Here is a 42,710-nt window from a genome sequence, read left to right as displayed (position 1 = left end):
CCAGGCCCGATTGTGCGGGACGGAACGCCCAAAGCCGGGCCCGTCCTCCACGGCTGTGGATGAACAGGCCCGGCTCGGGTCCGGCCTGTGGATAACTACCCCTGCGGGGGCATGTAGTCACGGTCGCGGGTGAGCCTGCTCACGCTCGTCCCTTTGTCGCATTACCTGCAGTGGTCGATCGCCGACCTCAAGAGTTCCTTCCTCAGTTCAGCCGGCACACCATTGCTGCGCCCAGGCGGCTATACACCGCGCGACTACCGCTGAGCGACAAACGGATTACGCTCGTAGCGCGTATCTCGAAATGTGATAGGCGCCGCTGTGGTCAGCCGGTCCAGTAGCGCGCACCGTTGATCGGCACGCAATCGCTGTCGTGACCGCATTCCCCCCGCAGCAGCCGACGCCGTCCGCCCAGTTCGATGAAAATCGCTACATGCGGTCCGTGCAGGTCCAGCGTGTCGGCGACGCGCTCAAGAGTGTGCGATCGAGGGATGAGGAGGTCGACGTGGCGGACAGACATCTGAACGACGTCGAAGTCGGCTCTCGTGGTGGACTCCCCGGTGCGGCGCTTCGTATCGTTCCGGATCATGACCACTTTCGAACCGTCCTTACCGTCCGACGCCGAATCCGACGTGCAGACTGCACAATCCGAGACCGGCTCGCACCGGCAAGGCCGCTCGGCCGCCGACACTGCGGCCAGCGCTGACGAGCGGGAGGGCGCGGCGTCTGCCGTGGACGCAGCGCACGCGGCCAAGGTGGGCGTGTCCCTGCGCAAGCGGCCTCGCGTCGAGGGCGAGCAGGAGCAGTAACAGCCCGGCATCGCCGGTGAGCTCACGCGTTTCGAAACAAGGCAATCGCGACGCCGGTATCGGCCCGGCCGACTCGCGTTGTTCACGTGGGAGAGAACAGCGTTCGGCGTCAGCGAGTGACGTGCCGGCGACTTCCGGCGCTGAGCTCACTCGGACTTACCGGTAATCCGTCGAAATGGAGCGACGCCCGACCTATGGCTCGACCACCGTGATCGTCGAGCGCGGTTCGCGCAATTCGCGGGTCGTTGAGATTGACGTAGAAGGCACTAACCCCGTGAGCACCTGGTCCGCCCGTGCGCGCGAAAACGACACCGGTGTCGGCGACCATCCCCAATGAGATCGAAGTCTTCTCTCCCGTTAGGCTCCAGCCCGCCCCATCCGACTGCGCACGCACCGATAAGTTGGCTGCATCTGAGCCGTGGTCGGGCTCAGTAAGCACCAGCGCGGGGTCAAGTCCCGGGACGTGGTGTAGGACGTCGTCGTGTGATTCTTCGAGGTGATGGTTCAGGCGGTCAGTGCCGCGGGCGTGTCCTCCTGTTCGGTTGGTGAGTTTTGATCGGCACGGGATTTGCTCAGGACGTCGAGGCCGAGGTAGCGCCGGGATTCGGCCCATTCGTCGTGCTGTTCGGCCAGGACGGCGCCGACGAGGCGGATCAGGGCGCCCCGGTCGGGGAAGATGCCGATGACGTCGGTGCGCCGCCGGATCTCCTTGTTGAGCCGCTCCTGGGGGTTGTTCGACCAGATCTGGCGCCAGATCTGCTTGGGGAACGCGGTGAACGCCAGCAGATCCGGCCGGGCCGCTTCGAGGTGGTCGGCGACCGTGGGAAGCTTGTCGGCGAGCGCGTCGACGATCCGATCGTATTGGGCGGCAACTGATTCGGTGTCGGGCTGATCGAACACCGAGTGCAGCAGGGTGCGCACCCACGGCCACGAACTCTTGGGTGTCTTCGCCATGAGGTTGGTCGTGTAATGCGTGCGGCAGCGCTGCCACGCGGCGCCGGGCAGGGTGGCGCCGATCGCGGCGACCAGGCCGGCGTGGGCGTCGGAGGTGACCAGCTTGACCCCGGACAGGCCGCGGGCGGTCAGCGACCGCCAGAACGTCAGCCAGCCCGCCCCGTCCTCAGCCGTGGTGACATCGATACCCAGAATCTCCCGATAGCCCTCCGCGTTGACCCCGACCGCGATCAGGGCGTGCACGTTGACCACCCGACCCTGCTCACGAACCTTGAGCACCAGCGCGTCGGCGGCGACGAACGTGTACGGGCCGGCGTCCAGCGGCCGGGTCCGGAACGCCTCGACGGCGGTGTCGAGTTCCTTGGCCATTACCGAGACCTGCGACTTCGACAGCGACGTGATGCCCAACGTTTCGACGAGCTTGTCCATCCGCCGGGTGGAGACTCCGAGTAGGTAGCAGGTGCCACCACCGTGGTCAGTGCCCGCTCGGCACGTTTGCGGCGTTCCAGCAGCCAGTCCGGGAAGTAGGAGCCCTGGCGCAGCTTTGGGATCGCGAGATCCAATGTGCCTGCACGGGTGTCGAATTCGCGGTGGCGGTAGCCGTTGCGTTGGTTGGTCCGCTCGGTGCTGCGTTGGCCGTATGCGGCGCCGCACAAGGCGTCGGCTTCGGCGCCCATCAGGGTGTGGATGAACGTGGCGAGCAGCTCGCGCAGCACGTCGGGATGAGTAGTGGTGAGTCGTTCAGCCAGCACTGTGGGCAGGTCGATATTGTGGGCAGCGGTCATCGCGTGTGTTCCTTCTTTACTCGAGTGACTTTGGTCGGTCTCTCGAAGAATCACGCGATGACCTTCAATCACTCGGCTACGACACGCCGGGCATCCTGATCAGGTCCGACTCGTACACCACTCTGCTGGACGCAACCCCAGCGCGGATAGGGCGGAACCATTGGCAATCGGCGGTAGCCATCGCGCTAGTTGCTCCTCGCTCGCGTTGGCGAGCAGAATGTCGGCATTGAGGCTGGCGATCAGCAGGATGTAGCACGCGTTGATGTCCGCCCGCGAGATCTCCTCCGCCGCGATTCCGGTTGTGACGGCGTCAGCGTTCTGACCGCCGAAACGCTCGGGAATACGCAGTCCGGTCAGTCCCATGCCCGCCATCTGGTGAACCATTTCCGGGCGCATCCGCGCGGCACGGTCATCGGCCTGATAGTGCGGGGCGAGCACCCGCTGTGCGAAATTGGCGAGTTCACGCCGGAAGGCCTCTTGGTCGTCATCCAAGGCGTAGTGCATGCGCGTCCCTCCAGGGAGTGTGCGAGCGGTGCTTGGCGGCATGGCGTGCCGTGGCGCAATGGTGACACAATGGTGAAGAGCGGCAACGCATTGCGGCCTGGCGATGCAGCCTCAAGTATCGGTGCCGATGGCTTTCCGACAGGCGAGCCCGGTGCAGCGACCGCGCGGAGCCCGGCGGCCTCTCAAGCACGAACTGTACGCTACTGATTGTTCACAAATCAGCCGTATCAGTCGGCCATCGTGAGGCCGCCACTGACGCTGAGCACCTGCCCGGTAATGAAGTCGGCGGCGCCAGATGCGAAGAACAACACCGCGTCAGCGATCTCATCCGGGGTCGCAATACGTCCGAACGGCGTCGCACGTACGAGGCCGTTGCGGATTCTCTCAGGCAACGAGTTGAACAGCGGCGTGTCCGTCGGACCAGGACAAACGCAGTTGACGTTGATCTCGTATCGCGCCATCTCGCGAGCCAGCGATTTCGTGAAGGCGATCACGCCGCCCTTGGTACCCGCATAGACGGTCTCGCCCAGACTTCCAACTCGCCCGGCGTCGCTTGCGATGTTGACGATCTTCGCCCGCGCTCCTTCGGCGAGTAGGGGTTCCAAGAAGGCTCGTGTGAGACGCACGGGACCGAGGAAGTTCACGTCGACCAGCATCTGCCACAACGCGTCCTCGTTGGACATGAAGGGTTCGACAACGTCGAAACCAGCGGCGTTGACGATGACGTGTGGCAGACCCAGGGTGGAAACAGCCTCGTCGCGCAGGGTTGTGATTTCGCCAGCGTGGGCCAAATCGATGACGAAGGCTGTAGCGCCTGCCGCCTCTGCAACCGCAGTCGCTCCAGACGCGTCGCGGTCTACCACAGCTACTCGAGCACCGGCCTCCGCCAACTTCATTGCAACCGATCGCCCGATCCCAGACGCAGCGCCGGTGACGACGGCGACGTTGTCATCGAATCGCACGGAACACCTCCCCATATCGATGTGCCGAGTTTCGCGATTGGCTCGCGTCGTCGGCGCCGTTTCCCTTGATCCAGTCCGTAGCCGGTCTCTACAGCGAACGGCTGATGATCTCCTTCATGATTTCGCTGGTTCCGCCGTAAATCTTGTTCACTCGGGCGGCGGCGTACGCGCGGGCGATGGGGTACTCCATCATGTAGCCGTACCCACCGAAGAACTGAACACATCTGTCCACGACGGCGACCGCCTTGTCGGCAGCTACCAGCTTGGCCATCGACGCTGTCGCAGCATCGTTCTTGCCGTCGATGTATTGCTGGATGCAGTAGTCGACAGTCGTTTTGATCGACAAGACCTCCGCTTTCAACTCAGCCAGTTCGAACTTCGTGTGTTGGAACTGGATCAACGTCTTACCGAATGCCTCCCGCACTTTCGTGTACCGCAACGCATCGAGAACCGCGGCCTCTGCCATGCCCGCGCACGATGACGCGATGATGAGCCGCTCGCGTGCAAGTTGTTCCATGAGCTGAAAGAAACCACGGCCCTCGTCTTCGCCGAGCAGGTTAGCAGCTGGAACCCGCATCTCGGAGAAGAACATTTCACGGGTGTCCTGCCCGTGCTGTCCGACTTTCTCGAGTACGCGCCCGCGTTCGAACCCGTTCAAACCCCGGTCGGTCTCAGCGACGATCAGCGACACCCCCGCTGCCCGTTGAGACGGGTTCGTCTTCGCCACGATCACCAGAAGGTCACAGTGGGTTCCATTGGAAATGAACGTCTTCGACCCGTTGATGCGGTAGTGGTCTCCGTCTCGAACCGCAGTCGTCTTGACGGCCTGCAAATCGGAACCCGTCCCGGGTTCGGTCATCGCGATGGCCAAGACCTTGTCTCCGCTGATGATGCCGGGCATCCAGCGCCGCTTCTGTTCATCGTTCGCATACGCGTTGATGTAATGCGCGACGATCGGCGAATGAACCAGCCAACCCGTCGACGTATCGCCGGCGAGTGCGAGCTCTTCACCGATCACGGCCGAGAGTCCGAAGTCGCCGTTAACCCCGCCGTACTCAACCGGAAGGTCTACCCCCAGTAGGCCGGCTCGGCCCATCTTGTTCCAAAAATCGCGATCGACATGACGCTGCGCAGCCCAACGTTCCTGGTGGGGCGTCGATTCCTTGCGAAAGAACTCTGTGGCGTGCTTGCGGAGTTCGCGGTGCTGATCGGTTTCCCAGGTAGCGCGGTAATCGGGGAACAACTCTGACACGGCTACCTCACTCAGGTCGGCGATCGATCAGACTGCCGCGAATCGAAGGCTCGACACTATCACGGAAGTCATTGCGCTACAGCGTTTCCCGTTGCCCGATTGGGAAGGTTGTTCGCGGCGACGCACCGACGCTGCCCGCTGCCGTCAGCACGCAGCGGTGCGTTCGTTCAGCTTCTCAACTGGCGGGACACCAGGGTCGGCCGATGAGCACCGTTCGATGTCGAGCCATTGCCGGAACCGCCCGTAATGCTCGGTGGGGTCTCGTTCGACGAAGCGCGCCCGAGCATGGCACAGCACGGTGTCGGAGTCCGGCAGCAGGATCTCCGCCCGGACAATCCAGTGACCTCGCTCGTCACGTGATTCCGGCCAGGCGCGGATGCGCAGTTCACGCTCCAAAGGGACTGGCCGACGGAACTTGACCTCCATTTCGGCGGTGACAGCCAGCACCGCCGCGGCGATCGGCACCGCGCCGCACGCCTCGTCCAGCGCACCCATCACCGAGCCGCCGTGCACGACGCCCCCGGCTCCTTCGTGCTCCGGCGTGAACCACGCCGTGCCTTCGACTGCATCGCCCTCAGCGACGCGGTGCAAGCGCATGCCGAATCGGCACCGGTTCATGGGCCGGCAGCCCATGCAGAGGAGTTTGCCGTACTCGAGGCTGAACAGTGGCTCGTTGGCCTCGGACCGCGTCGGCGTATTCATGAGCGAAAGGTATCAACCAAGTCGTTCACTCCGCTCGGCACGAGCCGTGATGTTAGTCACGGTTAACCTTCGCTAAGGCGCGGCACCGTCGTCCTTTGCCGTAGCCCTCCTCGGTGCGCTCAACTCTCCGACACCGATGGGAACTTCGGCGCGCGTTTCTCCTTGATCGCCATCGCTCCCTCGATGACGTCGTCGTCGAAGAAGTTGAGCATCTCGAACCCCAGGGAGGCCTCGAAGATCGGCCCGGCATTTCGGATCCAGTGATTCAGCGAGCGCTTGGTCCAGCGCAGGGCGTACTGCGGGCCGTTGGCGAGTCTCTCCGCGGTCTCGAGCGCAGTCGGCAGGACGTCATCTACCGGCCGGCACAACGACACCAGTCCAATTCGCTCGGCCTCCTTGCCGTCGACGAAATCGGCGGTGAGGAGGTAGTACTTGGCCTTCGCCATGCCGCACAGCAACGGCCAGACGATCGCTGCGTGGTCGCCGGCACCGACCCCGAGCCGTAGATGGCCGTCGGTGAAGCGCGCGTGCTCTGCGGCGACGGAGATGTCGGCCATGAGAGCGGCCGCCAGGCCGGCGCCGACCGCGGTGCCATTGATCGCCGAGATGATCACCTTCTCGCAGTTGACGATGTTATAGACGATGCCGGCGGCCTCTTTCGCGATCTCCGCCATCTGCTTGAAGTCCTTGGCCTGGTCGAGCACCATGTCGAGGTCGCCGCCCGCAGAGAACGCCTGACCAGCTCCCGTGATCACCGCTACGCGGGTCGTCGGATCGTCGTCGACCGTCTTCCACACCACACTGAGCTCGTGATGTAACCGCTTGTTCGCGGCGTTGAGTCGCTCGGGACGGTTGATGGTGATCAGCAGAACGCCGTCCGACGGGCGTTCGAAGATCAGGTACTGGTAGTCGTCGTAATTCACCGATGTTCTTTCTTGTAGGAAGGGCGAGTTGGCGAGGTACGCGCGTTCACAGGCCAATCTGTTTGGCGATGATCTCCTTCATGATCTCGGTGGTGCCGCCGCCGATGCCGAGGATGCGCGAATCGCGGTAGTGGCGTTCGACTTCGCTCTCACGGAGGTAGCCCATGCCGCCATACAGCTGAACGGCGGTATCGACTGCGAGGTCGCATGCCGCGACGGCGGCATTCTTAGCCATTGACACCATGCGCACATCTGTATCGCCTGCGACGATGCGGTCGACGGCGGCACGGGTGTAGGTGCGTGCCACGTCGACGGCGGTAGCCATGTCGACGACCTTGTGGCGAACCACCTGACGGGTTGACAACGCCCGCCCGAACGTCTCGCGCTGCTTCACCCACTGCAGGGTGAGGTCGAGGCAGCGCTGCGCCGTGGCATAGCACTGTACGGCGATGAAGGCGCGCTCGACTTGAAACTGCTGCATGATCTGGATAAAACCGCTGTTCTCGGGGCCGACGAGGTTGCCTGCGGGGACCCGCACGTCGGTGTAGCCCAATTCGGCGGTATCCGAGCACCACCAGCCCATCTTCTTCAGCTTGCTTGAGACGGTGAATCCCGGTGTTCCGCGCTCGACGACGAGCAGCGAGATTCCGCCTGCGCCAGGGCCGCCGGTACGCACGGCCGTCGTCACGAAATCTGCGCGGACCGCCGACGTGATGAACATCTTCGCTCCGTTGACGATGTAGTGATCGCCGTCGCGAACCGCGGTCGTGCGGATCCCCGCGACGTCGGAACCGGTGTCGGGTTCGGTCACGCCGAGGCTGCCGATCTTCTCGCCGGCGAGAGTGGGGGCGACGAACCGGCGGACCTGATCCGGATCTCGGTGGGCGGCCATGTGCGGCAACGCGATGTTGTGTGTCAACAGGCTCGCCAGTACCCCAGACGAGCCTCCGGCCATCATCACGCCCTCGGTGAGCAGGACGAGGTCGCGCAAGTCGCCGCCGGCGCCGCCGACTTCCTCGGCGAACCCGATGCCGAGCAGGCCCGCCCTAGCTGCGCTGCGGTGCAATTCGCGTGGTAGCTCTCCGGCCTCCTCCCATTCGGTGACGTACGGGGCGATCTCCTTTCGTGTGAAAGCCTGCACGAGATCGGTCAGGGCACGGCGCTCCGGTGTCTCCCACGGGCTTACCACCTCGGTACCCGACTGCTCGTCCAACTGGGTCATCGCGATGCTCCTCCTGCTCGACCCGGGGCATGTCCTGCCACGGTTGTCACCCGTCGTTAATTGTGGCTAACATTACCGCGTCAGCAGATCGGCGTCGATGCTCGCTCGGAGGAACACCTTGGTCCACGTCCTACCCGATCACGTCGATGCAACGGCTCCCGGCTACCTCGAGAACCGCGACGGCCTCAGCGCTCAACTCGACGCCATAGCGGAGCAGCTGGCGCAGGCCAATGCTGGTGGCGGACCGAAGTACGTTGCGCGACATCGCAAACGGGGCAAGTTGCTCGTTCGAGAACGCATCGAACTCCTGCTCGATCCCGACACGGCGTTCCTCGAACTTTGCCCCTTCGCCGCATGGGGCACCCGTTTCCCCGTCGGAGGCAGCGTGGTGGTCGGCATCGGCATCGTCGAGGGAATCGAGTCGATGATCATCGCTCACGACCCCACCGTGCGCGGAGGCGCATCGAACCCGTACACGTTCCGAAAAGTGTTCCGCGGCATGGCTATCGCGCGGGAGAACCGACTGCCCATCATCAACATCGTCGAGTCCGGCGGTGCCGACCTGCCCACACAGGCAGAGATCTTCGTGCCCGGCGGACAACTGTTCCACGACCTGACTCAGCACAGCGCGGCAGGGTTGCCGACCGTGGCGTTGGTCTTCGGCAATTCGACCGCGGGCGGTGCCTACATCCCTGGCATGTGCGACTACGTCGTGATGGTGCGCAACCGCTCCAAGGTGTTCCTCGGCGGTCCGCCGTTGGTGAAGATGGCCACCGGAGAGGTCTCCGACGACGAATCGCTCGGCGGCGCCGACATGCACGCCCGCACTTCGGGGTTGGCCGATTTCATGGCCGAGGACGAGCAGGATGCGATCCGCATCGGCCGGCGCATCATGGCGCGGCTCAACTGGCGGAAGTGCGGCACCGGGCCCACACTGCCGCCGCACCCGCCGAAGTACGACCCCGATCAGCTGCTCGGTATCGCGTCGGTTGATCCGAAGGTGCCCTTCGACCCGCACGACGTCATCGCCCGAGTGGTCGACGGCTCGGCCTTCGACGAGTTCAAACCGCTGTACGGCACGTCACTGGTCACCGGCTGGGCCTCGATCCACGGCTTTCCGGTAGGGATCCTCGCCAATGCGCGGGGCATCTTGTTCAGTGAGGAGGCCGAGAAGGGCTCGCAGTTCATTCAGCTGGCGAATCAGATCGACACGCCCCTGATCTTCCTGCAGAACACCACCGGGTTCATGGTGGGCGCCGAATACGAGCAGGGAGGCATCATCAAAGACGGCGCGAAGATGATCAACGCCGTGTCGAACAGCACTGTCCCGCACGTGACCATCACCATGGGCGCGTCGTACGGTGCCGGGAACTACGGCATGTGCGGTCGGTCGTACTCGCCGCGGTTTTTGTTCGCGTGGCCCAACTCGAAGTCGGCGGTCATGGGTCCGGCCCAACTGGCCGGAGTGCTATCCATCGTGGCGCGCGAGTCCGCCGCCGACCGGGGGCTGCCCTTCGACGAGGACGCCGACGCCCAAATGCGCACCGCCGTCGAGGAACAAATCGAGCGGGAATCCGTGGCTCTGGCCAACAGCGGTCGCCTCTATGACGACGGAATCATCGATCCTCGCGACACGCGGACGGTTCTCGGTTTCTGTCTGTCCGTCATCCACAACGGCGAAGTTCGTGGCCAGCGCGGCTACGGCGTCTTCCGGATGTGATGACGATGCCGAAGATCTCCAAGGTACTGGTTGCCAACCGTGGCGAAATCGCGCGGCGAGTGTTCCGCACTTGCCGCGATCTCGGGATCGCCACGGTGGCCGTCTATTCCGACGCAGACGCCGACGCGTGGCATGTTGCCGACGCCGACGAGGCGGTACGCCTCCCCGGCTCGTCCCCCGCCGAGACCTACCTCGACATGTCACGGATCGTCGCCGCAGCCTCGCTTACCGGCGCCGACGCCGTTCACCCCGGTTACGGCTTCCTGTCCGAAAACGCCGCGTTCGCGCGGGCCTGCGCCGCCGCCAACCTGATCTTCGTCGGCCCACCGGCCGAGGCGATCGACGCGATGGGCTCGAAGTTAGCGGCCAAGAAGATGATGTCCGACGCGGGTGTTCCCGTCCTCCCCGGTGGCGACACGACGGGCCTGTCTGCCGAACACCTCGCGAAGTTGGCCGCCGACGTCGGCTACCCAGTCCTGGTCAAGGCCAGCGCTGGCGGTGGCGGCCGGGGTATGCGCGTGGTCACCTCGCCAGATGAGCTTGAGGAGGCGGTGGCCTCCGCCTCGCGTGAGGCCGCTGCCGCGTTCTCCGACGGCACCGTCTTCATCGAGCGATACATCCAGCGCCCGCGACACGTCGAGATCCAGGTCATTGCCGACACGCACGGCAACGTCGTCTCCCTGTTCGAACGCGAGTGTTCGGTGCAGCGGCGCCACCAGAAAGTCATCGAAGAAGCACCGTCCCCGGTCGTCGATGAGGAGTTGCGTGCACGGATGAGCGAGGCCGCCGTCGCTGCCGCGCGCGCGGTCGGGTACGTGGGCGCGGGCACGGTCGAGTTCGTCTACGACGTGGGACGGGACGGCACAGGCGGCTCCTTCGCCTTCCTCGAGATGAACACCCGGTTGCAGGTCGAGCACCCCGTCACGGAGCTGGTCACGGGCCTCGACCTGGTGCGGGCCCAGCTGCTGGTTGCGATGGGGCGAGAGCTGCCCGACGAGATGCACGACGTGCGAGTTCGCGGTCACGCAGTCGAGGCCCGTCTGTGCGCCGAGGATCCAGCCGACGACTACCGGCCCTGCACGGGGACCCTGCGCACCATGGATGTTCCTGCGCTTGCCGGGGTGCGGATCGATTCGGGATTCCGCGCCGGTTCGGTCGTCGGCCACCACTACGACTCGCTGCTCGCCAAGGTCATCGCGTGGGCACCGACGCGCGAGGAGGCTCTCTCCAGTCTCTCGGCGGCGTTGGCCGGTGCCCGTATTCACGGCGTCACCACCAATCGCGACCTGTTGGTGCGAACCCTCCGCCACGGCGAGTTCGCAGGACGCGGCACGGACACCGGGTTCCTGCAACGGCACGACGTCGCCGAACTCGGCGCGCCTCTGGCAGACTCACACGCTGAGAGTCTGCACGCCATCGCGGCGACCGTGGCCGGCGTGGCCGCTCGTCGTGCCGTCGCGCCCCTGCAAGCGTCACTGCCAGCCGGATGGCGAAACAACCCCTCGCAACCGCAAACAACCACCTGGCAAACGCATGCCGGGCGCGACATACGCGTCGGCTACACCCTGCATCCGACGGGAACGTGGTTGAGCGTCGATGACCAATCGGCGACCGACGTCGAGGTGGTCGTGGAGAGCACCGATCGCGTCGTGCTGAGCGTGGGCGGAGTGCGCCGAACGTTCGACGTACTCATCGACGACGATCTCGCCCATGTCGACTCGGTTCTGGGCTATACCGCCTTGAGAGTGGTGCCGCGCTTCGTCGACCCGAGCACGTTGACCCCGCCGGGTTCGCTCACCGCACCGATGCCCGGATCGGTGATCCGACTACCAGTCGCTGAGGGCGAAACGGTGTCGGCCGGACAAACGCTTGTCGTCCTCGAGGCGATGAAGATGGAGCACACCGTCGCCAGCCCGATCGACGGCGTGTTGAGCGCCCTGCCGGTCGAAGTCGGCCAACAGGTTTCCTCCGGTGATGTACTCGCCGTGGTCGAAATGGTGGGGGGCGGTGACGTGGCGTCCAACGCCACACAGCCCTAAATGAATCCGGCGCGCTGCCGGTCAGTGGCGCGTCATCAGCGATGTGAGGAGCGTCATGGAACTGCACGAAACGGTGGAACGCCAGGATCTGCGCAAGGCGGTTGCCGAGGTCGCCAAGGATTTCGGACACGAGTACTACCTCGAGAAATCGCTGGCAGGCGAGAAGAGCACCGAGTTGTGGCAGGCGGTGGGGAAGCAGGGTTTCCTCGGCGTGAACCTGTCCGAGGAGTACGGCGGCGGCGGCGGAGGCATCTACGACATGCAGATCGTCGGTGAGGAACTCGCCGCGGCAGGCTGCCCGCTGCTGATGACGGTCGTTTCGCCGACCATTTGCGGAACGATCATTCAGGCCTTCGGCAGTGAGGAACTCAAGCAACGGTGGCTGCCCGGTATCGCGAGCGGCGAGACCATCATGGCCTTCGCGATTACGGAACCGGATGCGGGCTCGAACTCGCACAACATCTCCACGACCGCCAAACGCGACGGTGACGACTGGGTCGTCAACGGCACCAAGTACTACATCTCCGGCGTCGACGAGGCCGAGGCGATCTTGGTCGTGACGCGTACGTCGACCAATGACCGTGGTCGCGGCCTCTTGAGCCTCCTCGTGGTGCCCGCCGATGCACCTGGGCTGACCAAGTCCCTCATCCCGGTTCAGGCAGTCACTCCGGAGAAGCAGTTCACTCTCTTCTTCGATGACGTCCGTGTGCCGGTCGGCAACCTGATCGGCGCGGAGAACGAGGGCCTGCGCCAGGTGTTCATGGGCTTGAACCCCGAGCGGATCATGGGCGCAGCGCTGGGCAACGGCATCGGCCGTTACGCGCTCGACAAGGCCGCCAACTACGCGCGTGAGCGGAGCGTGTGGGGTGCGCCGATCGGATCTCACCAGGGCGTATCTCACCCGCTCGCCCACGCCAAGATCCAGGTCGAACTGGCGCGCTTGATGACCCAGCGCGCCGCCTCCCTGCACGACTCAGGCGACCCCGGGTCGGGTGAGGCGTCCAACATGGCGAAGTACGCTGCTGCCGAGGCGGGCATTCTGGCTCTCGATCAGGCGATTCAGACCCACGGCGGCAACGGGATGGCCACCGAGTACGGCCTCGCCACGCTATGGGGTCCGGCACGACTCATGCGAACTGCGCCGATCAGTCGCGAGATGATTTTGAACTACGTCGCACAACACAGCCTGAACCTTCCCGCGTCCTACTGAGCACCTACTGGCGAGAGCAGATCACATGCAGCGCGGCATCGGTCACTGGGTTACCCGACGTTCCTTACTCAGTGGGGGGCGCACGGCTTTGGTCAGCGGCGGTCAGCACACCACCTATGCCGACCTCGATCGACGCACGAACCAGGTGGCCGCCGCACTCGTCGCGCTCGGTGTGCGCAGGGGTGACCGTGTCGCGGCGCTGCTGGTCAATTCGGTTGAGTTCATCGAGGTGCTGTTCGGCTGCGCCAAGATCGGCGCTATCACCGTGCCGCTCAACGTGCGGTTGGCTGCACCCGAGATCGGCTACATCTTGGCCGACTCAGGAGCTGACGTTCTCATCTTCCAGGGTCAGTTAGCTGCGCAGGCCACCGGCGCCGTCACCGAACTAGGGGTCCGTGTGCGACACCTCGTGCGTGCCGGAGGAGTGCCCGCGCCGGGCGAGGACGCCTTCGACGACCTGATCTCGGGCGCAGCATCCGAATCGGTCGAGTGTGACGTCGACGGCCGGGACCCCGCATTCGTCATGTACACGTCTGGGACGACCGGCCGACCCAAAGGTGCGATTCTCACCCACGACAACCTGCTGTGGAACGCGATCAACGTAATGGGCACCGACATGGGTTTGCGGGGCGACGACGTCACGGTCGCGGTGGCACCCATGTTCCACATCGGCGGCTTAGGAGCGCATACACTTCCGCTGCTCTACGTCGGCGGCACCAGCGTCATCATGCCGTCGTTCGATCCGCGCGCGACACTGCAAGCCATGTCCAGCCACCACGTCACCATCCAGTTCATGGTGCCGGCCATGTGGGCTGCTCTCACGCAGGTGCCCGAGTTCGACTCCTTTGACCTGTCCGCGCTGCGTTACGCCATGGGCGGCGGGTCGCCGGTCCCTCTCACTGTCATCGATTTCATGCGTGAACGTGGTGTGCCCTTCACCGAGGGATTCGGCATGACCGAAACCGCGCCGATGGTGACCGTTCTCGACGCTGAGAACGTCAGCAAGCGTGCCGGATCGATCGGCCGCGTGGCGATGCACGTCGACGCCCGCATCGTAAACGACCACGACCACGATGTGGCCACCGACACCGTGGGTGAGTTGATTGTGCGCGGCCCCAACGTGTTCGCCGGTTACTGGATGAAGCCCGACGCGAGCGCTGAGGCGTTCCGCGGTGGCTGGTTCCACACGGGCGATCTCGGGCGCATGGACGCGGAGGGGTACATCACCCTCGTCGACCGCAAGAAGGACATGATCATCTCCGGTGGCGAGAACGTCTATCCGATCGAGGTCGAGCAGGTGCTGTTCCGCCATCCAGCCGTGCTCGACGCCGCTGTCATCGGCGGCAAGGACGCTAAGTGGGGAGAACGCGTGGTCGCCGTCGTCGTCGCCGAACCTGCAGTGGAGGCGCCGAGCGTCCAGGAGATGATGGACTGGTGCCGAGAACGGCTGGCGCACTTCAAGTGCCCGCGCGACGTGCACTTCGTCGACGAGTTGCCCCGCAACGCTACCGGCAAACTTCTCAAGACCGAATTGCGCAAACGGTTCGCTGGTATCGAGGGTGGAGTCGTCCTGCGCTGAGCGCGAATCCGAGCGGATAAGCCAGGGGGCGCGCGATGGCCGGGAAACGAGCGGCCAGCTGAGACGTCAGGCGTTGAAGCCGCCGCCGCAGATCACGACCTGCCCGCTGATGTAGTCCGACTCGGGAATGCACAGGAGGTAGACGGCACCCGCGCCATCGGCTGGCGTTCCGGCCCTGCCCAGCGGAATGGCGCGTTCCATGGTCGCGAGAAGATCGGGGTTGACGCCGACCGCGAGCTCACGACCCTGGATGTCGATCGTCCCGTCGCCACCGGCGGGAGTTTCGGTGAGGCGCGTGCGGATGAGGCCGAACGCCACCGCATTGACGGTGACGTTGTAGCGGCCCCACTCCTTCGACATCGCCTTCGTGAGCCCGAGGATGCCGGCCTTTCCCGAGGAGTAGTTCGCCTGACCGGCGTTGCCCCCTGTACCCGCGATCGAGGAGATGTTGACGACCTTGCGGCAACTCACGTCGCCCGCTTCGCGTTCCTTCTTGACCGCCGCGCTGATCACCGGCTGGGCAGCGCGAAGTATCCGGAACGGCGCTTTCAGGTGCACGTCGAGGATCGCATCCCACTGCTCGTCGCTCATTTTCTGTACCACCGAGTCCCAGGTGTAACCGGCGTTGTTGACGATGATGTCCACTCCGCCGTACTCATCGACGGCCGTCTGTACGAAGCGTTCGGCGAAAGCGTCCTCGGTGACGCTGCCGGCGCACACGACCGCGGTGCCACCGGCGGCTTCGATCGCGGCCACCGTCTCGTTCGCCGGCCCGGCGTCGAGGTCGTTCACGACCACCCTGGCGCCGTCGCCTGCTAGCTTCTCGGCGATGGCGCGTCCGATGCCGCGCCCCGACCCGGATACGAGCGCGATCTTGCCGTCCAGCTTTCCCATGTTGGGTTCGACCTTTCCGTAGGGGTACCACCGCGCCGTGCCGGACGTTTCAGTGTGTGTCGAGCAGCGATTCGGGGACGTCCACCTCACGGGACCGCACGTACTCCCCGAACCCCTTTGCTTGCGCGTCCGGGCGGGTCGACGATGCGACACCATCGCCGAGCAGGCCGTACACCACCACGTTGAGCGCACGTAGATTCGGCAGTTCGAAGCGCTCGATGGGCAGGTGCGCCGTCTCCGGCCCGAGCAGTGTGCGCAGCCGCTCGACGCTGAGGTAGGCGCACGCCCACGCGTACCCAGGGTCATCCCGTGCCCACAGGCCGAGGTTAGCGTTGCCGCCCTTGTCTCCGGACCGCGCGCCGAGTACCCACCCGAGCGGCGCGCGACGTGTCGGCCCGGTGGGTGCGGGCGTATCAACAGGCGCGGCAGGCTCAGTCGAAGGCGCTACACCCGTGGGCGGGTCGGGGATCACGTGCCGTGTGCCGTCGGCATCGACGAGGACGTGCGTGAGGGCCGTGCGTGGCACGTAGGCCGGTCGGTAGATGCCGAAGGCGGTCTCCGAGGACGGCGGCGTGGTGGTGTGGAAGCCGGCGAATCCGGCCAGGGCGATCTCCATGATTCCGCCGGAGAACGCCCGGCCCACCTTGCGCGGGTCGGCGTCCTTCACCGTCACACGCAGGTGCGCGCACGCCTGCTCGTTCGTCGGTGCATCGGCGACGTCGAAACGCAGCAGTCGCACATCGACTTCGTCGAAGGCGTCGCGCCCACCGAGAACGTCGAAAAGCTGCTGTTCAGCGAACGCCGCCTTCTCCTCGATGTCGAGGCCGGTGAGCACCATGGTCATCGAGTTGCGGAATCCGCCCACCTCATTCAGCGCGACCTTGAGCGTGTCGGGCGGGGGACTGCCTCTGGTGCCGCTGATGCCGACACGGTGCTCACCCTCTTGGTTCAGGCGGACGGTGTCGAAATGGGTCACCACGTCGGGGCCGAGATAGGCGGGTTCGGCGATCTCGTAGAGCAGCTGGGCGGTGACCGTCCCGACAGAGACCAGCCCCCCGGTGCCGGGATGCTTCGTGATCACCGATGAGCCGTCCTCGGCGACCTCCGCGATCGGAAACCCCGGATAGCGACGGTCTGTGACCTCGTCCAAAAACGCGTAGTTTCCACCCGTCGCCTGCGGGCCGCACTCGATCACGTGCCCGGCCACCACGGCACCCGCGAGTCGATCCCAGTCGTCGGGAGCCCAGTTGTGCCACCAGGCGGCGGGACCGACCACCAGCGATGCGTCGGTGACGCGGCCGGTCACGACGACGTCAGCGCCGGAGCGCAGCGCCTCGGTGATGCCCCAGGCACCGAGGTAGGCATTGGCCGACACCGGTTTCGTCTCGCCGACGGGCGGCGTGATCGCGTCGAGGCTACCGCGCAGGTCATCGCCCTCGACGTGCGCGATCCGCGCAGCAAGGCCGAGACGCGCGGCCAGCTCCCGCAACGCGGTCGCTAGGCCAGCGGGATTCAGCCCGCCCGCGTTCGCGACGACCTTGATACGACGGTCGAGGCAGGTGCCCATCACCTGTTCCATTTGGGTGAGGAACGTGCGAGCGTATCCGCCGTTCGGATCCTTGGACTGGGCCTTGGCCAAGATGAGCATGGTCAGTTCGGCCAGGTAATCGCCGCACAAGACGTCGATCGGGCCGCCCTCGACCATCTCTCGGGCCGCGGCGATGCGGTCGCCGTAGAAGCCGGAACAGTTGCCGATGCGGATCGGGCCGCTCACCGCGACACCCCTGCGAACTGGCCCGCGGCACGCCCCCCGCCAGGCGGCCCGGCGAAGGCCTGCGCGATGGAGAGCCATTGATCGGCGATGGAACCCTCGGCGATCAGGGACGTGTCATCACGGTGGCGGCGCTGCGTCACCAATAGGCAGAAGTCCAGCGCGGGCCCGCTCACCCGAGCGTCGGCATCAGCCGGCCCCCACGTCCAGACGGTACTGTCAGGGGCTGCCAACTCGACGCGTATCGGGTCGGTGCGGGGATCCAGACCATTGGCCAGGAAGCTGAACGCGCGCGCACCCACCCCGATGTGGGCTACGTGCCGCAGCCGTGCCGTTGCCTCCCTTGCCGCGCCGAGCGCGTCGGCGACGTCCTGGCCGTGCGCCCAGGTTTCCATGAGCCGCGCGGTGAGCGACGAGACCGCGCTCATCGGCGGGCCGAACCACGGCAGGCGCGCCGCCGGCTCGATGCCCGCGAAAGTGTTCACCAGCGCGGCGCGCGACGCGTCGAACCACGCGAGGACGTCCGCGGCCGGCATGAGACGGTACCGCGCGGCGACGACGTCGGGTGAGATGCTGTCATCGGCCATCATTGGGAGGTACTCGCCGCTGAACCCCTCCGGGTCCGTGGCCGAGCGCACCGCCACGTCGTCGAAGAAGGCAAGGTGGCTGATCTGGTCGCGGATGGCCCACCCCACTGCCGGAGTCGGCGCGTCCCAGCCCTGCGAACCTTCGGGAAGAGGCGCGACCAATGTGCGTAGTGCGGCCGTCTCCGCTTCGATGTCGGTGATAACCGACTGCATCGTCACCGCCATGTCAGCGTCCCTTCCATTGCGGAGCCCGCTTCTCGCGGAACGCAGTCGGGCCCTCCTGCGCATCGTCACTCAGGTAGACCGGCTCCCAGATCTCGTCTGCCAAGTCGTAGGCCGCAGCGAGATGATGCTGTGCCGAGAGGTACACGGTCCGCTTGGATGCGAGCACAGACAGCGGAGCGTTCGCGGCGATCCTGAGCGCCAACTGCTGAGCACGCTCACGCAACTGCTGGGCCGGTACCACCTCGTTGACCAAGCCGACCTGGTGGGCGCGTTCGGCGGTGATCGGGTCGCCAGTCAGCAGTATCTGCATGGCGATGCGGGGCGGCACCAGCCACGACAGGGGCGCCGCCCAGGGCGACCCGCGACCCACCTTGACCTCGCTGACCGCGAACGTCGCGTGTTCGGCGGCCACCACCAGGTCGCACTGCTGTGCGAGCAGGAAGCCGCCGGCGAACGCGATGCCGTTGACCGCCGCGATCGTCGGCTTCTCGACGTCGATGTTGCGGCCGAACTGAGGAGCGAAGTCCTTCGGCGGCACTCTGAGCGCGTTCTGCGCCATCTCCTTCAGGTCGCCGCCCGCGCAGAACGCCTTCTCACCCGCACCGGTGAGGACGAGCACCTTCGCCGCGTCGTCGTCGTTGAAGCGGCGCACCGCGTCGAACAGACCTGTGCGTACGGCATTGTTGAGCGCGTTGCGCGCCTCGGGGCGGTTGATCGTCAGCCAGGCCACCCCGTCGTCGACCTCGTAGTGAATCGGTTGCTCGCCCACTGGTCCTCCGCTTCTCTTAACGTTGCTGCGGACGCGTTCGGTGGTTCACGTCGCCGCCGCGCCGGTTTCTGCGCCCAGTTCGACGGTGGCTTCGCTGGGCACACAGGGGCCGTCCTCGCTGGAGACCAGCAATTCGAGGTCGACAAGGTACCGCCCTCCGTCGTCACGTTTGCCGACGACCTTCCCGCTCAGGGTCGCGGTTTGGCCGGGATAGATCGACCGGATCATCGAGATCGTGCGACGGCGGATCAGCGCGTCGGGACCGGCCCACTCGTTGAGGCCGCGGTCGATGAAGCCGTGGAAGAAGAGGGTCGACAGGTAGATCGTGCGCTGGCCCTGGCTCCGGGCGTACTCCGGGTTGTGGTGGCCGGGGAACCAGTCCCACGTTGAGGCCGCGTTCATGCAGATGCGCTTGTACGTCACCTCGAGGGACACCGTGGGCAGTGAGTCGCCGACGGAGACCTCGTCGAACCGCAGGGCGGGACGCGCGGCCGCTCCCGTATCGCTCGAGTTCACGTCGGCTCCCCGTCCGCGTCGGTGTCATACCGGAACAGCACGTTGGTGTTGCGCCCGATGATCTCGCCGTGCTGATCGGAGAAGGTGCTCACCGTCGTGATGAAAACGCCGGTTCCCACCCGCGTCGTCTTGGGTTCGGAGATCGAGGTCACCTCCTCCACGATCGACACGTGATCGCCTACGCGGGGACGGCGTTCGAACTCCGTCGTCGTCGAGGCGTTGATGATGTGGTGGCCGGGAAGCGGCACGCTGAGCGCCAGCAGCATGTCCGTGCGCGTGAAGTGCTCCGGCGCCCACTGCGGCGCGAAGCCGAGGGTCATCAGCAACCCCGGCGGGCAGTCTTCACCCTCCCAATAGCTGGGGTTGGCATCCTCGACGAGCGAGCAGTAGTACAGCACCATCGAGCGGTCGATCGGGAACCACGCACGCCGCGGTTCCGTGCGATGGCCGACCCACGCCCGGCCCTCTTCGAAGGTCCCGAACGTCATCCCCAGGCCGGTGACGTCGCTTATCGGAGTACTCACGAAGCCACCACCACAATCGCGTTCGCCCGTATCGCGGTGTCGCCGGTCTGGCGTGAGACGTCGAGTTCGACGTCAGCTAGCCGTTGGCCGCCTGATTCTCGTACACCGGTCACCCTGCCGGCGAAGGTGAGCACATCGCCGGGCCATACCTGCCCGGTGAACCGAACCCGGAACGATCGGATGTTTGCCAGTCCCACCCAATCGGTCAGTCGTTGGGCCAACATGCCGCCGTGCAGCAATCCCATACCGAACACCCCGGGCATGCCGGCGGCACGGGCGAACTCCTCGTCGTGGTGGATCGGGTTGAAATCGCCGCCGGCACCGGCGTAACGGACGATGTGTGAGCGCGTCAGCGGACCGAACCGTGAAGTCGGCATCACGTCGCCGTCGGCCAACGCCATCGGACTGGAGGGCATGGACGTCGTCACTCGGAGGCCCCAGTCTCGATCAGGACGTCGGTCTGACGGACGACGAGTTCTCCGCATCTATTGGTGAAGTCGGTCTCGATGGTGACCATCGTCATGGTGCCACCGCGCTTGCCCTCTCTCTGAGTCACGTTCACGACTCGCCGCGTCTCGGTCAGCTCGTCGCCAACGAGCACGGGCGCGAAGTATTCCCAGCCGCACTCGCCGTGCAATACGCGTCGCAAGTCAAGTCCGAGGGCGCTGAGCATGTCGGCGTCGGAGCGCCAGTGAGCCGCCGAGACGACGAACGTCGGGGGCGCGGGGACCGCGCCGAAGCCGGCTTCGCGGGCGGCTGCGGCATCCAGGTATATCGGGTCGTGGTCGTCGAGGGAGAGCGCGAACTCGCGCACCTTGGAACGGTCGATCGGGAACGTCGTGGTGCCGAGCTGCCTGCCTATGAGTGAGGGGTCAGCCATTGTTTTCGCCCTTCCCGCCGGTGAGCGTCGGCGCACATTCTCGGATGAGGCTGCCGAGGTTCTCGGCGATCCGTTCGGGTGCGAGCCCGATCGATGGTGAGTAAAGAACGATGTGGTCCAGAACGCCCTCGTAGCGGCGCAACCCGTCGCGAACCTCGGCGGCGGTGCCCGCCACGGCCATCGCGTCGATCATGTCGTCGGTGACGGCGGCGAACATGGCAGGCAGGTCGCGCCGTGCGAACGCCTCGCGAATCGCCGCTCCCTGTCTGGCGAATCCACTCACATCAAGAACGTGTTCGTACGACTTCACCGAGGAGTAGAACGCGATCTGCTGCGCGGCCTCACGACGCGCGACCTGCGGGTCGTCGTGCACCGAGCAGATGACCATGGAGACGATCTCCACGTCGGATGGATCGCGTTCGGCGCGTTCGGCACCGCGGACGACCGCAGGCCGGGCGACCTCCTCGACATAGGCCGTCGTGAACAGCGGATGGCCGGCCAAGCCGTCGGCGACGCGCCCGGCCACCTCGCACATTCTCGGACGCACACCAGCGGTGATGATCGGGATCGCTCGCTTCGGCGGCGCGACATCGCCAGTGGGAACGAGGTTGATCCGGTAAAAGCGCCCTTCGTGGTTCACAGGGCCTTCATGGAGGTTCCAGATCCGTCGGACCAACGGAACCAGTTCCTCCATGCGCAGGGCGGGTGACGAGGTGTCCCCGACACCGTGCCAGTCGCTCATCATGCGGCGTGTGCCGTTACCGAGGCCGAGGACGACGCGCCCTCCTGAAAGCTCGTCGAGGTCGCGCGCCTCGGTGGCCAGCACGAGCGGACTTCGTCCGACGCCGTACAGGATCGACGATCCCAGGCGGCAGTGCCGCGTTCGCGCGGCCATCGCGGCCATCGAGATGGAGCCGGAGCGCGAGTAGAACTCGGACGCCCAGGCGGCGTCGAATCCGGCGCGGTCGGCGGCCTCGGCAGTCTCGACGAGGGTCGCCAACTCCGCACCGAGCACGGAGACGCCGTAGGTGCTCACGACGCCGCCGGGCTGAATCGCACCAGCCCGAGGTCTTCGTTCACGTGCTCGAACACTGCGCGCACTCGCGCGCCGATGACGGCGTCGTCGGGTGCCACATCCTCAAGACTCGCCAACAACTGCGGACCCTCATCGAGCCGGACGAGCACGACCACGTACGGCTCGCTGCGTGGAAACGAATCCCACGGAGGGCGGTACACCGGCGCGAAACTTAGGATTTCTCCTGTGCCCGCCGCGGTCTCCCAGGCCAACTCGACATCGTGGCAGACGGGACACACCAGTCGGGGGTAGAGAAACGGGTGGCCGTTCGCACACCGCTGGAAGACGAGGTCGCCCCGGGCCCCCGCGGCGAAATAAGGACGGTTCACGTCGGTCAGCGGCGGCAGCGCCTCGGGATCGTGCAGACCGTCGAGAGAACTCGAAGCTGCGGTCATGACGCCCCCTCCATCACCATGCTGACGTGACTGCACAGCATCGATCCGTAGCTGTGCACGAACGCGGTGTCCGCGCCCGAAACCTGACGGCGCTCGGCGCGACCGGATAACTGCCAGTAACCCTCGAGGATTTGCGAGATGCCGGAGGAGGTCCCGGTGTGGCCGAACCGGATCAGGCCGCCGTCGGTGTTCACCGGCAGGTCGCCGCCGGGATCCGCGCGGCCGTCACGGTAGAAGTCTCCGGCACCTCCGGGCTTCACGAAACCCGCCTCCTCGAGAATCATCGCCGGGTTGGACGCGAAGGCGTCGTAGAGCAGGGCGACATCGACGTCGGCCGGGGTTCGCCCGGAGTGCTCGAACGCCATCGGGCCCGACCTAGCGGCTCCGGTGCGACCCGGCCGGGCCAGCGACGTCAGGAAGCCGTGAGTGTGGCCCTCCCCGAAGCCCAGCACGTGGACGGGCCGGTGCTTCCCCTCGCGGGCGCGACGTGCGGAGGCCAGCACCAGTGCGCCGCCACCCTCGCAAGGAATCGAGCAATGGTAGAAGTGGAACGGCCCGGCGATCGGCCGAGAGGACATCACGTCGTCGACGCTGAGGCGTTCAGCGTTGTGCGCGATCGCTGCGGGGTTCAACGCGGCCCAGCGGTCCTGCGACACGGTTACCTCGGCGATATCGGCCTTACCCTGGCCGGTTTCGTGCATCCACGCTTGGGCGATCAGGCCGTAGAGCGTGGGAACGGATGGTCCGTAGGGCATTTCGAACGCGTGGTCGCTCACCAGCGACATGAGTTCGCGTCCGCCGTCGCGGATCGGCGGGAATTTGCCCGCCGACACGACCAGCACCGTCTCCGCCTCGCCTCGGGCGATGACGTTACTCGCCATGCGCGTCATCGCGAGATGGGTGCCACCGCCGAGTTGGCAGGTCATCTGAAGCTTCAGATTGTGCAGACCGAGGTAGTCCATGAGGTCCTCGGACAAGAAGATGGAACCTTCGTTCGTCATCGGCCCGGCGCACACGAGGCCGTCCACTTCGTCAGGGGCCACTCCCGCGTCGGCGAGCGCCGCCACCGCGGCGCGAACGTGCATCTCGGTGGACGTGTAGGGGACTTTCCTGCCGGGAGTCAGTTCGGCGGCACCGATGATGGCCGGCTGGTCGTGTGGCATCCGCGCTCCTTTCGACGTTCCATTTCAAGCGAAGATCCTACGTGAACGGTGGTTAGCATAGCGTTTGCCACGCGGCGGGGTAACCCCCGTCCGCTTTCTCGCATCGTCAACAGAGTGTGGATCCGAAAACCGTTGCGCCCGTGGTGGAAATGATGGCGGTACGCACATCTTCCGGTGGATCCGACAACCAAGCCCGGCCCGTGGTCGGTTGTCAGCCGTCTTTCACATCGACAGGGATTTCTCACGGCCACAACCCCAAAACTCTGGTGACGCAGTGACCGAGAACCGGGTGAACCGTGTTTAGCCGTGGGCGACTGCGGGAAATGCGCCAACATGCCGGTGTGGAACCATCACATCGTTCTCGCGACTGACAGCGAGGCGAGCGCGCGCTACTACTGGCGCGCGTTCTCGGTTTGGAGCAGCCGGTGAAAATCGGGCACTTCGCGGTCGTCAAAGTGGGCGCGGACACCACGCTCGACTTCATCGACGCAAACGGTGAATTCGACAAGCAGCACTATGCGTTTCTGGTGACCGAGCAGGAGTTCGACGAGATCCTCACGCGCGTCAAAGATCGTGATCAGCCCTACTGGTCCGACCCCGTGCACGACCACCCGAATTCGATCAATCACTGGGACGACGGCCGGGGAGTGTACTTCGACGACCCGGACGGGCATAACCTCGAAATCATCACCCGTTCGTAAGGCAGCGGAGGCACCGAAGCCGAGCACGTGCACCCCCTCCTCGCGCCCGTTATCGAAGACACCGACCGGGACGGCTAGATGCGGTAGGACGAGACGACCACGGAGTGCACTTTCTCGTCAGCGTGGCGATTTCATAAGTGCCACAACACGTCAAGCTCTCCTGAAATAGCTCGGGGAACGGCCGGTCCACCGCTTGAAAGCGTGTGTAAAGTTGGTGACGTCGTTGTAGCCGAGTTCTGCTGCTACTTCGCTGATCGAGACCGAACGATCGAGGAGTCGCACCATCGCACGCTCCCGCATGAACGACTGGCGCAACTCCCGGAAGGTTGTCCCCTCGTCCGAGAGACGTCGCTTCAGCGTGCTTGTCGACATCGCGAGCTCGTCCGCGGCGTGACTGCTGCTCGTCTGTGCGGGCTCCCTCTCGAGCAGTTCTCGTATCTGTTCCGAGAACGAGGCGTCGCGTTGTCGGTCGAGCGTTCGCTGCAGATCGGCGACGGCGATCCGGTACGCAACAGGATCCGGGAAACGACATACCTCGTGCAGCGCATCCGCCGGTACGTGAATGTAAGACGTAAGAGCGTTGAAGAAGAGGCGTCCACTCAACAACTTCCCGTCGATCGCCCACCCGGCCGGAGCTGAATGGCTCAGGTGCAGTTCGACACTCGGCACGGCACCCGCGAGCATGTCCAGTAGACGCAACAATGCGAGCCCGCAGTAGCTGACGGCAAGGCAGTTCAGGCCGACGTCACCCGTGCGACCAGTCAGTCCTATCGTGAGACCGTGATCGGTCGAGTGGAACGACGGGCTGAGGGCGGTTGTGATAACCGGCAGATACGCAAGCAACTCGACGACTTCGGCAACCGAGCCCGCACTGACCAATGGCACGCTGAGTGCTCCGAATGACGTTAGTTTCGCTTGCCCACCGAACGCGAGACCTAGACGTGTGCCCTGGTCACAGTGGAAGTCGGGATAGATCTCTGTGAACCATCGCAACGGGACCTGCGCGTCGCGGCCCACCAACATCGACTCCGTGACGTGCTCTCGAATCATGATGCGCCGGAGTGCATCGACCGAGTCCCGGCTCAGCGCGTCACTATCGAGCATTTGCAGGAATGCCAGTGCCGGCATGCCCGACTGATCGAGCTCCACGTATCCCCTCGTCTGAGCTAAAAACACAACTCTTTGACTCCTGGAAGCCTAGCGATGCCATCCGGGCTCGACAACAGTGGGATGAGGATCACACGCGAAGCGAGGTAAACATGGCAGTCGTCACCTTCGTCGGTCACGATGGCGAGAAGTACGAGGCGCCTCTCACCGAGGGGCAGTCGTTAATGCAAATCGCGGTAAACAATGCGATACCGGGCATCGACGGCGATTGCGGCGGGGAGGCCGCGTGCGGCACGTGCCACGTGATCGTCGATGCCGATTGGTCGGACACCGTTGGGCTATGCGGTGCCAACGAAGAGGAGATGCTCTCGATGAATCCCGAGCGTCAAGCGACGTCGCGACTGTCGTGCCAGATGGCCGCCTCCGAGGGGTGGGACGGCCTGACGGTCGAGCTTCCCGAGTTCCAGCTCTAAAACCGAGGATCGGAGTCACTGATGAGCATTGCCACCACCATCACCGCCAAGGCCCAGTCGGTCGTTCCGTTGGAGGTGCAGATTCGCGGTGCGCACCTGTACGACAAGGCACGCCGGCGGATCACCGGGACCACACACAAGAAGATGTTCACCGAGGCTCCGATTCCGCCGGTCGAGGACCTCGACGTCGTTGATATCGATCTCAGCAACCCGTTCCTGTACCGCCAGGGTCGCTGGCAGTCCTACTTCGAGCGGGTGCGCAACGAAGCACCGGTGCACTATCAGGCCAAGAGTCCGTTCGGCCCGTTCTGGTCGGTGACCCGCCACGCCGACATCATCGCCGTGGACAAGAACCACGAGGCGTTCTCCGCGGAGCCGTTCATCATCATCGGGACGCCGCCGCGCTTTCTCGACATCGCCATGTTCATCGCGATGGACCCGCCGCGTCACGACGTCCAGCGTGCGTCCGTGCAAGGAGTCGTCGCGCCGAAGAACCTGCGGCAGATGGAGGGACTGATCCGGTCGCGTGTGCAGGAAGTGCTGGACAACCTGCCGACCGACCAGCCGTTCAACTGGGTGGAGCACGTCTCCATCGAGCTGACGGCCCGCATGCTGGCAACGCTGTTGGACTTCCCGTACGAGCGGCGGCACAAGCTGGTGGAGTGGTCGGATCTCGCCACCGCCATGGAGGAGGCCAACGGCGGTCCGTCGGACAATGACAGAGTGTTTCGCGGCATGGTCGACATGGCGAAGGGGCTCAGCGAGCTGTGGCACAACAAGGCGACGCGCTTGGCGAACGGGGAGGAACCGGGCTTCGACCTCATCACCATGCTGCAAGGCAACGACGACACCAAGGACCTCATCGATCGACCGATGGAGTTCCTGGGCAACTTGGTGTTGCTCATCGTCGGCGGCAATGACACGACCCGCAACTCGATGAGCGGAGGCGTACTCGCCCTCAACGAGTACCCCGATCAGTTCGAGAAGCTCAAGGCGAACCCCGACCTGATCCCCGGAATGGTGTCGGAGATCATCCGATGGCAGACCCCGCTGGCCTACATGCGGCGCATCGCGAAGAAGGACGTCATGCTGAACGGGCAGTTCATCCGCAAGGGCGACAAGGTCGTCATGTGGTACGCCTCGGGCAACCGGGACGAACGCGTCTTCGAGCGCCCCGATGAGTTGATCATCGACAGAAGCAACGCGCGCAACCACATCGCCTTCGGGTTCGGAGTACACCGTTGCATGGGGAACCGGCTGGCCGAACTGCAGCTGCGAATCCTGTGGGAGGAGTTGCTTCCTCGCTTCGAGAACATCGAGGTGGTCGGCGAGCCCGAGTACGTGCAGTCGAACTTCGTTAGGGGCATCAGCAAGCTGATGGTCCGCCTCACTCCCAAGCAGACTGCATGACATCTGAGCGGGCGGTGGTCGTCGGGGCCAGCCACGCGGGCGCGCAGCTGGCGGGAAACCTCCGCCGCGACGGCTGGGCAGGTGAGATCCTCCTGATCGGCGATGAGGGTAAGCTGCCCTACCACCGTCCGCCGCTGTCGAAGGCGTACCTGGCCGGCAAGAGCGGCTTCGATGAACTCCTGATCCGTGGTTCCGACTTCTACACCAAGCAGAACATCCAGCTCGTGGACGCGACGGCGGAGTCGATCGACCGGTCGGCTGGGCGGGTGTGCCTGGACACCGGCGAGACGGTGAACTACACGAAACTCGCGCTGTGTGTCGGTGCGCGAGCGAGGCGACTGCCAACCCCTGGCGCGGACCTGCGCGGGATTCACTACCTGCGCACCGCGGCCGACGTCGAATCCATCCGAGAGGCCGCCGTACCCGGCCGACGGGTCGTGATCGTGGGTGGCGGCTACATCGGGTTGGAGACTGCGGCCTCGCTGTGTTCGCTGGGCGTGGAGGTCACCGTGTTAGAGGCCACCGACCGTGTTCTCGAACGGGTCACCGCCCCGGAGGTGTCGGCGTTCTTCACGCGGATCCACCGCGACCAGGGCGTGGACATCAGAACCCAGGCACTCGTCGAGGCGTTCTCCGGCAACGACACCGTGCAGGAGGTCGTGCTGGCGGGCGGGGAGTCACTGGCCGCCGATGCGGTGATCATCGGTGTCGGCGTCATACCCAACACCGAACTCGCCTCCGCCGCAGGACTATCCGTCGACAACGGCATCGTGATCGATGACCAGGCCCGCACCAGTGACCACGACATCGTGGCCGCTGGCGACTGCACCAGCCACGTCATCGCCCGATACGGATCGCGCATCCGCCTGGAATCCGTGCCCAGTGCCGGCGAGCAGGCCAAGATCGCCGCGGCGACCATCTGCGGAAAACACAGCGTCATCGCCGCGCTCCCCTGGTTCTGGTCTGACCAGTATGACCTCAAACTCCAAATCGCCGGTCTCAACACCGGATACGACGAAGTACTGCTCAGCGGCGACCCATCACGCGGCCGGGAATTCAGCTGCTTCTACTTCCGCGACGGCGAACTCATCGCCGCCGACTGCATCAACCGTCCCCGCGACTTTCTATTCACCAAACGAGCCATCACCAAGTCACTTCCGGTCGACCGCGCCGAGCTGCTCGCCGTCTCCACGTCAGTTTGATCGACGTGCGCTAGATGTCAGCAAAGGCACTCCACCACTGTCGAGCGCTTGACGACCTCGAGTCACTTACCCGGAGGCCCTGAGAATGGGGCGGCAGGGGTTGCGGCATCGACCCATCGGCCACCAAGACGTTCACACCACGGTTTCGAGGCCAGCCTGCAAATGGCCAACCGCTTACACCCCCATTAGGCTGCCGCCCACGGACACCCCGCAGACGGTCCGTACCGATGCTGCGGGACACCTCGAACACGGATTCTCGCGTGCTCGGCCAACGCACGATGCTGCCCCGGGCAGCGCGATCCGAGAGGCGACAATTGTGACCATTTCTACTGAGGCCGGATTTCTCGAGGCGCTCTACCGGGACTGGAGCAGCCGAATGGCAGACGACCCTCAAATGTCTATTGCGATGCTGCGCAGCATGTTCGACGAATGGCACCTGCCGACCAAGGAGCCCGAGGCCGTGACGTACCGGTCGGACGTCATCGCCGGCGTCGAGGGTATCTGGGCTCTCCCGCTCGGCGCGGACACGTCGACCGTCATCCTCTACAATCACGGTGGCGGCTTCGCCGTCGGATCAGCGGCCAGCCACCGCAAGCTCGCCGGACACCTGGCCACCGCGCCGGGGACGTCAGCGTTCGTCATCGACTACCGGCGAGCACCCGAGCATCCCTTCCCGGCCCAGATCGGGGACGCCACGGCAGTGTACCGCGCGCTGCTGGACAGCGGCGTCGCGCCCGAGCGCATCGTCACCGCCGGAGACTCCGCCGGGGGCAACCTGGCCATCGCCATGGTGCACGCGCTGCGCGACGACGGCACGCCGCTCCGCGCGTCAACCCGCTGCACCCCGACTATGCCGGATTCCCGCGGCTCTACATCAGCGCCGGATCGGTGGAGACGTTGCGAGACGACGCGACCCGGCTGGCCGATCGCGCGACGGCGGCCGGCGTCGAGGTGACGCTGTCGGTGGTCGACGGCATGCAACACGTCTTTCCTTCCCTCGCCGGCCGCGCCCCGGAGGCCGACACCGAGGTCGTCAAGATCGGCAGTTGGTATCGCCGCTGATCGTCCCGGCGGACCGACTCGGACGGACACACCCGGGCGTGAACCGAACGGAGAGGCATGAGCGATATGACCACTCACCACGACGCGATCGTGATCGGCGCGGGTTTTGGCGGGCTGGTATGCCTTAAAGCAACTGCGGGACCAACACGGCCTGGATGTACGGATCTTCGAAAAGGCCGGCGGCGTGGGCGGCACCTGGTACTGAAATCGCTACCCCGGCGCGCTGTCGGATACCGAGACGTTCGTTTACTGCTACTCGTGTGACGAGGCCTTGTTGCGGGAGTGGGATTTCGACAGCCGTTACGTCTCTCAGCCGCAAATCCTGCGCTACCTCGAGCACGTCGCCGACCGCTGGAACCTGCGGCCCGACATAGACCTCAACACCGCCGTGGAGGCGGCGCACTTTAACGAAGACGACGACCGCTGGCATGTCAGGACGGGGGCGGGTGAGTTGTACACGGCGAAGTACCTGGTCAAAGCCGTGGGGCTGCTGTCGGCCACCAACCTACCCGACTTCACCGGCATCGGCACCTTCAGCGGCCTCTACGTACACACCGGGGACTGGCCGGCTGACCTGGAGCTAGCCGGCAAGCGAGTGGGTGTCATCGGGAACGGGTCCACCGGGGTCCAGGTCATCACCGCGATCGCACCCGAGGTCGACCATCTGACCGTGTTCCAGCGCTCGGCGCAGTACACGGTCCCTGTGGGCAACGGACCGGTCTCGAAGGACTACGTCGCAGATGTCAAGGAAAACTACCAAGCCATTTGGAAGCAGGTGCGTAACTCGGGGGTCGCCTTCGGCTTCGAGGAGAGCACCCGACCGTTCGAGTCGGTGTCGCAGGAAGAGGCGCATGCGATCTTCCAGCGAGCGTGGGAGAACGGCGGCGGCTTCCGGTACATGTTCGAGACCTTCTCGGACATCGCCACCAACGACATGGCCAACAAGGCGGCACAGGACTTCATCAAGGGCAAGATCGCCGAAATCGTCACCGACCCTGAGATGGCACGCAAGCTCATGCCGAAGGATCTCTACGCCAAGCGACCGCTGTGCGACAGCGGGTAACCCGGTGGCGAAGACCAACACGTCGAGTTCGTGCTCCACCCCGTGGGTGATGGACCGCCGGACCGTCGATGTTGCGTTCAACTCCGCTGCGGCATCGCCACGCTCAACGAATCGATCCACCCTAGAAAAGCGGAAGGCCAGCGAGTTGCTTCCTGAATGGCGAACCTACGAGCCTAGAATCTTCGGTCTGCGTCGGCCACGTCGTCGAGCAGTCGCATTTTACCCGCGAGCGCGGCGGCGGCAATGCGATTGGTGACGCCGAGTCTGCGGAGGAGCGCCGCGACCATCCGCTTCGCCGTTCGCTCGGACACGGCCATGCGCTGCGCGATGTCGCCGGTCTCCATGCCCGACGCCACGAACAGCCACACCGTAGCTCAGGGGCGCTGAACTGTTCGCGCAGTGCGGCGTTCGGCTCGCGCGACCGTGCCAGCAGTGCATCGAGAAGCGTCGCGTCGACGACCCGCATGCCTTCGGCGATGGTGCACAACGGACCCAAAAGGGCCTCGGGCCGCGCGGTCTTGGGGAGGAAGCCATCGGCTCCGGAGCGCAGCGCCTCTTCCGCGAGGTCGAGGTTGCCGGTGCCCGACAACGCCAGTACACGCGTGTCGGGATGGCGTGCCTTGATTTGACGAATGGCGGCGATTCCGCCAAGCGGTGGCATCGACAGGTCTACGATTGCGATGTCGGCAGCGCAACGGGCTATGACGTCGACAACGTCTTCGACGTCGGTCGTCGTGTCGGCCACGTAAAACTGCTCGCCCCATTGGCTGTTGAGCAGCAACGCCAGTCCCTCGGAGAAGAGCTCGTGGTCGTCAACGATGACAACAACGTACGGCCTGCTCCTCACTGCCCCGACACTACTCCGTCGCTGGTCACAAGCCGGTGAATCCCGCCGATCACACCCTCTGGACGGTTCAGGGGGACGGAGGGCGGCTAGCCCGGTCGGTGATCTGGGTGCGAATCGCGGTGGTGTGCTCAATCGGCGTGCTGCTCACCTCACAACCACCGGGAGTGCGCACGTCGCTCGTCGTGCTGTTGGTGGCCGCGACCGCCTATGCGGGAATCGTTTTCGCCTATCCCGCGCTGGAGGTGCGCCGAACCTCATACCGTTGGGCTATCACCGGTCTCGACTCCCTGTTCACACTCACGTTCGTCGCCCTTACGGGGGGAGCGCAGAGCCCCGTGGTGTCCGTGCTGGTCCTGGTCGTCATCGCCTCCGCGGCACGACTCACCTTCAGTGAGGCCATCGTCTCGGGCGTGCTACTCGGGACGGGGTTCGTCGCCGTCTCGATTCTGCCCTCCGAACCCGCTGCCTCCGCTTTATCGCCGACGTTCCGAAGTGTTTGGTGGGCGGTATACCTGGTTTTCGCCGCGTTCATCACGGCCGGTTTGTCGTCGCTGGCCGAGCGTGAACGCCGGTCAAGCCTGCGAGCAATGGTCGAGGCTGAAGCGGAACACGCTGTCGCAGAGGAAGAACGGGATCTCCGGCGACGACTCCTCGCGTCGTACCAAGCTCAACAGGACGGATTGCAGGTCCTCGTTCACGAATTTCGCACTCCGATAACGTCATTGGAGGCTTTGACAGCCGCGCTGACGTCGAAGGACCATATGACCGAGTCTGATCGTGCCGCTAGCGTCCAATTGACCAACCGCCACGCTCAGCACCTCCACGACATGATCGACGCGCTGTCGGATGTCGCGTTGAGCCGACATCCCACATTCGCCACTGGTCGGGTCCGGCCGGTCGACGTCGCAGACGTCATCACGGTTGCCGCAAGCACCGTCGGTCTGGCTTCGCCACGCCTGCAACTGTCGATGCGCGACGCGATCGGGACGGTCAGATTGGATGCTCAGGGTCTGCGACGGGTTCTCACCAATCTGCTTGAGAACGCGGCCCGCCACAGCCGCGATGCGGCCGTCGAAGTGACGTGCGATCAGGACGGCTCCGACATCCTGATCACCATCGCCGACCGCGGGCCGGGCATACCCCCCCAAAGCCAAGGTGAGTTGACCGCGAAGTACATCAGCGTCGGCGAACAGCGGGGCACGGCCGGCCTCGGCCTGTGGATCGTCCAACAGATACTCGAGGCGATCGGCGGCAGACTAGATTTCGTCGCGCGCGATGGCGGCGGGCTGATAGTCACCGTACGCGTACCAGCGACGTAGCATAGGGCTACGCCGCCGGCGGCGTACCGTCGTTAGAACCTGATGAGACCACGGATGTTGCGGCCAGATCTCATGTCTTCGTAGCCCTGATTGATCTGGTCTAGCGAGTAGTCGCGCGTGATCAGCTCGTCCAACTTGAGCGATCCGGAGTTGTACAGTTCGACCAGGCGGGGAATGTCGTGCGCCGCGTTCGACGAACCGTACAGTGCTCCCCGAATCTGCTTCTCGTACAGTGTCAACTCGAGCAGCGATCCCGACATCGACGTTTCCTCGGGATGCCCGATGGCGGTGACGACGACGCGGCCGCGCTTGCCCACGAGGGCCAGAGCCTCGCTGATGTAGGCCGCTTCGGCGACGTCCGTGGTGAGCACGCACACGTCGGCGAGCTTGCCTCTGGTCAGATCGCTGACGAGATCCCATCCGTCGTTCATCGACGTCGCGGTGTGCGTCGCTCCGAACGTCGTCGCTTGCTGCCGTTTGAATTCGACCGGATCGACAGCCACGATCGTGAGGGCACCGGCGATCCGGGCGCCTTGGATGGCGTTCATGCCGATGCCCCCGGCGCCGACCACCACGACCGTGTCGCCCGCGTGCACCTCGCCTGTTCGCACCGCCGAACCGTATCCAGTTGTCACGCCGCATCCGATCAACGCCGCCTTGTCCAAGGGGGTGCCCTGATCGATCTTTACGACCGACGATCTCGGAACCACTGTGTACTCGGAGAACGTGCCGAGCAGGCACATCTGGCCGACGTCCTCGCCGCGTGCGTGGAATCTGTAGGTGCCGTCGATCTGCGGGCCCATCATGACCGCCGCACCCACCTCGCAGAGGTTCCCCATCCCGCGCGCACAGTAGGAGCACGTGCCGCAAGCGGGAAGGAAGGTGAGGATGACCGAGTCGCCTTCGTCGATGTCGTTGACACCCGCGCCGACTTCGACCACCGTGCCCGCGCCCTCGTGACCGCCGACGACCGGTAGCGGGAACGGGAGGTCGCCCGTGACGAGGTGCTCGTCGGAATGGCACAGCCCGGTTGCCGCCAGTTGGACGAGCACCTCACCTGCCTCTGGCGGATCGAGGTCGACCTCCTCAACTTCCCACTTCTCACCCAATCCCCACAGCACCGCGGCACGTGTCTTCATCTGTCGAACTCCTTTACGTCGATTGGTTCGGTGAATCTCATGGGACTCAACACATCACGTGAGCCGGTCCCGAATGCTCGCAGTTGAGCGAGCCCTAGGCGTCGATGAGATCCTGCCTGTTGGCAGCGTCCAGCATCGACCGGTACTCGGGAAACAGATTCTTGGCTTGCGGGATCAATTTGATCAATTTCGGCACTGGGCCCTTCGCGCGGACCGTGCCTCTCGCCATCGCCATCGTCAGATTGACCTTCCCGAGCCAGAAACGATTTCCCGTATCGGCTGTCATGAACAGTTCCACGTTGGGAGTAGCGGAACTGTCGGGACCGGTCTCCACCACCTTGTTGGGCATGTCCACGGTGATCTTCGCATTGGGATCGGTGTAGTGAATCCGCAATATCACACCCGATTTCGCGAGCTTATCGGCCAGGGCATTCTGCTCCATGGCCCGCTGAAAGATGCCACCCAGGTAGGTGTACACCTCGTTCTCGTCCGTAAAGACGGCCATCCATCACCCTTTCTTTCGTGCTGTTCAGCCTGCAGCGGGTCCGCTCAGTGCTGTGCGATCGGCGTCGTCACCGTTATTCCGTCGAGGTCGTCGTCGACCGGGATCTGACAGCCGAGACGGGAGCACGAATCGAGTCCCTCGCAGAACTCCAGCATCGACCGCTCCTGCTCGGATGCCGTCGGAAGTCGGTCAACCCAATCACTTGCGACGTGAATGTGGCAAGTGGCGCAAGCGCATTCACCGCCACAGTCGCCGTCGATGCCCGGCACGTTGTTGTCGACTGCGGCGTCCATCAGCGTGACGCCACTGTCCACGGTGACACGACGCTCCGTGCCGTCATGCGAGACGTAGGTGATTATCGGCATCCGCGTTCTCCAATCATCGTGCCAACGCTCCGGGTTGCGGCCGTCACCCGTTGATCCGAACGGGCAGTGACTCGTAGCCCCTGACGAAGGGCGAGAGCACTCGCACCGGCTCGCCCCGTACCTCGATCTGCATCGGATTCGGCCAGCGTTTCAGCAACTCCTCCCAGAGGATCCGGAGTTGCAATTCGGCGAGCCTGTTGCCCACGCAGCGGTGGATACCGAACCCGAACGAGAGGTGCTGCCGCGGCCGCGTGCGGTCGATGATGAAGTCGTCCGCGTCCTCGATTGCCTCAGGGTCACGATTTCCGGAGAGGTACCACATGACCACCTTGTCGCCCTGCTTGATCGACTTGCCGCCGAACTCGATGTCCTGCAATGCCGTGCGGCGCATGTGTATCAGCGGAGTCTGCCAGCGAATGATCTCGGGAATCATCGTCGGGATCAGCGCAGGGTTGGCGCTGAGTTTCTCGTACTCACCGGCATTCTGGTTCAACGCGAGCAGGCCCCCAGTCATGGAATTGCGCGTCGTATCGTTGCCCCCGACGATGAGAAGCAGGATATTGCCCAGGTACTCCTCGGCAGACATGTTCCGAGTGGCCTCGGAATGCGCGAGCATCGAGATCAGGTCGTTGCCCGGCTGCGCATTGACACGCTGATTCCACAGTGTGCTCCTCTCGGCCTGTGTGTGATCGGTGCCACACTCATCGTGACCGCTGCGCTCCGTCTCGGGCAGGCACCGCGGGGGCCAAAGCTGGCCTTCCGGTGCCATGTTCGAGCAAGGTTCGGCTCATCTGCGATGTCACCGACTCGTCCTCGAATGCGAATCATGGTTCACTGGCGCGTCAGAAGAGCCTGCGCGCCAATCTCCACGCCTTCGCGGAGTACGGAGGGTAGACCAGTTGGGACAGGTCCGGCCGGGTCGGTTTGGTCAGGACCGACTTGTGGTGGCTGAACTCCTCGAAGCCGAATCTGCCGTGATAGGCCCCGATCCCGGATGGCCCGACTCCGCCGAACGGCAGTCGGGTGGTGGCGAAGTGGAAGATCAAGTGGTTCACCACCATGCCGCCGGCGGATACGTCCCGGATCACCCGCTCGCGGACGGCCCTCGATCGCGTGAACAGGTAGGCTGCAAGCGGTTTGGGCCGCGCGTTGACGAAGCGGATCGCCTCGTCGAGATTCTCAACGGAGACGATCGGCAGAACGGGACCGAAGATCTCCTCGGTCATGAGAGGTTCGTCCAGCGCCGGATCGACCACCACGGTCGCTTCGATCTCCAACGCGTCAGTATCGCAGCCCCCGCCGATCACGACGTCACCGGTCGTGGCGGCAAGCGCGCCCGCCAACCGGTCGAAGTGGCGCCGATTCACGATGCGCTTGCCGCCGACGGTTTCGGCCTCGAACTCCTCAACGGATCGTTTGATTCGGTTCACCAGCTCGTCTTTGACGCTCGCCTGGGCGAGCACGTAGTCCGGTGCGATGCAGACCTGTCCGGAGTTGATCAGCTTGGTCCACGCGATCCGTTTCGCCGCCACCTCGATGTCGGCGTCTGCCGCTACGATCACTGGGCTCTTGCCGCCGAGTTCGAGCGTCACGGGAGTGAGTTGGGCGGCCGCGCTTTCGTAGACCCGGCGTCCGATCTCCGTACCACCGGTAAAGCAGATCTTGTCGAAGCCCTGTTCGATGAGCTCCTGGCTGACTCCGCCGTCGCCTTCCACGACCACGACCGCGCGCGGATCCAGGTAACGCGGAACGAGGTCGGCCATCAGGGCTGACGACGCCGGCGCCAGTTCGGATGGCTTGAGCACGACCGCGTTGCCAGCGGCGATGGCGCCGACCGCCGGGCCGAGAGTCAGCGCGAAGGGGAAATTCCACGCGCCGATGATCAGGACGGTGCCGTACGGCTCGTACTCGATCCAGCCGAGGCCGGGTAGTTGCGAGAGCTCGAGACGTCGGTACCTGCGGCGGGCCCACTTCGTGACATTCTTGGCGGCGTCACTCGCCTCGGCGGCGACGCTCGCGACGTCGGCGAGCCAGGCTTCGAACGGCGGACGGCCCAGATCCTCGTCGAGCGCGGCCGCCATGGACTGTTCGTTGTCGATCACGAGCTTGTGAAGTGCGAGTAGCTGCTGCTTGCGCCACCCCAAGTCGCGGGTGAGACCGTCCGCGAACGCTTTGCGCGCTCCCGATGTAGCCCGCGAAACCCTCCCAGCCGTAATTGAATTGGCGTTTGGGGCGACTTCACTTGCCGTCATCGGGTCACAACCTTTCGATTCGCCAGTACGTCGAATAGTAACGGCCTCGCGGTTGACAAGCCGTAGTTTGTGAGACTTCTGTGGCATTAGAGGCTCTCGCGGTGTCGTGGAGGCCCCGGTCGGCGGTTCCACGAACTCAGTGCGAGCAAGTAGCGGAAAGTGCGCAACGCCGAAACGTCCAGTGCTACAAGCCCCCCGATTCTTGAAATTGTCACGACTGTCAATCGAGGCGGCCGGTACCGGATTCCGGATTGCAACTTGCTCGGGCTGGTTTTTTAGTTTAACTTCAGTTCGCCTAGTGCGCCACGTCACGGCTTCCCGTCGGCGTGACTCACACCACTTCGCGAAGGAGCGACCTTTGGAATCGGTCTCAGGGCGACGCCGAGCGCGCTACGACCCGGTACATCCGGTCTCTCGCGCTAATACCCGTACGGTCGTGATGGACGCTCTCGGCGTCGCCACCAAACCCCTGCGTGGCCTCGGTGGTTTCTTCGCGATGGCGCTCGACACGTTCGCCTGTATGTTCCGCCGACCGTTCGCGTGGCGCGAGTACCTCTTGCAGACGTGGTTCGTGGCGCGGGTCTCGCTCGTGCCCACCCTCATGCTCTCCGTCCCGTTCACGGTGCTAACGGTGTTCACGTTCAACGTGCTCCTCGTGGAGTTCGGCGCGGCCGACTTCTCGGGAACGGGCGCGTCGCTCGGTACCGTCAACCAGACCGGCCCGATCGTCACGGTTCTGGTCGTGGCCGGCGCCGGAGCAACCGCGATGTGCGCTGACCTCGGCGCTCGAACGATCCGCGAGGAGCTCGACGCTCTCCGCGTGATGGGCATCAATCCGATACAGACGCTCGTCGTGCCGCGGGTCCTGGCGGCCACGACCGTGGCCCTACTCCTGTCGTCGCTCGTCATCCTCGTCGGACTCGCGGGTGGCTTCTTCTTCTCCGTCTACTTCCAGCATGTCACCCCCGGCGCGTTCGTCGCGGGCATGACCCTGATCACCGGCGTCACCGACGTCGTGGTCTCCCTCGTGAAGGCGACGTTGTTCGGGCTGACCGCCGGACTCATAGCGTGCTACATGGGCACCTCGGTGGGCGGCGGTCCCGCTGGCGTCGGCAACGCGGTTAACGAGACCGTGGTCTTCTCGTTCCTCGCGCTATTCGTCATTAACGTCATCACCACCGCCGTCGGATTCCAGGTCAGCCCATGAGCGCGGGAACGACTGTCCGACAGCGACTTCCCCGCTTCTCCGCTCGCCTGAGAGGTGCGGTCGATAGTGCGGAACGACTCGGCGGCCAGGCGGAGTTCTACGGCACGACAATCGCCTCGATAGGCTTCGCAGTCACGCGCTACACCGCCGAGACCATCCGCCTGATCGCCGCGATGAGCCTCGGCACCGGCGCGCTGATCATGGTGGGGGGGACGACCGCCATCGTTGGATTCCTCACGCTGTCCACAGGCGCCCTCGTCGCCGTCCAGGGGTACAACCAGTTCTCGAACGTCGGTGTCGAGGCACTCATCGGGTTCGCGTCCGCCTTCTTCAACGTCAGACTCATCGCCCCACTGACGGCAGGTGTCGCCATGGCCGCAACGATCGGCGCTGGCGCCACGGCTCAGATGGGGGCCATGCGCATCAACGAGGAGATCGACGCACTCGAAGTCATGGGCATTCGATCAGTGGCGTATCTGGCCTCGACCAGGGTCGCCGCCGGCGTGGTGGTGGTGATCCCGGTCTACTGCGTCGCGGTGATGTCGTCCTTCTTCGCTGCCCGGTTCGGCACCACGTTCTTCTACGGGCAGTCGACGGGCGTGTACGACCACTACTTCTACACGTTCCTGTCGACCACCGATGTCCTGTCGTCGTTCCTCCTGGCGCTGGTGATGGCGGTGGTCATCATGCTCGTCCACACGTATTACGGCTACAACGCGTCAGGCGGACCCGCTGGAGTGGGCGAGGCTGTCGGTCGCGCGGTCCGAACGTCGATGATCTCGGCGGCGGTGGTGGTGCTACTCGTGTCGCTGGCGATCTACGGCCAGTCCGGCAACTTCAACCTGGCGGGATGACGCGATGTCCAGCAACGTTCGATCGTTCCGCTCCCGGAGGCTGTGGTGGGCTCTGGCCCTTGTCGTTGCCGCAGTGGTGTTCGTTTACGCCACCCTCGGGGCGTTCACCAAAACGTTCACGTCGTACGCCAGAGTGACGCTCACATCGGACCGCTCCGGTTTAGTCATGGAGCCGGGCGCCAGGGTGAAATTGCGTGGAGTCCAAGTCGGGGAGGTGGCCGCCGTCAGCAACGGCAAGGGTTCGGTCAGTTTGACCCTGAACATGTATCCCAACCAGTTGAAGTACATCCCGGCGAACGTACAGGCGCGCATTCGCGCGACCACCGTCTTCGGCGCCAAGTACGTCGACCTCGTTTATCCCGCAGACGCAAGTTCGCAACGGCTGGCCGCCGGTGCAGTGCTGAAGTCGGACAACGTGGCCATAGAGGTGAACACGGTGTTCGAGAACCTGGTCGGACTGCTCGACCAGGTCGACCCGGCTAAGCTCAACGGAATCCTCTCGGCGCTGTCCGAAGGCGTGCGCGGTCGCGGGGAGCGTATCGGTGAGGCCACGACCGCGCTCAACGAGGTTCTGCAGCAACTGAATCCGCGCGCGGAGACCATCCGCAACGACTTCCGATCGTTGAGGGGCTTTGCCGACACCTATAGCGAAGCCGCCCAGAACATCCTGAAGACGCTCGACGCGGCGAGCACCACCAGCACGACGCTGTCGAACCAAGCCCAGCAGTTGGACGCGTTACTTCTCAGCGTGGCGGGATTCTCGAACAGTGGCGTGCAACTTCTCGGTCCGAACAAGGACAACCTCATCCAGGCGGTCAACGACTTGGCACCGACAACGGCCCTGCTTGCGAAATACAGCCCCACCTACACGTGTCTGCTCGTCGGTGCGAAGACTCTACTCGACGGGTACGACTACACAGGGATCACCGGTGGCCGCAACGGCAAGTCGCTCATCGTGGATGCCGCGTTGCTCTTCGGTGACGATCAGTATCGCTACCCCGACAACCTGCCGATCACCGGTGCCAAAGGCGGCCCCGGAGGCAAGCCGAGTTGCGGGTCGCTTCCCGATGCGGCAACCAACTTCCCTGTGCGCGGCCTCGTCACCGACACGGGTTGGGGAACGGGACTGGACTACCGGCCGAATCCCGGCATCGGCCGACCGTTCTACATGGATCTGCTGCCGACCACGCGCGGTTACCCGCAGCCGCCGGTTCTGCGCGGTCAGGACCGCGGGGCGGCACCCGGCCCGATCCCGTACCCGGGTGCACCGCCGTACGGGGCCCCGATGTACGCGCCCGACGGGTCGCCACTTTACCCGGGCCTCCCGCCGGCGCCTGCGCCGATGTCACCCCCCGAGCCGGGTCCGCCACCACCGGGCAGGGAACCCTTCGTGGTCCCCGACCCTGCCGACATGCAGCCGTTCCCGCCGACGACCCTACCGCCGGTACCGGCCGCGCCGTCACCTTGATGGGCGTCCCTGCCCCGAGCCTCCGGAGGAACCGTGAAAGATGACCTGTCAGCCGCCGTGGTGCGACTGATCGTGTTCGTGGTGGTGTGCTTACTCGGGACATTCGCGCTGCTGGTGATCTACGCGCAGCTCCGCTTCGATCGGGGGTCGACGTACCGCGCCGCGTTCACCGACGTCAGCGGTCTGGAAGTCGGCGACTTCGTGCGGGTCGCCGGAGTCGAAGTCGGCACGGTCACGAACGTCGTCATCACGGAGGAGAACACCGCGTCGGTGGAGTTCAGCGCCGACGACGCGGTCGTTCTCACGGACGGGAGCCGTGCGGCGATCCGCTACGACAATCTGATCGGCGACCGGTATCTCGAGTTGCTCGAAGGCGCCGGAGGAACCCGCAAACTGCAACCGGGCGGCACCATCGCGTTGGATCACACCGCCCCGGCATTGGATCTCGACGCGCTGATCGGCGGCTTCCGGCCCTTGTTCCGCGCACTCGACCCCGATCAGGTGAATAAGCTGTCCGGTCAGCTCATTCAGGCGTTCCAGGGGCAGGGCGACACCATCGGGTCGTTCCTGACCCAAACCGCAGCTCTAACCAGCACCCTCGCCGACCGCGACCAGCTCATCGGCGACGTGGTGGTCAATCTCAACACCGTGCTCGGGTCGCTGTCCGGGCAGGGCGACCAGTTCGCCAAGGCGGTCGAATCACTCTCGACGCTCGTCGCCGGTTTGGAGGGACGGAAAACGGACCTGGCCAACGGCCTTTCGTACGCCAACACCGCCGCCGCATCGATCAGCGACCTTCTCGTAGCAGCACGTGAGCCGTTCAAGAACACCGTGGCTCAGACCGACCGGGTGGCAACGACGATCCTCAACGACAAAGACTACTTCGATGACTTCCTCAACACCCTGCCCGACTCGTACCGCATCCTCGGACGCCAAGCGCTCACCGGCGACTACTTCAGTTTCTACATCTGCGATCTCGTCCTGAAGGTGAACGGCAAGGGCGGGCAACCCGTGTACATCAAGGTCGCGGGTCAGGACACAGGCAGGTGCACACCACAGTGAAGCCCTTCTCCGAACGCAATCCGGTGACGCTCGGTCTCATCGGCGCGCTGGTGCTGACGGCCATCATCGTCGCGGCGCTGCAGTTCAAAAACCTACCGTTCGTGTCCAGTGGCAACGTCTACTCGGCGTACTTCGCCGATGCCGGCGGTCTCAAGACAGGTGCTGAGGTTCAGGTGGCGGGCTTCCAGGTCGGCGAGGTGCGCAGCATCACGTTGGAGGACTCCCACGCCCTCGTCACGTTCGACGTCTCGGACGACGTGCACGTCGGCGATCGCTCCGAGGCGGCGATCAAGACCAAGGCGCTGCTCGGCAGTAAGACACTGGAGGTGACTCCGCGCGGCGACGAAGAACAGCGGGACACGATACCGGTCGAACGCACCACGTCGCCCTATCAGTTACCCGATGCACTGGGCGACCTGTCGGCGACGATCAGTGGACTGAACACCGACCAGCTGTCCAACTCGCTGACCACGCTCGCCCAGACGTTCGCGAACACCCCGCCACAGCTCCAGGCCGCGGTGCAAGGCGTCGCACGATTCTCCCAGACGCTCGCCGAACGCGACGCCGACCTGCGCTCACTGCTGACGAACGCCAACAAGGCGACCGGCATCCTCGCCGAGCGCAGCGACCAGATCGTCAGCCTCGTCAAGAACACGAACGCGCTGCTGGCCGAGTTGCGAAATCAAAGTGCAGCGCTCGACGAGCTTTCGGCCAATTTCACGGCTCTGTCCCAACAGCTTAGAGGACTGATCGCAGACAACCGGAGCACGCTCAAGCCGGCGCTGGACAGGCTCAACGGCGTACTGGCGATCATCGACAACCGCAAGGCACGGCTTCAAGAGGCGTTCGTCGGACTCAGCGACTACGCGACCGCACTCGGTGAAGCGGTGTCCGCCGGGCCGTTCTTCAAGGCCTATCTGAGCAACCTGCTGCCGGGCCAGTTCGTTCAGCCGTTCGTCGATGCCGCGTTCTCTGACCTCGGGTTGGATCCCAGTGTGCTGCTGCCGTCGCAACGAGTCGACCCGGAGGTAGGACAGCCCGCGACGCCGCCCCTACCCGTCCCGTATCCACGTACGGGACAGGGCGGTGAACCCAACCTGACTTTGCCCGACGCGATCACGGGAAATCCCGGCGATCCGGGCTGTGGCCCACCGGGCGTGCCGCTGCCGGGCCCGACGGGTTGCTATCCCTACCGGGAGCCGTTGCCGGCGCCGCCG

The 42,710-nt window shown here is 64.8% G+C and carries 45 protein-coding genes and 2 pseudogenes; 20 read left to right on the top strand and 27 right to left on the bottom strand.

Annotated features, from left to right (window positions below; translation table 11 throughout):
* Window positions 1-129: 129 nt before the first annotated feature.
* Window positions 130-264, top strand: a complete 135-nt coding sequence (locus TX88_RS33670; RefSeq protein ID WP_081289004.1) for an Imm61 family immunity protein — start codon at window positions 130-132, stop codon at window positions 262-264.
* Between the two features lie 58 nt (window positions 265-322).
* Here the strand turns inward: TX88_RS33670 and TX88_RS32415 are convergent, their stop codons facing one another.
* Window positions 323-586: a hypothetical protein gene (locus TX88_RS32415; protein WP_065052473.1), complete on the bottom strand. Its 264-nt coding sequence runs from the start codon at window positions 584-586 to the stop codon at window positions 323-325.
* Between TX88_RS32415 and TX88_RS32410 the strand changes: the two genes are divergently transcribed.
* A complete protein-coding gene (locus tag TX88_RS32410; RefSeq protein WP_044524770.1) occupies window positions 585-806 on the top strand; it encodes a hypothetical protein in 222 nt (73 codons plus the stop codon). The two genes, TX88_RS32415 and TX88_RS32410, sit on opposite strands and share 2 nt — an antisense overlap.
* A 109-nt stretch (window positions 807-915) precedes the next feature.
* On the opposite strand, the gene TX88_RS35675 is transcribed toward TX88_RS32410, so the two are convergent.
* The 8 genes and pseudogenes from TX88_RS35675 to TX88_RS32375 all read right to left on the bottom strand — a co-directional run bounded on the left by TX88_RS35675 (window position 916) and on the right by TX88_RS32375 (window position 8,110).
* Window positions 916-1,419 (bottom strand): acyl-CoA dehydrogenase family protein, encoded by a 504-nt coding sequence (locus tag TX88_RS35675; RefSeq protein WP_074415828.1) that lies wholly within the window; start codon window positions 1,417-1,419, stop codon window positions 916-918.
* Window positions 1,311-2,545, bottom strand: a pseudogene (locus tag TX88_RS32405) (IS256 family transposase). Before TX88_RS32405 ends, TX88_RS35675 begins: the two are co-directional and overlap by 109 nt.
* A 99-nt stretch (window positions 2,546-2,644) precedes the next feature.
* Window positions 2,645-3,049 carry an acyl-CoA dehydrogenase family protein gene (locus tag TX88_RS32400; protein ID WP_044524769.1) on the bottom strand — a complete coding sequence of 135 codons (405 nt, stop codon included), beginning with the start codon at window positions 3,047-3,049 and terminating at the stop codon, window positions 2,645-2,647.
* 227 nt (window positions 3,050-3,276) lie between these two features.
* Window positions 3,277-4,026 (bottom strand): SDR family NAD(P)-dependent oxidoreductase, encoded by a 750-nt coding sequence (locus tag TX88_RS32395; protein WP_044524768.1) that lies wholly within the window; start codon window positions 4,024-4,026, stop codon window positions 3,277-3,279.
* 73 nt (window positions 4,027-4,099) lie between these two features.
* Window positions 4,100-5,263, bottom strand: a complete 1,164-nt coding sequence (locus tag TX88_RS32390; RefSeq protein WP_044524767.1) for an acyl-CoA dehydrogenase family protein — start codon at window positions 5,261-5,263, stop codon at window positions 4,100-4,102.
* A 144-nt stretch (window positions 5,264-5,407) separates the two neighbouring features.
* Window positions 5,408-5,965 (bottom strand): PaaI family thioesterase, encoded by a 558-nt coding sequence (locus TX88_RS32385; protein ID WP_049925644.1) that lies wholly within the window; start codon window positions 5,963-5,965, stop codon window positions 5,408-5,410.
* 119 nt (window positions 5,966-6,084) lie between these two features.
* Window positions 6,085-6,888 carry an enoyl-CoA hydratase/isomerase family protein gene (locus tag TX88_RS32380; RefSeq protein ID WP_044524763.1) on the bottom strand — a complete coding sequence of 268 codons (804 nt, stop codon included), beginning with the start codon at window positions 6,886-6,888 and terminating at the stop codon, window positions 6,085-6,087.
* Window positions 6,889-6,934: 46 nt separating this feature from the next.
* On the bottom strand, window positions 6,935-8,110 hold the full coding sequence (locus TX88_RS32375) for an acyl-CoA dehydrogenase family protein (RefSeq protein ID WP_044524759.1): 1,176 nt from the start codon (window positions 8,108-8,110) through the stop codon (window positions 6,935-6,937).
* A 118-nt stretch (window positions 8,111-8,228) separates the two neighbouring features.
* Between TX88_RS32375 and TX88_RS32370 the strand changes: the two genes are divergently transcribed.
* Genes TX88_RS32370 through TX88_RS32355 form a run of 4 tightly spaced genes read left to right on the top strand, consistent with a single transcriptional unit; the run spans window position 8,229 to window position 14,658 of the window.
* Window positions 8,229-9,830 carry an acyl-CoA carboxylase subunit beta gene (locus TX88_RS32370; RefSeq protein ID WP_044524757.1) on the top strand — a complete coding sequence of 534 codons (1,602 nt, stop codon included), beginning with the start codon at window positions 8,229-8,231 and terminating at the stop codon, window positions 9,828-9,830.
* 5 nt (window positions 9,831-9,835) lie between these two features.
* Complete coding sequence (locus TX88_RS32365) at window positions 9,836-11,869, top strand: acetyl/propionyl/methylcrotonyl-CoA carboxylase subunit alpha (protein WP_174553747.1); 2,034 nt, start codon at window positions 9,836-9,838, stop codon at window positions 11,867-11,869.
* Between the two features lie 55 nt (window positions 11,870-11,924).
* Complete coding sequence (locus TX88_RS32360; protein ID WP_044524754.1) at window positions 11,925-13,079, top strand: acyl-CoA dehydrogenase family protein; 1,155 nt, start codon at window positions 11,925-11,927, stop codon at window positions 13,077-13,079.
* Window positions 13,080-13,104: 25 nt separating this feature from the next.
* Complete coding sequence (locus TX88_RS32355; RefSeq protein ID WP_044524752.1) at window positions 13,105-14,658, top strand: acyl-CoA synthetase; 1,554 nt, start codon at window positions 13,105-13,107, stop codon at window positions 14,656-14,658.
* A gap of 66 nt (window positions 14,659-14,724) precedes the next feature.
* Here the strand turns inward: TX88_RS32355 and TX88_RS32350 are convergent, their stop codons facing one another.
* The 11 genes from TX88_RS32350 to TX88_RS32300 are packed head-to-tail and all read right to left on the bottom strand — an operon-like array spanning window position 14,725 to window position 23,457.
* Window positions 14,725-15,552, bottom strand: a complete 828-nt coding sequence (locus TX88_RS32350; RefSeq protein ID WP_044524751.1) for an SDR family NAD(P)-dependent oxidoreductase — start codon at window positions 15,550-15,552, stop codon at window positions 14,725-14,727.
* 49 nt (window positions 15,553-15,601) lie between these two features.
* Window positions 15,602-17,326 (bottom strand): acyclic terpene utilization AtuA family protein, encoded by a 1,725-nt coding sequence (locus TX88_RS32345; RefSeq protein WP_044524749.1) that lies wholly within the window; start codon window positions 17,324-17,326, stop codon window positions 15,602-15,604.
* Window positions 17,323-18,135: a TIGR03084 family metal-binding protein gene (locus TX88_RS32340; RefSeq protein WP_044524747.1), complete on the bottom strand. Its 813-nt coding sequence runs from the start codon at window positions 18,133-18,135 to the stop codon at window positions 17,323-17,325. The genes TX88_RS32345 and TX88_RS32340 overlap by 4 nt, the downstream gene beginning before the upstream one ends.
* 1 nt (window position 18,136) lies before the next feature.
* Window positions 18,137-18,904 (bottom strand): enoyl-CoA hydratase/isomerase family protein, encoded by a 768-nt coding sequence (locus TX88_RS32335; protein ID WP_044524745.1) that lies wholly within the window; start codon window positions 18,902-18,904, stop codon window positions 18,137-18,139.
* A gap of 45 nt (window positions 18,905-18,949) precedes the next feature.
* Window positions 18,950-19,420: a hotdog family protein gene (locus TX88_RS32330; RefSeq protein WP_044524744.1), complete on the bottom strand. Its 471-nt coding sequence runs from the start codon at window positions 19,418-19,420 to the stop codon at window positions 18,950-18,952.
* The gene (locus TX88_RS32325) at window positions 19,417-19,908 is read right to left on the bottom strand and encodes an FAS1-like dehydratase domain-containing protein (RefSeq protein ID WP_174553748.1); all 492 of its coding nucleotides are present in this window, start codon (window positions 19,906-19,908) and stop codon (window positions 19,417-19,419) included. Before TX88_RS32325 ends, TX88_RS32330 begins: the two co-directional genes overlap by 4 nt.
* 32 nt (window positions 19,909-19,940) lie before the next feature.
* Complete coding sequence (locus TX88_RS32320) at window positions 19,941-20,372, bottom strand: MaoC/PaaZ C-terminal domain-containing protein (protein WP_044524739.1); 432 nt, start codon at window positions 20,370-20,372, stop codon at window positions 19,941-19,943.
* Window positions 20,369-20,824 (bottom strand): MaoC family dehydratase N-terminal domain-containing protein, encoded by a 456-nt coding sequence (locus tag TX88_RS32315; protein WP_044524737.1) that lies wholly within the window; start codon window positions 20,822-20,824, stop codon window positions 20,369-20,371. The genes TX88_RS32320 and TX88_RS32315 overlap by 4 nt, the downstream gene beginning before the upstream one ends.
* Complete coding sequence (locus TX88_RS32310) at window positions 20,817-21,860, bottom strand: LLM class flavin-dependent oxidoreductase (protein WP_044524735.1); 1,044 nt, start codon at window positions 21,858-21,860, stop codon at window positions 20,817-20,819. The genes TX88_RS32315 and TX88_RS32310 overlap by 8 nt, the downstream gene beginning before the upstream one ends.
* Entirely contained in the window at window positions 21,857-22,294 is a 438-nt protein-coding gene (locus TX88_RS32305) for a Zn-ribbon domain-containing OB-fold protein (protein ID WP_044524733.1), read from the bottom strand. Before TX88_RS32305 ends, TX88_RS32310 begins: the two co-directional genes overlap by 4 nt.
* Complete coding sequence (locus TX88_RS32300) at window positions 22,291-23,457, bottom strand: thiolase family protein (RefSeq protein WP_044524732.1); 1,167 nt, start codon at window positions 23,455-23,457, stop codon at window positions 22,291-22,293. The genes TX88_RS32305 and TX88_RS32300 overlap by 4 nt, the downstream gene beginning before the upstream one ends.
* Window positions 23,458-23,870: 413 nt before the next feature.
* Here TX88_RS32300 and TX88_RS32295 point away from each other — a divergent pair, with 413 nt between their 5' ends.
* Complete coding sequence (locus TX88_RS32295) at window positions 23,871-24,158, top strand: VOC family protein (RefSeq protein WP_234792929.1); 288 nt, start codon at window positions 23,871-23,873, stop codon at window positions 24,156-24,158.
* A gap of 150 nt (window positions 24,159-24,308) precedes the next feature.
* Here the strand turns inward: TX88_RS32295 and TX88_RS32290 are convergent, their stop codons facing one another.
* Entirely contained in the window at window positions 24,309-25,307 is a 999-nt protein-coding gene (locus TX88_RS32290; RefSeq protein WP_044524900.1) for a helix-turn-helix domain-containing protein, read from the bottom strand.
* A 110-nt stretch (window positions 25,308-25,417) separates the two neighbouring features.
* On the opposite strand from TX88_RS32290, the gene TX88_RS32285 reads away from it, so the two are divergent.
* The 7 genes from TX88_RS32285 (at window position 25,418) to TX88_RS32265 (ending at window position 30,475) form a co-directional block, all read left to right on the top strand.
* Complete coding sequence (locus tag TX88_RS32285) at window positions 25,418-25,738, top strand: 2Fe-2S iron-sulfur cluster-binding protein (protein ID WP_044524731.1); 321 nt, start codon at window positions 25,418-25,420, stop codon at window positions 25,736-25,738.
* A 21-nt stretch (window positions 25,739-25,759) separates the two neighbouring features.
* Window positions 25,760-27,148, top strand: a complete 1,389-nt coding sequence (locus TX88_RS32280; protein WP_044524727.1) for a cytochrome P450 — start codon at window positions 25,760-25,762, stop codon at window positions 27,146-27,148.
* Complete coding sequence (locus tag TX88_RS32275) at window positions 27,145-28,350, top strand: NAD(P)/FAD-dependent oxidoreductase (RefSeq protein WP_044524724.1); 1,206 nt, start codon at window positions 27,145-27,147, stop codon at window positions 28,348-28,350. Before TX88_RS32280 ends, TX88_RS32275 begins: the two co-directional genes overlap by 4 nt.
* Before the next feature lie 394 nt (window positions 28,351-28,744).
* Window positions 28,745-29,305: an alpha/beta hydrolase fold domain-containing protein gene (locus TX88_RS32270; protein ID WP_244438731.1), complete on the top strand. Its 561-nt coding sequence runs from the start codon at window positions 28,745-28,747 to the stop codon at window positions 29,303-29,305.
* Window positions 29,239-29,412 (top strand): alpha/beta hydrolase, encoded by a 174-nt coding sequence (locus TX88_RS35810; protein ID WP_409365907.1) that lies wholly within the window; start codon window positions 29,239-29,241, stop codon window positions 29,410-29,412. The genes TX88_RS32270 and TX88_RS35810 overlap by 67 nt, the downstream gene beginning before the upstream one ends.
* A gap of 106 nt (window positions 29,413-29,518) precedes the next feature.
* Complete coding sequence (locus TX88_RS35805) at window positions 29,519-29,617, top strand: NAD(P)-binding protein (protein WP_409365906.1); 99 nt, start codon at window positions 29,519-29,521, stop codon at window positions 29,615-29,617.
* Between the two features lie 69 nt (window positions 29,618-29,686).
* Window positions 29,687-30,475, top strand: a complete 789-nt coding sequence (locus TX88_RS32265) for a flavin-containing monooxygenase (RefSeq protein WP_205841497.1) — start codon at window positions 29,687-29,689, stop codon at window positions 30,473-30,475.
* 121 nt (window positions 30,476-30,596) lie between these two features.
* Here the strand turns inward: TX88_RS32265 and TX88_RS35855 are convergent, their stop codons facing one another.
* A complete protein-coding gene (locus TX88_RS35855) occupies window positions 30,597-31,322 on the bottom strand; it encodes a response regulator (protein ID WP_457920634.1) in 726 nt (241 codons plus the stop codon).
* A 107-nt stretch (window positions 31,323-31,429) separates the two neighbouring features.
* On the opposite strand from TX88_RS35855, the gene TX88_RS32255 reads away from it, so the two are divergent.
* A complete protein-coding gene (locus TX88_RS32255; RefSeq protein ID WP_235631589.1) occupies window positions 31,430-32,641 on the top strand; it encodes a sensor histidine kinase in 1,212 nt (403 codons plus the stop codon).
* A gap of 32 nt (window positions 32,642-32,673) precedes the next feature.
* Here TX88_RS32255 and TX88_RS32250 read toward each other — a convergent pair whose 3' ends face one another.
* The 5 genes and pseudogenes from TX88_RS32250 to TX88_RS32230 form a co-directional block, all read right to left on the bottom strand.
* The gene (locus TX88_RS32250) at window positions 32,674-33,780 is read right to left on the bottom strand and encodes an NDMA-dependent alcohol dehydrogenase (RefSeq protein WP_044524718.1); all 1,107 of its coding nucleotides are present in this window, start codon (window positions 33,778-33,780) and stop codon (window positions 32,674-32,676) included.
* A gap of 94 nt (window positions 33,781-33,874) precedes the next feature.
* On the bottom strand, window positions 33,875-34,285 hold the full coding sequence (locus tag TX88_RS32245) for an SCP2 sterol-binding domain-containing protein (protein WP_044524716.1): 411 nt from the start codon (window positions 34,283-34,285) through the stop codon (window positions 33,875-33,877).
* 44 nt (window positions 34,286-34,329) lie between these two features.
* Window positions 34,330-34,650, bottom strand: coding sequence for a 2Fe-2S iron-sulfur cluster-binding protein (locus TX88_RS32240; RefSeq protein ID WP_044524714.1), 321 nt, complete (start codon window positions 34,648-34,650; stop codon window positions 34,330-34,332).
* A gap of 43 nt (window positions 34,651-34,693) precedes the next feature.
* Window positions 34,694-35,320, bottom strand: a pseudogene (locus TX88_RS32235) (cytochrome P450); the annotation flags it as partial.
* 172 nt (window positions 35,321-35,492) lie between these two features.
* A complete protein-coding gene (locus tag TX88_RS32230) occupies window positions 35,493-36,902 on the bottom strand; it encodes an aldehyde dehydrogenase family protein (RefSeq protein ID WP_044524711.1) in 1,410 nt (469 codons plus the stop codon).
* A gap of 439 nt (window positions 36,903-37,341) precedes the next feature.
* On the opposite strand from TX88_RS32230, the gene TX88_RS32225 reads away from it, so the two are divergent.
* From TX88_RS32225 to TX88_RS32205, 5 genes are all read left to right on the top strand, one after another.
* Window positions 37,342-38,109: an MlaE family ABC transporter permease gene (locus TX88_RS32225; RefSeq protein WP_044524705.1), complete on the top strand. Its 768-nt coding sequence runs from the start codon at window positions 37,342-37,344 to the stop codon at window positions 38,107-38,109.
* Window positions 38,106-38,963, top strand: coding sequence for an ABC transporter permease (locus TX88_RS32220; protein WP_044524698.1), 858 nt, complete (start codon window positions 38,106-38,108; stop codon window positions 38,961-38,963). The genes TX88_RS32225 and TX88_RS32220 overlap by 4 nt, the downstream gene beginning before the upstream one ends.
* Window positions 38,964-38,967: 4 nt before the next feature.
* Window positions 38,968-40,431 (top strand): MCE family protein, encoded by a 1,464-nt coding sequence (locus TX88_RS32215; protein ID WP_044524692.1) that lies wholly within the window; start codon window positions 38,968-38,970, stop codon window positions 40,429-40,431.
* 33 nt (window positions 40,432-40,464) lie between these two features.
* A complete protein-coding gene (locus TX88_RS32210; protein WP_044524687.1) occupies window positions 40,465-41,493 on the top strand; it encodes an MCE family protein in 1,029 nt (342 codons plus the stop codon).
* On the top strand, window positions 41,490-42,710 hold a 1,221-nt coding region (locus TX88_RS32205; RefSeq protein WP_044524680.1), incomplete at its 3' end, for a virulence factor Mce family protein. The genes TX88_RS32210 and TX88_RS32205, both read left to right, overlap by 4 nt.

This window comes from Mycolicibacterium septicum DSM 44393 (assembly GCF_000455325.1).
Classification (GTDB): Bacteria; Actinomycetota; Actinomycetes; order Mycobacteriales; family Mycobacteriaceae; genus Mycobacterium; species Mycobacterium septicum.
This window is presented reverse-complemented; position numbering and strand designations above follow the sequence as displayed.

Excerpts from the sequence above, each read along its gene's own strand:
- TX88_RS32395 (WP_044524768.1), bottom strand. The coding sequence starts at position 4,026 with ATGGGGAGGTGTTCCGTGCGATTCGATGACAACGTCGCCGTCGTCACC.
- TX88_RS32215 (WP_044524692.1), top strand. The coding sequence starts at position 38,968 with ATGTCCAGCAACGTTCGATCGTTCCGCTCCCGGAGGCTGTGGTGGGCT.
- TX88_RS35675 (WP_074415828.1), bottom strand. The coding sequence starts at position 1,419 with ATGGGCCGAATCCCGGCGCTACCTCGGCCTCGACGTCCTGAGCAAATC.
- TX88_RS32245 (WP_044524716.1), bottom strand. The coding sequence starts at position 34,285 with ATGGCCGTCTTTACGGACGAGAACGAGGTGTACACCTACCTGGGTGGC.
- TX88_RS32415 (WP_065052473.1), bottom strand. The coding sequence starts at position 586 with ATGATCCGGAACGATACGAAGCGCCGCACCGGGGAGTCCACCACGAGA.
- TX88_RS32240 (WP_044524714.1), bottom strand. The coding sequence starts at position 34,650 with ATGCCGATAATCACCTACGTCTCGCATGACGGCACGGAGCGTCGTGTC.
- TX88_RS32365 (WP_174553747.1), top strand. The coding sequence starts at position 9,836 with ATGCCGAAGATCTCCAAGGTACTGGTTGCCAACCGTGGCGAAATCGCG.
- TX88_RS32280 (WP_044524727.1), top strand. The coding sequence starts at position 25,760 with ATGAGCATTGCCACCACCATCACCGCCAAGGCCCAGTCGGTCGTTCCG.
- TX88_RS32225 (WP_044524705.1), top strand. The coding sequence starts at position 37,342 with ATGGACGCTCTCGGCGTCGCCACCAAACCCCTGCGTGGCCTCGGTGGT.
- TX88_RS32315 (WP_044524737.1), bottom strand. The coding sequence starts at position 20,824 with ATGGCTGACCCCTCACTCATAGGCAGGCAGCTCGGCACCACGACGTTC.
- TX88_RS32305 (WP_044524733.1), bottom strand. The coding sequence starts at position 22,294 with ATGACCGCAGCTTCGAGTTCTCTCGACGGTCTGCACGATCCCGAGGCG.
- TX88_RS32220 (WP_044524698.1), top strand. The coding sequence starts at position 38,106 with ATGAGCGCGGGAACGACTGTCCGACAGCGACTTCCCCGCTTCTCCGCT.
- TX88_RS32375 (WP_044524759.1), bottom strand. The coding sequence starts at position 8,110 with ATGACCCAGTTGGACGAGCAGTCGGGTACCGAGGTGGTAAGCCCGTGG.
- TX88_RS32355 (WP_044524752.1), top strand. The coding sequence starts at position 13,105 with ATGCAGCGCGGCATCGGTCACTGGGTTACCCGACGTTCCTTACTCAGT.
- TX88_RS32350 (WP_044524751.1), bottom strand. The coding sequence starts at position 15,552 with ATGGGAAAGCTGGACGGCAAGATCGCGCTCGTATCCGGGTCGGGGCGC.
- TX88_RS32360 (WP_044524754.1), top strand. The coding sequence starts at position 11,925 with ATGGAACTGCACGAAACGGTGGAACGCCAGGATCTGCGCAAGGCGGTT.
- TX88_RS32230 (WP_044524711.1), bottom strand. The coding sequence starts at position 36,902 with ATGACGGCAAGTGAAGTCGCCCCAAACGCCAATTCAATTACGGCTGGG.
- TX88_RS32325 (WP_174553748.1), bottom strand. The coding sequence starts at position 19,908 with ATGACGTTCGGGACCTTCGAAGAGGGCCGGGCGTGGGTCGGCCATCGC.
- TX88_RS32340 (WP_044524747.1), bottom strand. The coding sequence starts at position 18,135 with ATGGCGGTGACGATGCAGTCGGTTATCACCGACATCGAAGCGGAGACG.
- TX88_RS32385 (WP_049925644.1), bottom strand. The coding sequence starts at position 5,965 with ATGAATACGCCGACGCGGTCCGAGGCCAACGAGCCACTGTTCAGCCTC.
- TX88_RS32250 (WP_044524718.1), bottom strand. The coding sequence starts at position 33,780 with ATGAAGACACGTGCCGCGGTGCTGTGGGGATTGGGTGAGAAGTGGGAA.
- TX88_RS32270 (WP_244438731.1), top strand. The coding sequence starts at position 28,745 with ATGTCTATTGCGATGCTGCGCAGCATGTTCGACGAATGGCACCTGCCG.
- TX88_RS32410 (WP_044524770.1), top strand. The coding sequence starts at position 585 with ATGACCACTTTCGAACCGTCCTTACCGTCCGACGCCGAATCCGACGTG.
- TX88_RS32400 (WP_044524769.1), bottom strand. The coding sequence starts at position 3,049 with ATGCACTACGCCTTGGATGACGACCAAGAGGCCTTCCGGCGTGAACTC.
- TX88_RS32275 (WP_044524724.1), top strand. The coding sequence starts at position 27,145 with ATGACATCTGAGCGGGCGGTGGTCGTCGGGGCCAGCCACGCGGGCGCG.
- TX88_RS32285 (WP_044524731.1), top strand. The coding sequence starts at position 25,418 with ATGGCAGTCGTCACCTTCGTCGGTCACGATGGCGAGAAGTACGAGGCG.
- TX88_RS32300 (WP_044524732.1), bottom strand. The coding sequence starts at position 23,457 with ATGCCACACGACCAGCCGGCCATCATCGGTGCCGCCGAACTGACTCCC.